Origin of the sequence: Variovorax sp. PBS-H4 (assembly GCF_901827205.1) — a bacterium.
Lineage (GTDB): Bacteria > Pseudomonadota > Gammaproteobacteria > Burkholderiales > Burkholderiaceae_C > Variovorax.
The window spans coordinates 890,788-945,878 of the sequence record NZ_LR594675.1; the positions used below are offsets into that span (position 1 = coordinate 890,788).

At 68.0% G+C, this 55,091-nt stretch carries 54 protein-coding genes (2 of these 54 only partly in view); 25 read left to right on the top strand and 29 right to left on the bottom strand.

The genetic code is table 11. The annotated features are described in order from the left end of the window. From E5CHR_RS04245 to E5CHR_RS04300, 12 genes are all read left to right on the top strand, one after another. Positions 1-510, top strand: the 3' end of a protein-coding gene (locus E5CHR_RS04245) for an ABCB family ABC transporter ATP-binding protein/permease (RefSeq protein ID WP_162578523.1). 1,326 nt of this gene lie to the left of the window's left edge; the window shows 510 of its 1,836 coding nt (coding positions 1,327-1,836); the start codon falls outside the window, past its left edge; the stop codon is at positions 508-510. Positions 511-532: 22 nt separating this feature from the next. Then, positions 533-1,471: a 2-hydroxyacid dehydrogenase gene (locus tag E5CHR_RS04250; protein WP_162578524.1), complete on the top strand. Its 939-nt coding sequence runs from the start codon at positions 533-535 to the stop codon at positions 1,469-1,471. 208 nt (positions 1,472-1,679) lie between these two features. After that, positions 1,680-2,816, top strand: a complete 1,137-nt coding sequence (locus E5CHR_RS04255) for an ABC transporter substrate-binding protein (protein ID WP_162578525.1) — start codon at positions 1,680-1,682, stop codon at positions 2,814-2,816. Positions 2,817-2,824: 8 nt separating this feature from the next. Then, positions 2,825-3,697 carry a branched-chain amino acid ABC transporter permease gene (locus tag E5CHR_RS04260; RefSeq protein WP_162578526.1) on the top strand — a complete coding sequence of 291 codons (873 nt, stop codon included), beginning with the start codon at positions 2,825-2,827 and terminating at the stop codon, positions 3,695-3,697. Beyond that, positions 3,694-4,689: a branched-chain amino acid ABC transporter permease gene (locus E5CHR_RS04265; protein WP_162578527.1), complete on the top strand. Its 996-nt coding sequence runs from the start codon at positions 3,694-3,696 to the stop codon at positions 4,687-4,689. Before E5CHR_RS04260 ends, E5CHR_RS04265 begins: the two co-directional genes overlap by 4 nt. Then, positions 4,686-5,465, top strand: a complete 780-nt coding sequence (locus tag E5CHR_RS04270; RefSeq protein ID WP_162578528.1) for an ABC transporter ATP-binding protein — start codon at positions 4,686-4,688, stop codon at positions 5,463-5,465. Before E5CHR_RS04265 ends, E5CHR_RS04270 begins: the two co-directional genes overlap by 4 nt. An 8-nt stretch (positions 5,466-5,473) precedes the next feature. Next, positions 5,474-6,229, top strand: a complete 756-nt coding sequence (locus E5CHR_RS04275) for an ABC transporter ATP-binding protein (RefSeq protein WP_174255690.1) — start codon at positions 5,474-5,476, stop codon at positions 6,227-6,229. A 136-nt stretch (positions 6,230-6,365) separates the two neighbouring features. Continuing rightward, on the top strand, positions 6,366-7,595 hold the full coding sequence (locus tag E5CHR_RS04280) for an FAD-dependent monooxygenase (RefSeq protein ID WP_162578530.1): 1,230 nt from the start codon (positions 6,366-6,368) through the stop codon (positions 7,593-7,595). Between the two features lie 14 nt (positions 7,596-7,609). Beyond that, the gene (locus tag E5CHR_RS04285) at positions 7,610-8,374 is read left to right on the top strand and encodes a maleate cis-trans isomerase family protein (protein ID WP_162578531.1); all 765 of its coding nucleotides are present in this window, start codon (positions 7,610-7,612) and stop codon (positions 8,372-8,374) included. After that, on the top strand, positions 8,371-9,201 hold the full coding sequence (locus tag E5CHR_RS04290; RefSeq protein WP_162578532.1) for an alpha/beta fold hydrolase: 831 nt from the start codon (positions 8,371-8,373) through the stop codon (positions 9,199-9,201). The genes E5CHR_RS04285 and E5CHR_RS04290 overlap by 4 nt, the downstream gene beginning before the upstream one ends. A gap of 17 nt (positions 9,202-9,218) precedes the next feature. Next, the gene (locus tag E5CHR_RS04295) at positions 9,219-10,295 is read left to right on the top strand and encodes a 2,5-dihydroxypyridine 5,6-dioxygenase (RefSeq protein ID WP_162578533.1); all 1,077 of its coding nucleotides are present in this window, start codon (positions 9,219-9,221) and stop codon (positions 10,293-10,295) included. Next, positions 10,288-10,914, top strand: a complete 627-nt coding sequence (locus E5CHR_RS04300) for an N-carbamoylsarcosine amidohydrolase (protein WP_162578534.1) — start codon at positions 10,288-10,290, stop codon at positions 10,912-10,914. The genes E5CHR_RS04295 and E5CHR_RS04300 overlap by 8 nt, the downstream gene beginning before the upstream one ends. Before the next feature lie 6 nt (positions 10,915-10,920). Here E5CHR_RS04300 and E5CHR_RS04305 read toward each other — a convergent pair whose 3' ends face one another. Then, entirely contained in the window at positions 10,921-11,628 is a 708-nt protein-coding gene (locus E5CHR_RS04305; protein ID WP_162578535.1) for a TetR/AcrR family transcriptional regulator, read from the bottom strand. An 89-nt stretch (positions 11,629-11,717) separates the two neighbouring features. Between E5CHR_RS04305 and E5CHR_RS04310 the strand changes: the two genes are divergently transcribed. The 5 genes from E5CHR_RS04310 to E5CHR_RS04330 all read left to right on the top strand — a co-directional run bounded on the left by E5CHR_RS04310 (position 11,718) and on the right by E5CHR_RS04330 (position 16,216). After that, the gene (locus E5CHR_RS04310; RefSeq protein ID WP_162578536.1) at positions 11,718-12,701 is read left to right on the top strand and encodes a LysR substrate-binding domain-containing protein; all 984 of its coding nucleotides are present in this window, start codon (positions 11,718-11,720) and stop codon (positions 12,699-12,701) included. 346 nt (positions 12,702-13,047) lie between these two features. After that, complete coding sequence (locus E5CHR_RS04315) at positions 13,048-13,950, top strand: amino acid ABC transporter substrate-binding protein (protein WP_162578537.1); 903 nt, start codon at positions 13,048-13,050, stop codon at positions 13,948-13,950. Between the two features lie 99 nt (positions 13,951-14,049). After that, positions 14,050-14,775 carry an amino acid ABC transporter permease gene (locus E5CHR_RS04320; RefSeq protein ID WP_162578538.1) on the top strand — a complete coding sequence of 242 codons (726 nt, stop codon included), beginning with the start codon at positions 14,050-14,052 and terminating at the stop codon, positions 14,773-14,775. A 1-nt stretch (position 14,776) separates the two neighbouring features. Next, complete coding sequence (locus E5CHR_RS04325) at positions 14,777-15,448, top strand: amino acid ABC transporter permease (protein WP_162578539.1); 672 nt, start codon at positions 14,777-14,779, stop codon at positions 15,446-15,448. Positions 15,449-15,478: 30 nt separating this feature from the next. Then, a complete protein-coding gene (locus tag E5CHR_RS04330) occupies positions 15,479-16,216 on the top strand; it encodes an amino acid ABC transporter ATP-binding protein (RefSeq protein WP_162583561.1) in 738 nt (245 codons plus the stop codon). A 422-nt stretch (positions 16,217-16,638) separates the two neighbouring features. Here the strand turns inward: E5CHR_RS04330 and E5CHR_RS04335 are convergent, their stop codons facing one another. From E5CHR_RS04335 to E5CHR_RS04370, 8 genes are all read right to left on the bottom strand, one after another. Then, complete coding sequence (locus E5CHR_RS04335; RefSeq protein WP_162578540.1) at positions 16,639-17,673, bottom strand: DctP family TRAP transporter solute-binding subunit; 1,035 nt, start codon at positions 17,671-17,673, stop codon at positions 16,639-16,641. A gap of 21 nt (positions 17,674-17,694) precedes the next feature. Next, a complete protein-coding gene (locus tag E5CHR_RS04340) occupies positions 17,695-18,993 on the bottom strand; it encodes a TRAP transporter large permease (RefSeq protein ID WP_162578541.1) in 1,299 nt (432 codons plus the stop codon). Then, positions 18,990-19,550, bottom strand: a complete 561-nt coding sequence (locus E5CHR_RS04345) for a TRAP transporter small permease (protein WP_162578542.1) — start codon at positions 19,548-19,550, stop codon at positions 18,990-18,992. The genes E5CHR_RS04340 and E5CHR_RS04345 overlap by 4 nt, the downstream gene beginning before the upstream one ends. Positions 19,551-19,688: 138 nt before the next feature. Next, positions 19,689-21,629 carry an acyl-CoA synthetase gene (locus E5CHR_RS04350; protein ID WP_162578543.1) on the bottom strand — a complete coding sequence of 647 codons (1,941 nt, stop codon included), beginning with the start codon at positions 21,627-21,629 and terminating at the stop codon, positions 19,689-19,691. 73 nt (positions 21,630-21,702) lie between these two features. Continuing rightward, positions 21,703-22,854, bottom strand: coding sequence for an acyl-CoA dehydrogenase family protein (locus E5CHR_RS04355; protein ID WP_162578544.1), 1,152 nt, complete (start codon positions 22,852-22,854; stop codon positions 21,703-21,705). Between the two features lie 10 nt (positions 22,855-22,864). After that, complete coding sequence (locus tag E5CHR_RS04360; protein ID WP_162578545.1) at positions 22,865-24,073, bottom strand: acyl-CoA dehydrogenase family protein; 1,209 nt, start codon at positions 24,071-24,073, stop codon at positions 22,865-22,867. Between the two features lie 14 nt (positions 24,074-24,087). After that, complete coding sequence (locus tag E5CHR_RS04365; RefSeq protein WP_162578546.1) at positions 24,088-25,278, bottom strand: acetyl-CoA C-acyltransferase; 1,191 nt, start codon at positions 25,276-25,278, stop codon at positions 24,088-24,090. Between the two features lie 22 nt (positions 25,279-25,300). Beyond that, complete coding sequence (locus E5CHR_RS04370; RefSeq protein WP_162578547.1) at positions 25,301-27,439, bottom strand: 3-hydroxyacyl-CoA dehydrogenase NAD-binding domain-containing protein; 2,139 nt, start codon at positions 27,437-27,439, stop codon at positions 25,301-25,303. A gap of 145 nt (positions 27,440-27,584) precedes the next feature. Between E5CHR_RS04370 and E5CHR_RS04375 the strand changes: the two genes are divergently transcribed. Together E5CHR_RS04375 and E5CHR_RS04380 are read left to right on the top strand one after the other, a co-directional pair. Then, entirely contained in the window at positions 27,585-28,499 is a 915-nt protein-coding gene (locus E5CHR_RS04375) for a LysR family transcriptional regulator (protein ID WP_162578548.1), read from the top strand. Then, positions 28,496-29,617 carry a saccharopine dehydrogenase NADP-binding domain-containing protein gene (locus E5CHR_RS04380; RefSeq protein ID WP_162578549.1) on the top strand — a complete coding sequence of 374 codons (1,122 nt, stop codon included), beginning with the start codon at positions 28,496-28,498 and terminating at the stop codon, positions 29,615-29,617. Before E5CHR_RS04375 ends, E5CHR_RS04380 begins: the two co-directional genes overlap by 4 nt. A 710-nt stretch (positions 29,618-30,327) precedes the next feature. On the opposite strand, the gene E5CHR_RS04385 is transcribed toward E5CHR_RS04380, so the two are convergent. Then, the gene (locus tag E5CHR_RS04385) at positions 30,328-30,636 is read right to left on the bottom strand and encodes a DUF1330 domain-containing protein (RefSeq protein ID WP_162578550.1); all 309 of its coding nucleotides are present in this window, start codon (positions 30,634-30,636) and stop codon (positions 30,328-30,330) included. 213 nt (positions 30,637-30,849) lie between these two features. Here E5CHR_RS04385 and E5CHR_RS04390 point away from each other — a divergent pair, with 213 nt between their 5' ends. Next, positions 30,850-32,415, top strand: a complete 1,566-nt coding sequence (locus tag E5CHR_RS04390) for a methyl-accepting chemotaxis protein (protein ID WP_162578551.1) — start codon at positions 30,850-30,852, stop codon at positions 32,413-32,415. A 286-nt stretch (positions 32,416-32,701) separates the two neighbouring features. Here the strand turns inward: E5CHR_RS04390 and E5CHR_RS04395 are convergent, their stop codons facing one another. From E5CHR_RS04395 to E5CHR_RS04455, 13 genes are all read right to left on the bottom strand, one after another. After that, a complete protein-coding gene (locus E5CHR_RS04395; RefSeq protein WP_162578552.1) occupies positions 32,702-33,631 on the bottom strand; it encodes a hydroxyacid dehydrogenase in 930 nt (309 codons plus the stop codon). A gap of 4 nt (positions 33,632-33,635) precedes the next feature. Further along, positions 33,636-34,565: an SMP-30/gluconolactonase/LRE family protein gene (locus E5CHR_RS04400; RefSeq protein WP_162578553.1), complete on the bottom strand. Its 930-nt coding sequence runs from the start codon at positions 34,563-34,565 to the stop codon at positions 33,636-33,638. Positions 34,566-34,589: 24 nt separating this feature from the next. Continuing rightward, positions 34,590-35,459 carry an amidohydrolase family protein gene (locus tag E5CHR_RS04405; protein WP_232061948.1) on the bottom strand — a complete coding sequence of 290 codons (870 nt, stop codon included), beginning with the start codon at positions 35,457-35,459 and terminating at the stop codon, positions 34,590-34,592. Position 35,460: 1 nt separating this feature from the next. Further along, a complete protein-coding gene (locus E5CHR_RS04410; RefSeq protein WP_162578554.1) occupies positions 35,461-36,417 on the bottom strand; it encodes a tripartite tricarboxylate transporter substrate binding protein in 957 nt (318 codons plus the stop codon). Between the two features lie 103 nt (positions 36,418-36,520). After that, positions 36,521-37,501, bottom strand: a complete 981-nt coding sequence (locus tag E5CHR_RS04415) for a Bug family tripartite tricarboxylate transporter substrate binding protein (RefSeq protein ID WP_162578555.1) — start codon at positions 37,499-37,501, stop codon at positions 36,521-36,523. A gap of 79 nt (positions 37,502-37,580) precedes the next feature. Next, on the bottom strand, positions 37,581-38,552 hold the full coding sequence (locus E5CHR_RS04420; protein ID WP_232061949.1) for an NAD(P)-dependent oxidoreductase: 972 nt from the start codon (positions 38,550-38,552) through the stop codon (positions 37,581-37,583). Next, a complete protein-coding gene (locus tag E5CHR_RS04425) occupies positions 38,549-39,235 on the bottom strand; it encodes an RraA family protein (protein WP_162578557.1) in 687 nt (228 codons plus the stop codon). Before E5CHR_RS04425 ends, E5CHR_RS04420 begins: the two co-directional genes overlap by 4 nt. 65 nt (positions 39,236-39,300) lie before the next feature. Then, positions 39,301-40,308: a Bug family tripartite tricarboxylate transporter substrate binding protein gene (locus tag E5CHR_RS04430; protein ID WP_162578558.1), complete on the bottom strand. Its 1,008-nt coding sequence runs from the start codon at positions 40,306-40,308 to the stop codon at positions 39,301-39,303. 13 nt (positions 40,309-40,321) lie between these two features. Next, positions 40,322-41,230: an amidohydrolase family protein gene (locus tag E5CHR_RS04435; RefSeq protein ID WP_162578559.1), complete on the bottom strand. Its 909-nt coding sequence runs from the start codon at positions 41,228-41,230 to the stop codon at positions 40,322-40,324. 23 nt (positions 41,231-41,253) lie between these two features. Continuing rightward, positions 41,254-42,264 carry a Bug family tripartite tricarboxylate transporter substrate binding protein gene (locus E5CHR_RS04440; protein ID WP_162578560.1) on the bottom strand — a complete coding sequence of 337 codons (1,011 nt, stop codon included), beginning with the start codon at positions 42,262-42,264 and terminating at the stop codon, positions 41,254-41,256. A gap of 133 nt (positions 42,265-42,397) precedes the next feature. Further along, the gene (locus E5CHR_RS04445; RefSeq protein ID WP_162578561.1) at positions 42,398-43,297 is read right to left on the bottom strand and encodes a LysR substrate-binding domain-containing protein; all 900 of its coding nucleotides are present in this window, start codon (positions 43,295-43,297) and stop codon (positions 42,398-42,400) included. Between the two features lie 16 nt (positions 43,298-43,313). Further along, positions 43,314-43,643: a hypothetical protein gene (locus E5CHR_RS04450; protein ID WP_162578562.1), complete on the bottom strand. Its 330-nt coding sequence runs from the start codon at positions 43,641-43,643 to the stop codon at positions 43,314-43,316. Between the two features lie 222 nt (positions 43,644-43,865). Beyond that, complete coding sequence (locus E5CHR_RS04455; protein ID WP_162578563.1) at positions 43,866-44,303, bottom strand: JAB domain-containing protein; 438 nt, start codon at positions 44,301-44,303, stop codon at positions 43,866-43,868. 156 nt (positions 44,304-44,459) lie between these two features. Between E5CHR_RS04455 and pyrC the strand changes: the two genes are divergently transcribed. The 3 genes from pyrC (at position 44,460) to E5CHR_RS04470 (ending at position 47,033) form a co-directional block, all read left to right on the top strand. Next, a complete protein-coding gene (gene pyrC, locus E5CHR_RS04460) occupies positions 44,460-45,500 on the top strand; it encodes a dihydroorotase (protein ID WP_162578564.1) in 1,041 nt (346 codons plus the stop codon). After that, on the top strand, positions 45,497-46,213 hold the full coding sequence (locus tag E5CHR_RS04465; protein WP_162578565.1) for an NYN domain-containing protein: 717 nt from the start codon (positions 45,497-45,499) through the stop codon (positions 46,211-46,213). The genes pyrC and E5CHR_RS04465 overlap by 4 nt, the downstream gene beginning before the upstream one ends. Positions 46,214-46,337: 124 nt before the next feature. After that, positions 46,338-47,033, top strand: coding sequence for a DUF3025 domain-containing protein (locus E5CHR_RS04470; protein ID WP_162583563.1), 696 nt, complete (start codon positions 46,338-46,340; stop codon positions 47,031-47,033). Here the strand turns inward: E5CHR_RS04470 and E5CHR_RS04475 are convergent. Genes E5CHR_RS04475 through E5CHR_RS04495 form a run of 5 tightly spaced genes read right to left on the bottom strand, consistent with a single transcriptional unit; the run spans position 47,005 to position 51,798 of the window. Next, on the bottom strand, positions 47,005-48,102 hold the full coding sequence (locus E5CHR_RS04475; protein ID WP_232061951.1) for a 2Fe-2S iron-sulfur cluster-binding protein: 1,098 nt from the start codon (positions 48,100-48,102) through the stop codon (positions 47,005-47,007). The two genes, E5CHR_RS04470 and E5CHR_RS04475, sit on opposite strands and share 29 nt — an antisense overlap. Then, positions 48,099-49,076 (bottom strand): PdxA family dehydrogenase, encoded by a 978-nt coding sequence (locus E5CHR_RS04480; RefSeq protein WP_162578566.1) that lies wholly within the window; start codon positions 49,074-49,076, stop codon positions 48,099-48,101. The genes E5CHR_RS04475 and E5CHR_RS04480 overlap by 4 nt, the downstream gene beginning before the upstream one ends. After that, positions 49,073-49,537 (bottom strand): aromatic-ring-hydroxylating dioxygenase subunit beta, encoded by a 465-nt coding sequence (locus E5CHR_RS04485; protein WP_162578567.1) that lies wholly within the window; start codon positions 49,535-49,537, stop codon positions 49,073-49,075. The genes E5CHR_RS04480 and E5CHR_RS04485 overlap by 4 nt, the downstream gene beginning before the upstream one ends. 17 nt (positions 49,538-49,554) lie before the next feature. Then, complete coding sequence (locus E5CHR_RS04490; RefSeq protein ID WP_162578568.1) at positions 49,555-50,796, bottom strand: aromatic ring-hydroxylating dioxygenase subunit alpha; 1,242 nt, start codon at positions 50,794-50,796, stop codon at positions 49,555-49,557. A 33-nt stretch (positions 50,797-50,829) separates the two neighbouring features. Then, positions 50,830-51,798, bottom strand: coding sequence for a Bug family tripartite tricarboxylate transporter substrate binding protein (locus E5CHR_RS04495; protein WP_162578569.1), 969 nt, complete (start codon positions 51,796-51,798; stop codon positions 50,830-50,832). 86 nt (positions 51,799-51,884) lie between these two features. Between E5CHR_RS04495 and E5CHR_RS04500 the strand changes: the two genes are divergently transcribed. Both E5CHR_RS04500 and htpX read left to right on the top strand, forming a co-directional pair. Further along, on the top strand, positions 51,885-52,685 hold the full coding sequence (locus tag E5CHR_RS04500) for an IclR family transcriptional regulator domain-containing protein (RefSeq protein ID WP_162578570.1): 801 nt from the start codon (positions 51,885-51,887) through the stop codon (positions 52,683-52,685). 179 nt (positions 52,686-52,864) lie between these two features. Then, complete coding sequence (gene htpX, locus E5CHR_RS04505) at positions 52,865-53,743, top strand: protease HtpX (protein ID WP_162578571.1); 879 nt, start codon at positions 52,865-52,867, stop codon at positions 53,741-53,743. 47 nt (positions 53,744-53,790) lie between these two features. Here the strand turns inward: htpX and E5CHR_RS04510 are convergent, their stop codons facing one another. Next, positions 53,791-55,091: the 3' portion of an NAD(P)/FAD-dependent oxidoreductase gene (locus E5CHR_RS04510; RefSeq protein WP_162583565.1), read on the bottom strand. Its footprint extends 334 nt past the window's final position; 1,301 of the gene's 1,635 nt are visible here — the last part of the coding sequence; its start codon lies beyond the right edge, outside the window — the gene reads right to left on this strand; its stop codon occupies positions 53,791-53,793.

Below are 55,091 nucleotides of genomic sequence, written 5' to 3' on the forward strand. Positions count from 1 at the left end.
ATCGGCATCGTGCCGCAGGACACGGTGCTTTTCAACGACACCATCGAATACAACATCGCCTATGGCCGCCCGGGCACCAGCCGGGCCCAGGTCGAGCAGGCGGCGCGGGCGGCGCGCATCCATGACTTCATCGCTGCAACGCCCAAGGGCTACGACACGCCGGTGGGCGAGCGCGGCCTGAAGCTTTCGGGCGGGGAAAAGCAGCGAGTCGCGATCGCGCGCACGCTGCTGAAAGACCCGCCGATCCTGATCTTCGACGAGGCGACCTCGGCGCTGGACTCGGCCAACGAACGCGCCATCCAGGCGGAGCTCAAGAGCGCGGCGCAGAACAAGACCACCCTGGTGATCGCGCACCGCCTCTCGACCGTGGTCGACGCGCACGAGATCCTGGTGCTCGAGGGCGGCGTGATCGTCGAGCGCGGCACCCACGCGCAACTGCTCGCCAGGGACGCGCGCTACGCCCAGATGTGGGCTCTGCAGCAAATCGAGGCTGCCGAGCCCGTTCTTTGATTCCCATTCTTCCGGAGATCGGATGTCCGACAAGATTCCCCTCCTGGTGGTCAGCAGCCTGTCGAGCGCCCACCAGGCCCAGATTGCCGCGGTGTATGACCTGACTTATGCGCCCACGCCGGCCGAGCGCGCTGCCGCCATCGCAGCGCAGGGCGCCCGTTACCGCGCGGTGCTGACCATCGGCGTGATCGGGCTCACGCCCGACGAGCTCGCGGCAATGCCGAAGGTCGAACTGATCTGCGCGATGGGCGCAGGCTACGAGTGCCTGCCGCTGGAGGCGGCGCGCTCGCGCGGCATTGCCCTCGCGAACGGCGCCGGCACCAACGACGACTGCGTGGCCGACCATGCCTTCGGCCTGCTGATCGGCATCGTGCGCGGCATCCGCATGCTCGACCGGGCGTGCCGCGAAGGCATATGGCGCGAGGCAATTCCGCAGCCGCCCAACGTCTCGGGCAAGCGCCTGGGCATCCTCGGGCTGGGCACCATCGGCCAGAAGATCGCCAAGCGTGCCGCCGGCTTCGACATGGAGATCGGCTACCACAACCGCAAGCCGCGCGAGGGCGTGGCGCATCGCTACTTCGACAGCCTGCAGTCCATGGCCGAGTGGGCCGACGTGCTGATGATCGCCACGCCGGGCGGCCCCGGCACGCGCCACCTGATCGATGCCCGCATCCTCGATGCGCTCGGGCCGCAGGGCTTCCTGGTCAACATCTCGCGCGGCAGCGTGGTCGACACCGAGGCGCTCGCCGCCGCGTTGCGCGAAAGGCGCATCGCCGGCGCCGGGCTGGACGTCTACGAGAGCGAGCCCGAGCCGCCACGGCCATTGATCGGACTCGACAACGTGCTGCTCACGCCGCACGTGGCCGGCTGGTCGCCCGAGGCCACGCAGGCGTCGGTAGACCGCTTCATGGCGAATGCCGAAGGGCACTTCGCGGGGCGCGGCGTCGTGTCGCCGATCTGAAGGGGTGTGCAGACCGGCCGCGCGAGCGGCCGGCGGTCCTGGCATTGCTCTTGCTAATTGACTGGGCGATTAATTAAGACGAGGGTTAACCCCATGTCGGTGCATGGAGGCCCAGGGCTAATCTCGCACATTAATTAATTGGGTGATTAATTAGTTGAGCACGTGGCCGGTTCATCGGCCCGGGCATTCCTCTTGAATGGAGATCGAAATGCAGAAGTGGATGCGTGTGTTCGGCGCGGCGGGCTTGCTCGGCCTGGCCGCAGGTGGCGCCTGGGCGCAAGACACGGTGAAGGTCGGCGTGATCCAGCCGCTGACCGGTTCGGTGGCCTACAACGGCCAGGCCTTCGTGAGCGGCGCCAAGCTGGCGGTGGAACGGCGCAATGCTGCCGGCGGCGTTTTCGGGCGCAAGGTGGAGCTCGTGATCGAGGACGGCCAGTGCCGTCCGGCCAACTCGGTCAACGCGGCCGAGAAGCTCATCCAGCGCGACAAGGTGGTGGCGCTCGCAGGCGCCTTCTGCAGCTCGGCCACGGCCGCGGTGATGCCGGTGGCCGAGAAGTACAAGGTGCCGCTCCTGACCGGCGTGTCGTCCAAGGCGGACCTGACGGAAAAAGGGATGCAGTACTTTTTCCGCTCGGCAGAGACCGACCGGCTCATGTCCAAGACCTTCAGCAAGATCCTGGCCGAGAAGCTGCAGCTCAAGACGGTGGCCTACATCGGCGTGAACGACGACTGGGGCCGCGGCGGCGTCGAGGACTTCTCCAAGGACCTCGGCGCGCTGGGCGTGAAGACCGTGATGAAGGAGTACTTCGACCACGGCGCGACCGACTTCTACACGCTGCTCACCAAGCTCAAGGCCAGCAATGCCGACGGCGTGTTCGTCGCGGCCGAGACACAGGACGGCTCGATCCTGGTCAAGCAGTTCAAGGAGTTCGGCCTCAAGACCAAGATCTTCGGCGTGGGCTCCTGGGCGACCGCGGACTTCGTCGGCCTGGCCGGCGACGCCTCCGAGGGCATCTACGCCGCCGTCCCCTATGCGTCGAGCCTGCCGGGCGAGCGCAACAAGGCCTTCGTCGATCTCTACACCGCCGGCTACAAGGAAAAGCCGGGCAAGTACGGCGCGGCCGGCTACAACGCGCTGAACATCATGATGGATGCGCTCGCGCGTGCCGGCAAGGCCGAGCCCGACGCGGTGCGCGACGCGCTGCGCAAGACCGACTACGCCGCGCCCAATGGCCGCTACCGCTTCACCGAGAAGGGTGAAGGCTACGGCTTCGACGTGGTGCTGGTGCAGATCGTGAACAAGGAGCCGCGCGTCGTGGCCCAGAGCGCGACCGAGAAGCCCTGAGGACCGGCATGGAGCAGTTGCCACAGTACCTCGTCAACGGCCTGGTCACGGGGTCGTTCTACGCCCTGTCGGCCCTGGGCCTGACGCTGATCCTCGGCCTCATGCGCGTCGTCAACTTCGCGCACGGCGAGCTGTACATGATGGGAGGCGTCATGGGCTGGTGGGCCACCACGCGGCTCGGCCTCGACTTCTTCACCGGGCTGCTGCTGGTGGCCGTCGCGATGGGTGCGTTCGGCTGGCTGGTCGACCGCCTGCTGATCGAGCGCATCCGCGACCAGGGCGAGGAGCCCGGCATCCTGCTGACCATCGGCTTGTCGATCTTCCTGGCCAACACCGCGTTGCTGATGGTCGGCACCGCGCCGTTGAAGGTGGAGGCGCCGATCGCCGCGGGCCCGGTCTTCCTGGGCACGGTGGTGCTCACCAAGCTGCGGCTGTTCGCGGTGGGAGTGTGCGCGCTGCTGATCGTGGCGGCCTGGCTCACGATCCACAAGACCCGGCTCGGGCGCGCGATGCGCGCCACCTTCCAGGACCCGATGGCCGCGCGGCTGGTGGGCATCCGCACCTCCAGCGTCTACGCCAGCACCTTCGCGATGGGCACGGTGATCGCGTCGATGGCGGGCATGCTGCTCGGCTCGATCTACTCGGCGCAGGTGTCGGTGGGCGGCCTGGTCAGCATGAAGGCCTTCGTGGTCGTGATCCTCGGCGGCATGGGCAGCTTTGCCGGCGCCATTGCCGGCGGCCTGCTGCTCGGCGTCGCGGAGGCGCTGTGGGGCGGCTACGTCGCCACCGGCTGGGTCGACATCATTGGCTTCGCGCTGGTGATCCTGGCCCTTGTCTTCCGGCCTTACGGTCTCTTCTCCCGGCGGGTGGAGCGCGCATGAAATTCGAACGTCGATGTCTCTGGGCGCTGATGCTGCTCGCGGCGCTGGTGCCCCTGCTGGTGCGCGACCAGTACCTGCTGCACATCGCCATCATGGTGCTGTTCTACGCAGTGCTCGCCACCAGCCTCAACCTGGTGGTGGGCTACGTCGGCGAGTTCTCGCTCGGCCACACCGCCTTCCTCGGCACGGGCGCCTATGCGGCGGCGCTGCTGTCGACCGTCCATGGCTGGCCGATCTGGGCCACCATCCCGGTCGCTGGTGCCCTGGCGGCGCTGATGGGCGTGATCATCGGGGGCATCACGCTGCGGCTGCAGGGGCCGTTCTTCGTGATCGTGACCCTGTCGTTCGCCGAGGTGCTGCGCCTGGTGGCGGACAACTGGATCGCGCTCACGAACGGCCCGATGGGCATCGCCGGCGTGCCGCAGCCCGCACTGCTGGCGGAGGCCGGCAACCTCGGCGCCAAGCAGTTCTACTACGCCGTCGCCTGGATGCTGCTGGCGATCGCGCTGTACCTCTCGTACCGTTTCGTGAACTCCAACGCGGGCCGCGCGGCCGTCGCCATTCGCGAGAACCGCTATGTCGCGCAATCGATCGGCATCCGGCCGCTGACCTATTCGATGTTCGCGCTGGTGCTCGGCGCCTTCCTGTCGGGCATGGCCGGCGGCTTCTATGCGCACTACATCTCCTTCGTCGGGCCTGAAGTGTTCCGCTTCGCCTTCATGGTCAGCATGATCATCATGGTGCTGATCGGCGGCAAGGGCACGCTGGTGGGGCCGCTGATCGGTGCATTGCTGGTGACCTTCCTGGAGGAGTACCTGCGCGAAGCCAAGGAACTGCGCCTGTCTCTCTTCGGCCTGGCGGTGATCGCCATCGTGCTGTTCCTGCCGCGCGGCCTGATGGGCTTCATCGCGCGGCGCCGGGAGACCCGCGCCGTGGCTGCTGCGCCCCCCACCGCTCAGAGCGCCCCGCGCGCGGCCCGGAGGCCTGCATGAACGCGGCGGGCACGCTGGAGGTCCGCGGCCTCAGCAAGTCCTTCGGCGGCATCCATGCCGTGAAGGACATCAGCTTCGATGTGCAGCCCGGCGAGATCGTCGGCCTGATCGGCCCGAACGGCGCCGGCAAGACCACCTGCTTCAACCTGATCACCGGCTTCTACTCGCCGAGCGAGGGCAGGGTGCACTTCCGCGGCGGCGACGTGACGGGCGAAAAGCCCTACCGCATGGCACGCCTGGGCATCGTGCGAAGCTTCCAGAAGACCAACATCCTCAAGTCGTTGACGGTGTTCGAGAACGTGCTCACCGGGCATTACCTGGAAGCACGCCAGCCGCTCTGGCGCACCTTCTTTCCCGGCGCGCGTGTGCGCCGCACCGAGCATGCCGTGCGCGAGAGCGCGGAGCGGATCGTGCACACGATGGGGCTCGGGCAGCGCATGGACGTGCCTGCGTACATGCTGTCCTGCGGCGAGCTTCGCCTGCTCGAAGTGGCGCTCGCGCTGGCCGCCAAGCCCGAGATCCTGATGCTCGACGAGCCCGCGGCCGGCCTGAACAGCCAAGAAGCGAAGACCTTCGGCGAGATCCTGAAGAAGCTGCGCGGCTCCTTCGTGAAGTCGATCCTGATCGTGGAACACAACATGGGCCTGGTGATGGGCGTGTGCGACCGCGTGGTGGTGATGCATTTCGGCGAGAAGCTGGCCGAAGGCACCCCCGCCGACGTGCAGAGCGATGCCCGCGTGATCGAGGCCTACCTGGGCGGAGGGAGAAAGTCATGAGTGCCGTGATGGCAAACCCCATCCCCATCGGGCAGGGTGCAAGCGCGCCAAGCGCCCACCTGCTCGAGCTGAAGGACGTGCATGTCAGCTACGGCAAGACCGCCGCGCTGCACGGCGTGAGCCTTGCCGTGCAACCGGGCGAGGTGGTCGCGCTCATCGGTGCCAACGGCGCCGGCAAGAGCACCACGTTGCGCGTCATCTCCGGCCTGCTGCGGCCGACGCGCGGCGAGATCCAGTTCGATGGCCGCGCCATCGGCGGCATGCCGGCCGACCGCGTGGTCGCGCTGGGCATCGCGCAGTCGCCGGAAGAGCGCCACGTCTGGCCGGCGATGAGCGTGTACGAAAACCTCTCGCTCGGCGCCTACCTGTGCAAGTCGGCCGCGGAGATCGAGCAGCGCATCGCCAAGGTGTATGCCCGCTTCCCGCGGCTGAAGGAGCGGCACCGGCAGCTGGCCGGCACGCTCAGCGGCGGCGAGCAGCAAATGCTGGCCATCGGCCGCGCGCTCATGTCCGAGCCCAGGTTGCTGCTGCTCGACGAGCCGAGCCTGGGGCTGAGCCCGCGCATGGCCGAGGAGGTGTTCGACTTCGTGCGCGAGATCCATGCGCATGGCGTGACGGTGCTGCTGGTCGAGCAGAACGTGCACAACGCACTCTCGGTCGCGTCGCGCGCCTATGTCTTCGAAACCGGCCGCGTGGTCGCCGAGCGCGATGCGGCCGGGCTGCTGCAGGACCCGGAACTGCTCAGCGCATATCTCGGCGCCTGAGCCGCATGGGCATCCGGAAGGCGAAGGTGTTCCAGCGAGCCGCGGGTGCGCCGGGGCACTGGCCCTCGCCCCCGCGGCCTTCATCGAACAACGACTCGTTCATTCGTTTCAAAAGCAATCCAACAGGAGATCTGGTATGAGCAAAGCAATGCGCGTGGGCATCGTCGGCGGCGGCATCGGCGGCGTCGCGCTGGCGCGGGCGCTGCGGCTGCGCGGCATCGACGCCCACGTTTTCGAGCGCGCCTCGGCCTTCGGCGAAATTGGAGCGGGCGTGCAGATGACCCCCAATGCCGCCAAGGTGCTGAAGGGCCTGGGTGTGGGCGAGGGCCTGGATCGCATCGGCTTCCTGCCCGAGGCCATGGTCGGGCGCAACTGGAACGACGCGCGCGAGCTGTTCCGCACCCCCCTGCGCGAGGTGTGCCCGCGGCTCTTCGGGGCCGGCTTCTATCACGTGCACCGGGCCGACCTGCACGCGATCCTCTGCGAGGGCATTCCGGCGGACCGCGTGCGCTTCAACGTCCAATGCACCGGCGTCGAGCAGCACGGCGAGCGGGCCGTTGCGCAGTTCTCGGACGGCACCCGCTTCGAGGCCGACCTGATCGTCGGCGCCGACGGCATCCATTCGGCGGTGCGCGATTCGCTGTGGGGCAAGACGGATGCGCGCTTCACCGGCCACATGTGCTGGCGCGCGCTGGTGCCGGTGGAGCAGCATCCGCTGCCCTTCGTCAGCCCGGACGCCTCGTTCTGGATGGGGCCCAAGGCACACATCGTGACCTACTACGTGAAGGGCGGCGCCGCCGTCAACATCGTGGCCGTCAACGAGAGCGCGCAATGGGTTGCCGAGTCGTGGACCGAGCCCAGCACCCGCGAGGAGCTGCTGGCTGCCTATGCCGGCTGGCACCCGAACATCGTCCGCCTGTTCGAGCGCACCGACACCTCGCAGATCTTCAAGTGGGGCCTGTTCGACCGCGACCCGATGGGCGCGTGGTCGCAGGGGCGGGTCACGCTGCTGGGCGACGCGGCGCACCCGATGCTGCCCTTCCTCTCGCAGGGCGCGGCGATGGCGATCGAGGACGCCTACGTGCTGGCTGCCGCGCTGGCGCACCACGCCGGCGACTGCGCGGCCGCGCTGCGCGCCTACGAGGCCGAACGGCTGCCGCGCACGGCCCGCGTGCAGCTCGAGGCGCGCGAGCGCGGCCGCACCTATCACCTGTCCACCCCCGAGGAACAGCGTCAGCGCGACCTCGCCTTCCAGCAGCAGCAGGCGAAGAACCCAAACGCCGTCGGCATCAAGGCCGAGTGGGTCTACGAATACGACGCGACCCGCTGCGACGAACGCTTCGACACCGTGGCCTCGGTGGCCTGAACCGGAGGACGAACATGAAGAGCTATCGCATCGGCCAGATCGTGCCGAGTTCCAACACCACGATGGAGACCGAGATCCCCGCCATGCTGCGCCTGCGCGAGCAGGTGCGTCCGGAACGCTTCACCTTCCATTCGGCGCGCATGCGCATGAAGCAGGTCAACAAGGAAGAGCTTGCGGCCATGGACGCCGAATCCGACCGCTGCGCGCTGGAGCTCAGCGATGCCCGCGTGGACGTGCTCGGCTATGCCTGCCTGGTGGCCATCATGGCGATGGGCCGCGGCTATCACCGCCAGTCGGAGACCCGCCTGCGCGCGGCCACCGCCGGCAACCAGGGCGAGGCGCCGGTGGTCACCAGTGCCGGGGCCTTGGTGGATGCACTGCGCGTGATCGGTGCGCGCCGCATCGCCCTGGTCGCGCCGTACATGGTGCCGCTGACCAAGCTGGTGATCGACTACATCGAGCATGAAGGCTTCGAGGTGGCGGACTGGCGGGCGCTCGAGATCCCCGACAACCTGGAGGTCGGACGCCACGACCCCGCACGGCTGCCGGGCATCGTCGCCGGCATGAAGACCTCGGACGTGGACGCGATCGTGCTCTCCGCCTGCGTGCAGATGCCTTCGCTGCCGGCGATCGCACGCGTGGAAGCGGCCACCGGCAAGCCGGTCATCACGGCGGCCGTGGCGACCACCTACGCGATGCTCGGCGCGCTGGGCCTGGAGCCCGTGGTGCCCGGCGCGGGCGCGCTGTTGTCCGGCGCCTATGCGGGAGCGAAGCGATGAGCGGCAGCCATTACCTGTACGGCGCGCATGTGCACGCCAATGGCATCCGCCAGCACTACCTGCGCTACGGCGGCACCGGCGGCGAGCGTGCATCGCGCGATGCGGTGATCCTGGTCCCCGGCATCACCAGCCCGGCCGTGACCTGGGGCTTCGTCGCCGAGCGCTTCGGCCGCCACTTCGACACCTATGTGCTCGATGTGCGCGGCCGAGGCCTCAGCGAGGCCTCGGACACGCTCGACTACAGCCTCGATGCGCAGGTCGCCGACGTGATCGCGCTGGCCCAGGCGCTGGCTTTGCCGCGCTTCGCGCTGGTCGGGCACTCGATGGGCGGACGTATCGCGATCCGCGCCGCCGGGCGGCAACCTGCCGGACTCACGCGCGTGGTCGCGGTCGATCCGCCGGTCTCCGGCCCCGGCCGGCGTGCGTACCCGGCAAAGCTGCCGTGGTACGTGGACTCCATCCGCCTTGCGCGCCGCGGCATCACCCTGGACCAGATGCGCGAGTTCTGTCCGACCTGGAGCGAGGCGCAGCTGCGGCTTCGCGCGCAATGGCTGCATACCTGCGACGAGCGCGCCATCGTGACCAGCTTCGAGGCCTTCCAGACCGACGACATCCACGCCGACCTGCCCCGCATCGCGGTGCCCTTGCTGCTGATCACCGCCGAGCGCGGCGACGTGGTGCGGCCCGGCGACGTCGAGGAGATGCGCCGCCTGGCCCCGCAGCTCGCCGAGGTGCGCGTGCCCGACGCCGGCCACATGATTCCCTGGGACCACGAGGCGAATTTCTATCGCGCCTTCGGCGAGTTCCTCGGCCATCCGCTCGATTGAGAAGAAAGGAGAACGCCATGGCTGTCCGCGACACCGACCTGATCCGCGCCTGGACCCAGGTCCTCACCCTGTCGAAACTGAAGGCCGGGGATGCCGTCACCGTGCTCACCAGCGAGCACACGCACCCGCAGACGCTGCGCTGCGCGATCACCGCCGCGACGATGCTCGGTGCCTGCGTGAGCCGGCTGGACCTGCCGCCCGTCAATGCCGAGAAGTCGCTGAGCCGCGACCCGCTGGCGTACCTCGGCACCACGCCGCTCACGGGCAACCGCGCTGCCCTCGCGGCGCTCAAGGCCAGCGATCTCGTGCTCGACCTGATGACCTTGCTGTTCTCGCCGGAGCAGCACGAGATCCTGCAAGGCGGCACGAAGATCCTGCTGGCGGTCGAGCCGCCCGAGGTGCTGCTGCGCATGGTGCCGACGCTGGAAGACTTCGAGCGCGTCCAGGCCGGCGTTGCGCTGCTGAAGGGCCGCCGCACGATGCGCGTGAGCTCGGCCGCCGGTACCGACCTTCACCTGCCGCTGGGCGAATACCCGATCACGGCCGAGTACGGCTTCGTCGACCAGCCGGGCCGCTGGGACCACTGGCCCAGCGGCTTTGCCTTCACCTGGCCGAACGAAGGCGGCGCGCAGGGCCGCATCGTGCTGGCCAAGGGCGATGTGCTGCTGCCGATGAAGTCCTATGTGGGCGAACCGATCGAGCTGACGGTGAAGGATGGCTTCGTCACCCGCATCGATGGCTCGGTGGAAGCCGAGATGCTGCGCGAGTACATCGAGTCCTTCGCGGACCCCGAGGCCTACGCCATCTCGCACATCGGCTGGGGCCTGCAGAAGCGTGCCTATTGGTCGACGCTCGGCCTCTACGACCGCGAAGCCACGTTGGGCATGGACGCGCGCGCGGTCAGCGGCAACTTCCTGTTCTCGCTCGGCCCCAACAACGAGGCGGGCGGCAGCCGCACCACGGCCTGCCACATCGACATTCCGATGCGCCGCTGCAACGTCTTCGTCGACGAGCTGCAGGTGGTGCGCGAGGGCCAGGTGGTCGAGGAACTGATGACGGCGCAGCCGCCGCGGAAAGAGCCGGCCCATGCCTGAAGAGACCGAGGTCTACCGCCGCCAGGGCTTCGGCGCCGGCTTGGGCGTGCAGCCGCCGCTCGGCCTGCTGATCGTCGACTTCGTCAACGGCTTCGCCGACCCGGGCGTCTTCGGCGGCGGCAACATTCCGCAGGCGATCGAGCGAACGGTGCCGCTGCTGGCGCTCGCGCGCGAGCGCGGCTGGCCGGTGGCGCACAGCCGCATCGTCTATGCCGACGACAATGGCGACGCCAACGTCTTCAGCGACAAGGTGCCTGGCATGCTGACGCTGAAGGAGGCCTCGCCCGCCAGCGCGATCGTCGATGCGCTCGCGCCGCATGCGGGCGAGCTGGTGGTGCGCAAGAACGTTCCGTCTGCCTTCTTCGGCACCACGCTCGCGCCCTGGCTCACGCAGCGGGGCGTGCGCACGCTGCTGGTCGCCGGGTGCGTGACCAGCGGCTGCGTGCGCGCCAGCGTGGTCGACGCCATGTGCTGGGGTTTTCGGCCGCTGGTGCTGGGCGACTGCGTGGGCGACCGCGCCCTCGGGCCACACGAGGCCAGCCTGTTCGACCTGCAGCAGAAGTACGCCGACGTGATGACGTCGGCCGAATTGCGCGAGCGCCTGCCTGCTGCGGGTTGAAGGCGCTCAGCGCGCTTCGAAGCCGCCGACCACGAAGCGCGTGACCTGGTCGATGAGTGCGTCCGTGTCGTCGGGGTCGTACATGCCCTTGGGCGTCATCTCTTCCATGCGGTGGGTGTCGGAGAAGGCGTAGAGGTACGTGCCGATCATCAGCGTCACGCGCCAGTACGCGTCGAGCTCTCCGAGCTTCGGCAGCGCCTCCCGCAGCACCTCCACATAGCGCCGGGTCGAGCCGCCATAGGCATCGGTGCGCAGCTTGTACGAGATCTCGGGCGGCTCGGTGTGCAGCCGTGCCTGCAGCCGCAGGAAGGAACGCCCCTGCGGCGTTCCGCGCAGCTGCAGCGTGGGCAGCAGGAAGGCCCGCACGATGTCGCGCACGCGCGGCTTGCCGCCCTTGCCCAGGGCGTCCAGGTTCTCCATGCGCTGCTGCGAGATCACCTGCCCGCGCCGCAGGAACACCGCCTCGTACAGCCCGTACTTGGAGCCGAAGTAGTAGCTGATCAGGGCCTGCGTGACCTTGGCCTCGTTGGCGACTTCGCGCAGCGTGGTGCCGGCATAGCCGAGGTTGGCGAACTGGCCTTCTGCCGCGTCGAGGATCTCCTCGCGAACGACGCTCGCGCCTCCGGGGCGGCCCGGTCCCTTCTGCTTGCTGCGGCGCTTGTGCGGCGCCGCAGCGGCCACTTCGGCATGGGGCGACTGGCTTGGAGAATCCATGAATTAATCGCTCGTTTAATAGTTGGAGTGTAGTGTGCCGGCGCCCATTGTTCGAGGCACGCGGGAGTGCCCGGACATAATCGCCGCTCATGGAAACCAAGTGGCTTGAGGACTTCGTCAGCCTTGCAGAGACACGCAGCTTCAGCCGCTCTGCCCAATTGCGCCATGTGACCCAGCCCGCCTTCTCGCGCCGCATCCAGGCGCTCGAAGGCTGGGCCGGCACCGACCTGGTCGACCGCAGTTCCTACCCGACGCGCCTCACGCCTGCCGGCCAGACGCTCTACGGCCAGGCCATCGAGATGCTGCAGGCCCTGCAGAGCACGCGCGCCATGCTCCGCGGCCATTCGGCCGCGGCGCAGGACGTGATCGAAGTGGCGGTGCCGCACACCCTGGCCTTCACCTTCTTCCCTGCCTGGGTCACCAGCTTGCGCGAGCAGTTCGGGCCGCTGAAGAGCCGGCTCATCGCGCTCAACGTGCACGATGCCGTGCTGCGCCTGGTCGAAGGCAGCTGCGACCTGCTGATTGCCTACCACCACCCTTCGCAGCCGCTGCCGCTGGATGCCAACCGCTACGAGATGGTGAGCCTCGGCGAGGAGGTGGTCGCGCCCTGGGTCAAGCCCGATGCGGAAGGCGCGCCGCGCTACCGGCTTCCGGGCCGTCCGGGGCAGCCGCTGCCGTACCTCGGTTATGCCCCCGGCGCGTACCTGGGCCGCGTGGTCGACCAGTTGCTGAAGGAATCGCGCACGGCAATCCACCTCGACCGGGTCTATGAGACCGACATGGCAGAAGGCCTCAAGGTGATGGCGCTCGAAGGCCACGGCATTGCCTTTCTGCCGCAGAGTGCGGTGCGCAAGGAGGTGCGGGCGCGCACGCTGGTGAGCGCACTGCCGCCCGAGATCGAGAAGCTCGAAGCGACCATGGAGATCCGCGCTTACCGCGAACGTCCAGCCTCCGCTCCCGCCTCTGCCAGGCCCGGGCTGCGCAAAGGCGAAGGGCTTGCCGCGCGGGCCGACAAAGGCACTGCCGACGCGCTGTGGGCGTACCTCGTGGGAACTCAGCCGCCGGCAGCCTGATGAGCCGTGCCGCGTCATGTTGTGCAGTGCACAAACTATGACGGCGCGGCATGCCGACTGCTGCAATGGGCATTTGCCCTCGGGGCCGTCGACCTTCTAAAGTCTGCCCCGACGTTTTGCTGCCCCAGCGGGCCGGAAAAGCTCGCGCCGCCCGCGTGCTTTTTTTCGGGCACAAAGGCTGCTTTATGTGCTCGCACGAAGCGCTCTGCAACACACTGCCCCGGTTCGGAACTGCGCCGCACTCCGCGCGATTGCAGACGGTGCGCCCCGCACCGGGTTGGCCCGGGTGTGGCGCAGAATGCGGGTGTCTAGAATTTGTATCCTCTCAGTCACAGGAGTTTTCTACATGAAGAAGCAAGTATTGGCACTGGCCGTGATGGCGCTCGCCGCCGGCAGCGCACTGGCGCAGGCCAATGACACGCTGGCCAAGATCAAGTCCAGCGGCGTCGTCACGATGGGGGTGCGCGATTCCTCCGGTGCACTGGCTTACACCATCGGCGACGGCAAGTACGTCGGCTTTCACACCGAGATGGCGCGCAAGATCCTGAGCGACATTCAGAAGCAGCTGGGCCTGCCCAAGCTGGAGGTCAAGGAGCAGCTGGTGACCTCGCAAAACCGCATTCCTCTGGTGCAGAACGGCACCGTCGACCTCGAGTGCGGCTCGACCACCAACAACGCGACCCGCCAGAAGGACGTGGACTTCGCCGTCACCACCTTCGTCGAGGAAGTGCGCATCGCCGTGAAGGCCGACTCCGGCATCACCAAGATCGCCGACCTCAATGGCAAGAGCGTGGCCACCACCACCGGCACCACGTCCGTGCAGACCCTGCGCAAGAACGAGCGCGCGCAAGGCATCGACTTCAAGGAAGTCATGGGCAAGGACCACGCCGACAGCTTCCTGCTGCTCGAGTCCGGCCGTGCCGACGCCTTCGTGATGGATGGCCAGATCCTGGCCGGCAACATCTCCAAGTCCAAGAACCCGGCCGGCTTCAAGATCGTGGGCGAGCCGCTGTCGGTCGAGCCGATCGCCTGCATGGTGCGCAAGGGCGACAAGGCCTTCCTGGACGCGGTCAACAAGAGCATCGAGGCGCAGATCAAGGACGGTTCCCTGGCCAAGCTGTACGACAAGTGGTTCATGCAGCCGATCCCGCCGACCAACACCAAGGTGGGCCTGCCCCTGTCGGAGGCCACCAAGGCCGCCTGGGCCTCGCCCAACACCAAGCCGATGGAAGACTACGCCAAGAAGTGATGCACATGGGCTGAACCGGAACGCCCGCCCTCTGCGGCGGGCGTTTGTTTTCAGGTTTTCTTTTCTTCTTCTTCAAGCAATAACGACGAGGAGGTCCCGATGGGAAGTTGGGATTGGCAGGTCTTCCTGCAGGACCCGGGCGGCAAGGACCCGACGTATTGGCAGTGGCTGCTCTCCGCGTGGGGCTGGACGGTATCCGTCGCGCTGTCGGCTCTGGTGGTGGCACTGGTTCTCGGCTCCGTCGTCGGCGTGATCCGCACGCTGCCCAGCAGCCCTTTCTGGGTGCGGCTGGGCAATGCGTGGGTCGAGCTGTTCCGCAACATTCCGCTGCTGGTGCAGATCTTCCTCTGGTACCACGTGGTACCGGCGCTGTTCCCGGTCATGCGCGACGTGCCGCCGTTCGTGCTGGTGGTGCTGGCGCTGGGCTTCTTCACCTCCTCGCGCATTGCCGAGCAGTTGCGCTCCGGCATCCAGGCGCTGCCGCGCGGGCAGCGCTACGCCGGCATGGCGGTGGGCTTCACCACGTCGCAGTACTACCGCTACGTGCTGCTGCCGATGGCCTACCGCATCATCATTCCGCCGCTGACCAGCGAGTCGATGAACATCTTCAAGAACTCGTCGGTGGCCTTCGCCGTGTCGATCGCCGAGATGACGCAGTTCGCGATGCAGGCCGGCGAAGAGACCGCGCGGCCGATGGAGATGTACCTGGCCGTCACGGTGCTCTACATCATCTCGGCGTTTGCCATCAACCGCATCATGGCGTCCATCGAGAAGCGCACGCGCGTGCCCGGCTTCATCGCCCAGGCGGGCGGGGGAGGGCACTGACATGTTGGCCAACCTCGACTTCTCCTTCTACAACTGGAACGTCATCAGCGGATTCCTGCTGAAGGGCCTGTACTTCAGCGTCTTCCTCACGGTGGTTGCAACCCTCGGCGGCATCGTCTTCGGCACGCTCCTGGCCTTGATGCGTCTGTCGGGCAAGAAGTGGCTGGACGCGCCCGCCGCCATCTATGTCAACGGCATGCGCAGCATTCCGCTGGTGATGGTGATCCTGTGGTTCTTCCTGCTGGTGCCCTTCATCATTGGCCGGCCGATCGGCGCCGAAGTCTCGGCGATCGTCACGTTCGTCGCCTTCGAGGCCGCCTACTTCAGCGAGATCATGCGCGCGGGCATCCAGTCGATCCCGCGCGGCCAGGTCTACGCAGGGCAGGCGGTGGGCATGACCTACAAGCAGAACATGACGCTGGTGATCCTGCCGCAGGCCTTCCGCAACATGCTGCCGGTGCTCCTGACGCAGACCATCATCCTGTTCCAGGACACGTCGCTGGTGTATGCCATCGGCGCCTACGACCTGTTGAAGGGCTTCGAGACGGCCGGCAAGAATTTCGGCCGGCCCATCGAGTCCTACCTGCTGGCGGCGGTGGTGTACTTCGTCATCTGCTATGCACTGTCGTTCCTCGTCAAGCGTCTTCACAAGAAGATCGCCATCATTCGCTGAACATCGAAAGGCAAAGTCATGGCCGACAAAATGATTGAAATCAAGAACGTCTCCAAGTGGTACGGGCCGGTCCAGGTGCTCAACGACTGCTCCGTCAGCATCGCCAAGGGCGACGTGGTGGTGGTGTGTGGCCCTTCCGGCTCGGGCAAGTCCACGCTGATCAAGACGGTGAACGCGCTCGAGCCCTTCCAGAAGGGCGAGATCACGGTCAACGGCATTCCGCTGCACGACCCCAAGACCAACCTGCCGAAGCTGCGCTCCAAGGTGGGCATGGTGTTCCAGCACTTCGAGTTGTTCCCGCACCTGTCGGTGACGGAGAACCTCACGATCGCGCAGATCAAGGTGCTGGGCCGCTCGCAAGACGAGGCCAGGACGCGCGGCCTGAAGATGCTCGACCGTGTCGGCCTGATGGCGCACAAGGACAAGTACCCTGGTCAGCTCTCCGGCGGCCAGCAGCAGCGCGTGGCGATCGCGCGCGCGCTGAGCATGGACCCGATCGTGATGCTGTTCGACGAGCCGACTTCGGCGCTCGACCCCGAGATGGTCGGCGAGGTGCTGGACGTGATGGTGGCGCTCGCCAAGGAAGGCATGACCATGATGGTGGTCACGCACGAGATGGGCTTTGCGCGAAAGGTGGCGAGCCGGGTGATCTTCATCGACGTGGGCGGGCGCATCCTGGAAGACTGCTCGAAGGACGAGTTCTTTGCGCATCCGGAGAACCGGCAAGCGCGGACCCGGGACTTCCTGAACAAGATCCTGCAGCACTGAACGCTGCGTGCCTTGAACGAAGAGCCCTGCAATGCGGGGCTTTTTGCTTTCTGGGGCTTGTGGTCCGATGGGGAGGGCGCCCGGCGTGCGGTGCGGGCCAGCCGACCCACTGCGGCGGCCCCTTCGAGGCTTCCCTGCGGTGCTCGCCTTTCTGGGGAGAGGGCGGGGGTGAGGGCAATGGGACTGTCCACGAAGGCGTGCGGTATGCCCTGGGCTGGCCGTTGAGGCGCCGCCGAGCAGCGCAGCGGCAGGCGGATCAGGGCCGCGCGTGTTTGAGCGAAGCGAGTTTGCGCGGACCCCGCCTGTCGCGAGCAGCGCAGGGCAGCCCGAAGGGCCGGTGACGTCGGCCGGCCCAGGGCATACAGCACGCCTTCGCACCCCCCGGGTAGAACGCTCGTTAGCCCCCCAAGGCAGAACGCCCGCTATTTCTTCCGAGCAGCGATCGCCTGCTCAGCCTTCGTCACCAGCTCCGCGCCGATCTGCGGCTTCCACTTCGCGTACACGGGGCGCGTCGCCTTCACGAAGGCTTCCCGCTCTTCCGGCGTGAGCTGCGTCACCGTCACGCCCATCCCCGCAATGTCCTTCAGCACGGGCTTGTCCGCTTCTACCAGGCCCTTGCGCGCGAGCTCGATCTCCTGCTTGCCGGCATCGATGGCAGCCTGGCGCACGATCGCCTGGTCGGCCGGGGTCCACGAGGCCCAGGTGTCCTTGTTGACCACGAACACCAGCGGGTCGGCCATGTAGCCCCACGTCGTCACGTACTTCTGCCCGACCGTGTGCATCTTGAGTATGGTGAAGAGGAAGAGCGGGTTCTCCTGCCCGTCCACCGCACCGCTCGCCAGCGCAGGCTGCGCATCGGCCCAGCTCATCTGCGTCGGGTTGGCGCCCAGCGCGCTGAACATGTCGGAGAAGATGGGCGAGCCCACCACGCGGATCTTCATGCCCTTCAGGTCTTCAGGCGATTTGATCGGACGTTTGGAGTTGGTGATCTCGCGGTAGCCGTTCTCGCCCCAGGCCAGCGGCACCACGCCCGACTTGTCCAGCGTCTTGAAGATCTCCTTGCCGACCTCGCCCTGCGTCAGCGCATCGACGGCCGCGTAGTCCGGCATCAAGAAAGGCAGCGAGAACAGGTTGAGCTGCTTCACCTGGGGCGACCAGTTGATCGTCGAGCCCACCGCCATGTCGATCACGCCTTGGCGCAGCGCGCTGAACTCGCGCGTCTGGTCGCCCTGGATCAGCGAGACGCCCGGGTAGAGCTTGATGTTGATGCGGCCCTGCGTGCGCTCCTTCACCAGGTCGGCCCAGATCTTGCCGGCCTGGCCCCAGGGCGTGGGCGGTCCCAGCACCAGCGACATCTTGTATTCGGCCTTGTAGCCTTGCGCCGGCGCGGACACCGAGAAGCTGCCCAGCGTGGCAGCGACCGCCAGCAGGCCGAGCAGGGAACGACGGAATTTCATGAGTCTGTCTCCTTCAAAAATTCAATAGCCGAGCGCGTGCGGCAGCCACAGCGCCAACTGCGGCCAGATGATCACCGCCACCATCACGAGGAACATCGCGAACAGCATCCAGCCCACCCAGCGCACCGTTTCTTCCATGCGCACGTTGGCGATGCGGCACGACACCATCAGGTTGACCGCCAGCGGCGGCGTGAACTGACCCAGCGCCACCTTCAGCGTGAGGATCACGCCGAACCACACCGGGTCCCACTTGTAGTGCTGCACGATCGGCCACAGCAGCGGCACGAAAATCAGGAAGATCGAAACGCCATCGAGGAACATGCCGACCGTGATGAGCAGCAGGATCAGCAGCGACAGCACGCCGTATTCCCCCAGCCCCGAGTTCACGATCGCGCGTGTCACCGGATCGATCACGCCCAGCGTCGACAGCGAGTAGGCGAAGATGCCCGCCAGCGAGACCACCAGCAGGATCACCGCCGACAGCTCGCCCGACTCGCGCAGGATCACGAACAGGTCCTTGACCCGGATCGTGCGATGCACCGCCATGCCCACGAAGAGCCCGTAGAACACCGCCACCACCGCTGCCTCGGTCGGCGTGAACCAGCCCGCGCGCATGCCGCCGAGGATCAGCACCGGCGCCGCGAGGCCCCAGATCGCGTCGCGCAGGCTCTGCCAGAAGGGCGGCCGCGGCAGCGTGGCCTCGAGCGCGCCCATGCGGTGGCGGCGCGCCATCCACACGGCCGGCACGATCAGCGCCACGCCCGCCAGCACACCCGGCACCATGCCGGCCGCGAACAGCGCCGGCACCGAGGCGCCCGGCACCAGCACCGAATAGACGATGAAGGCCACCGAGGGTGGGATCAGGATGTCGGTGGCAGCGGCGGCCCCGACCACGCTGGCCGAGTAGGCCGCCGGGTAGCCCGCACGCGACATCGCGCCGATCATCACTGCGCCGACGGCCGCTGCATTGGCGGGGCCCGACCCCGAGATGCCGCCGAGGAACATCGCGACCACGATGGCCACCAGCGGTAGCATGCCCGGCCCGCGCCCCACGATCGCGATCGCGAAGTTGACCAGGCGCAGCGCCACGCCCGAGCGGTCGAAGATCGAGCCCACCAGCACGAACATCGGGATCGCCAGCAGCGGGTACTTGCCCAGCCCGGCATAGAAGTTCTGCGGCACCGCCAGCAGCCCGAACCACTGGGCATCGGCGTTCGCCAACCCGATGGCCACGGCGCCCGCGAGCCCCAGTGCCGCGCCGATCGGCACGCCCACCAGCATCATGACGATGAAGGCGGCAAACAGCAGCGCCGGAATCATTGGCGCGCGTCCTCGGCACGCCGTTCGCGGCTGCGCCGGATGAACAGTCCCACCGCGCGCAGCCCGATCGCCAGGCAGACGATCGGCAGCCAGATCGAATACCACCACTGCGGCACGCCGATGCCGGGCGAGGTTTCCTCGAACCGGTAGTCGTCCCACACCACGCGCACGCTGAGCGCCGCGATCAGGAAGAAGAGCGCGGCCACCATCAGCGCGCCGAACTGCGCGAGCCGCTTGCGCCGGCCGATGGAGCCGCTTTCGGCGAAGTACTCGATGCGGATGTGCCGGTCGCGCGCCACCGCGGCCGAGCCCGCGACCATCGCCAGCAGGATCATGAGGAACACCGAGAACTCTTCCGTCCACGCGAACGAGGAATCGGTGAAGTAGCGCACCAGCACGTTGGCGAACGTGATGCAGGCCAGCAGCCCCATGATGATCACGGTGGCCCAGTCTTCGATGGCGAGCGGGACGCGTGTCGGCTCGTCGGTTGCTTCGATCTCGGGGGGCAGGGGGGTGGCGGCGTCCAGCAGGGGGCCGGACTCGGGAGGAGAGGACATCAAGGGGAACGGAGGCAGCGGCCAGGATTGGGCCACCGGGGATCGTAACGATCGATAACCGTTTGCCCCATCGGGGCTTTCCTTAGGGCCGCTCGCCGAGACAGGTGGCCGGCGCGCCCAGCGTCCGGCAAGGGGCCGTCATTTCACGAGCACCTGGACCTTGAGCGGCAGCCGCCCGAGCGTGTCCTGCAGGCGCGCCTGCAACGCCTGCACCGCCGGCCCCGCGGCAGCGGCATCGATGGTCACCGTGAGCGACTTCTCGCCCTCGGCCCGCACCGCCGGGCGCGCGGCGCCGGGCAGGTCGAGCTCGGCCCAAGCCTCCTCCACCAGCGACTCCGCCACGTGGCGGGCAGCGAGGGCACGCAGCTCGGGCTTGAAGATCTTGCCGACATTGGTCATCGGCATCTGCTCGATCACCACCACCGACCTGGGCTTGGCCGGCGCTTCGTCCACGCGCGCCGCGGCAAAGGCCAGCAGCTCGGCCTCGCTCGCCTGCGCGCCAGGCACCAGCGTGGCGAAGGCCACCGGCAATTCGCCCGCATAGGCATCCGGTGCGCCGACCGCGGCGCACAGTTGCACCGCGGGATGCGCGCCCAACGCATCCTCGATGGTCTTGGGGTCGATGTTGTGGCCGCTGCGGATGATCAGGTCCTTGGAGCGGCCGCTCAGGTTGAGGCGCTCCTCGCCGTCGATCCAGCCCAGGTCGCCGGTGGCCAGCCAGCCGTCGGCAGTGAAGGTCTTCGCGTTGTCTGCCGGATCGACGAAGCCCGAGAACAGGTTGGGCGACTTGAACAGCACCATGCCCTGCTCGCCCGGAGGAAGCGCCTGGTCGCTGGCATTGCCGTGCTCGTCCAGCGCCACGATGCGGATCTGGGTCCACGGCAGGCGCAAGCCCACGCAGCCCGGCGGGCCGATCACGCCGGGCGGTGTGATGGTGGAGATGCCGGCCATCTCGGTCATGCCCAGGCTCTCGTGCACGTGCAGGCCGAACAGGCGCTCGAAGCGCGCCGCCAATTCAGGCGGCAGCACCGCGGCGCCGGTGCGGCAGTAGCGGATGGAGGAGATGTCGGCGCCGTCCAGCGGCACGTTGGCCAGCGCCGCGAGCACGGTGGGCACGGCGGACAGCGACGTCGGCCGGTGCTTCTCGACCAGCTTCCAGTAGTTCGCCATCACCTGCCGGTTGCGCAGCAGGGTGGTGGTGGGAATGATCACTTCGACCCCGGCCGAGAGCGAGGCCAGCGAGGCCGGCAGCACGCCCGCCACATGGAACAGCGGATAGCCGTTGATCGTGATGTCGTGGGGCCCCTGGCCCGTCATGTTCACGCTGGCGAAGGCGGTGAAGACCTGCGCGCCATGGCTGTGGCGCGCCAGCTTGGGCGCGCCGGTGGTGCCGCCGGTGTGGAAGTAGGCGGCGATGTCGGCGCGCTGGATGTCGCGGCCGCTCACCAGGCGGGCATCGGGCTCGCGCGCGCGCTCCGTGGCGAAGTCGAGCACGCCCGCGGGCAGGGCGCCCGCGGCACCCGGCGCCTCGTCATGCGGCGCCACGCGCAGCACGGTCGTGAGCGTCGGCACCTGGCCGCGCAGGCGCAGCGCCTTTGACCACATGCCGCCATCGTCGTCAGCGCCCCAGGCGATCAGCACCTTGGCGCGGCCGGCCGTCATCAGTGAAACCAGCTTCTCGTCGGTCAGCAGCGGATTGAGCGGCTGCGCAATGCCGGCCGCGCTGCCGCCCCACAGCGCCAGGTGGTACTCGAGGCAGCCCGGCAACAGGATGGCCACCGCATCGTCCGGCCCGACGCCGAGCCTGTGCAGCAGGTTCGCGGTCTGGTGGATGCCTGCCAGCAGCTGGGCATAGGACCAGCGGATCGGTTCGTCGGCCGGGTCGCCGCTGCGCAGGAAGGTCAGCGCCGTCTTGCCGCCGAAGGCCGCGGCGGCGTTGCAGAAGATCTCATAGGTGCTGCGCACCGTCAGCGCCTCGTCCAGCGGCGTTGCTTCGAGCCGGCGCACGTCCTCGATGCTGCGGATGGGAAAGGACGCGCTGAAGGGCGCGGCCGTCGCGCGTGTCTCGCTCGTGCTCATGACGGGTCTCCTCGTTCGGGCGTGGGTCGATGCGCGCCGCGCTGCGTGGCGCGCTTTGCCCATTGTGAATGCGTCAGTGCCTGGCAGGCAGGGCTTGCCGCCCGAGCGCGGCGAAGCGCTGCAGGTGATGGTCCTCGTCGCCCAGCTGGTGGTCGATCATCACCAGCCGCTTCGCGTAGTGCGCGAGCGGCAGCTCCCAGGTCATGCCGATACCGCCGTGCATCTGGATGCTTTCCTCCGCGACGAGCGTGCCGATGCGCCCGATGCTCGCCTTGGCGGCCGAAAGCGCCCGCTCGCGCGCCACGCGGTCCTCGCCGTCGATCGCCGCGGCGGCATTGATCACGGCCGAGCGCGCCTGCTCCACTTCGAGCAGCAGGTCGGCCATGCGGTGCTGCAGCGCCTGGAAGCTGCCGATCAGCTGGCCGAACTGCTTGCGCGTGCGCAGGTAGTCGAGCGTGGCCGCCTTGGCCGCTTCCATCGCGCCCAGGCTCTCGGCACACAGGGCGAGCAGGCCTCGGCCGATGGCGCGCTCCAGCGTCGCGTAGCCCAGGCCTTCGGTGCCCAGCAGCGCGCCGCTTTCCAGCTTCAGCCCGTCGAACACGAGCTCGGCCACGCGGCCGCCGTCGATGGCGGGGCAGCCGCGCACATGCAGGCCCTGGGTCTTCGCCGGCACGAGGAAGAGCGAGATGCCGGCCTCGTCGCCGTCCGCGCCCGAGGTGCGTGCCGAAACCACGAACAGGCTGGCCTGCTCGCCTTGCGGCACCACGGCCTTGGCGCCGTTGAGCAGCCAGCCGTCGCCGCTGCGCTCTGCGCGCGTCTGCACATGCGCGGTTTCGTAGTGTGCGCCGGGCTCGTCGTGCGCCAGCGCCGCGATGGTGCTGCCCGCGATGATGCCGGCCAGCCCTTCTTTCTGCGCTGCGTTGCCCGCCGCGGCAATCGCCTCGCCGGCCATCACCGCTCCCAGCACCGGCTCGACGACCAGGCCGCGGCCCAGCGCCTCGAAGACCACCGCGACATCGAAGCCGCCGCCGCCGAAGCCGCCGTCTTCTTCGCGAAAGAGCGCGCCGATCACGCCCAGCTCCGCAAACTGCTCCCAGATCCTGGCGCTGAAGCCTTGCTCCGACTTCGCGATGCGGTCGCGCGCGTCGAACGCGTACTGCTCGGCGATGAAGCGGTTGAGGCTGTCGGCGAGCATGCGCCGGTCTTCGGTGTGTTCGAAATTCATGGTCTTGTCCTCACAGTCCCAGGATCATCTTGGAGATGATGTTCTTCTGGATTTCGTTGGAGCCGCCAAAGATCGAGAGCTTGCGGTTGTTGAAGTACTTGGCCGCGGCAGGCGCCGCTTCGGCCGGGCCGAAGGGCGTGGCTTCGAATCCTTCTTCCAGTGCCGCTTCGACGAAGGGCCGCGCGTAGGGCCCCATCGCGCGCCGGATCAGCGAAGAGATTTCCTGGCGGATCTCGGTCCCGCGGATCTTGAGCATCGAGCTCTCGGCGCCCGGCACGCCGCCGCCCGCCACCGCCGCGATCACGCGCAGGTTGGTGGTCTTCATGTTCTCCAGGTCGATCTCGACGCGCGCCATGCGCGCCGCGAAAGCCGGGTCTTCCGACAGCGGCCTGCCGTTCTTCGTCTGCTTCGCCGCGATCGCCTTGAGCTGCTCCATCGCCGCCACCGAGAAACCCACGCCCGCGATGTTGGTGCGCTCGTAGGTCAGCAGGTACTTGGCGCAGGTCCAGCCCTTGTCCTCCTCGCCCACCAGGTTCTCGGCCGGCACGCGCACATCGGAGAAGAACACTTCGTTGACCTCGTGCTCGCCGTCCAGCGTGATGATCGGCCGCACCTCGACCCCCGGCGACTTCATGTCGATCAGCAGGAAGCTGATGCCTTCCTGCTTCTTGGCCTCGCGGTTGGTACGCACCAGGCAGAAGATCATGTTCGCGTGCTGGCCCAGCGTGGTCCAGGTCTTCTGGCCGTTCACGAGGTAGTGCGGCCCCTGCGCGTCGACGCCCTTCACCGCCGAGGTCTTGACCGAGGCCAGGTCCGAGCCGGCGCCCGGTTCGGAATAGCCCTGGCACCACCAGTCCGAGCCGTCGAGGATGCGCGGCAGCCAGCGGCGCTTCTGTTCCTCGTTGCCGTACTTGATCAGCACCGGTCCCAGCATGTTGACGCCGAAGGGCACGATGCGCGGCGCATGGGCCAGCGCGCATTCGTTTTCGAAGATGAACTTCTCGACGGCCGTCCAGCCCGGTCCGCCGTACTGCTCGGGCCAGTGGTTGGCGAGCCAGCCGCGCGCGTTGAGGATGGCGTGCCATTCCTCCATGTCGGCCTTGCCCAGGTGCTTGCCGTGGGCCACCTTGTCGGAAAGGCGCTTGGGCAGCTTCTCGGCGAGGAAGCTGCGCACCTCGTTGCGGAAGGCTTGTTCTTCGGGGGTGAAGTTGAGGTCCATGGCCGCCGTCTCCTTCAATAGATTTCGAACAGGCCCGCGGCGCCCATGCCGCCGGCGATGCACATGGTCACGACCGCGTACTTCGCGCCGCGCCGCTTGCCTTCGATCAGCACGTGGCCCGCGAGCCGCGCACCCGTCATGCCGAAAGGGTGGCCGATGGAGATCGCGCCCCCGTCGACATTGAGCCGCTCGGCCGGAATGCCGAGCTTCTCCTGGCAGTAGATGGACTGCGAGGCAAAGGCCTCGTTGAGTTCCCAGAGGTCGATATCGTCGACCTTGAGGCCGTTGCGCGCCAGCAGTTTCGGAACCGCGAACACCGGGCCGATGCCCATCTCGTCGGGCTCGCAGCCGGCCAGCGCCAGGCCGCGGAAGGCGCCCAGCGGCTTCAAGTTGGCGCGCTCGGCTTCCTTGGCTTCCATCAGCACACAGGCCGAGGCGCCATCGGAGAGCTGCGAGGCATTGCCCGCGGTGACGAACTTGCCCGCGCCCATCACGGGCTCCAGCCTGGCCAGCGCCTCGTAGGTGGTACCGCGGCGGTTGCAGGTGTCGGCATCGACGGTCGCCTCCTTGTAGCTGACCAGCTTGGTTTCCTTGTCGGTCACCGCCATGGTGGTCGTGCAGGCCACGATCTCTTCCTTGTAGCGGCCGGCGAGTTGCGCCTCTTCCGTCTTGCGCTGGCTCTCCGCCGAGAAGCGGTCCTGCGCCTCGCGGCTGATGTTGTAGCGTTCGGCCACGATGTCGGCGGTCTCGATCATCGAGAGGTAGAGCGCGGGCTTGTGGTCGACGATCCAGGGGTCCATGCCCGAGTCACCGCTGTCGGTCGCGCTGCGCGAGCGGATCTGCGAGATGCTCTCCACGCCGCCCGCGATCATCGCCGGAACGCCCTCGGCCACGATGCGGCCCGCCGCCATCGCGATGGCCTGCAGGCCCGAGGCGCAGAAGCGGTTGACCGTGGTGCCCGCGATGCTGATCGGAAGCCCCGCGCGCACGACGGTCTGGCGCCCCACGTTGCGGCCGGTGGTGCCTTCGGGGTAGCCGCAGCCGAGGATCGCGTCCTCGATCAATGCCGGGTCGATGCCCGCCCGGTCGACCGCCGCGCGCACCGCGAAAGCGGCGAGCGTGGGGCCGGGCGTGACGTTGAATTCGCCGCGGTGCGCCTTGGTGAGCGGCGTGCGGGCGGTCGAAACGATGACGGCTTCGCGCATGGTGAATGTCTCCTGCTCTGGCTTACTCGGATTGGTTCAGGCTCGCGAAGTCTGCGCCGCGCTCGACCAGCTCGACGAGCAGCGGCGAGGGCTTCCAGAACAGCGGGTCTTCCTTGGCGAACTCGCGGATGTCGGCCAGCACCTTCGGCAGGCCCACCGTGTCCGCGTACTTCATCGGCCCGCCGCGGTGGCGCGGGAAGCCGTAGCCGTAGAGGAAGGTCACGTCCACGTCCAGCGGGCGCAGCGCGATGCGCTGGTGCACGACGTTGGCGCCCTCGTTGATCATCGCGGCCATGTAGCGGCGCATGATTTCTTCGTCGGTGAAGGTGCGCGGCGTGATGCCGGCGCGCTGGCGCTCGGCCGCGATGATCGCTTCCACCTCCGGGTCCGGTGTGCCGGTGCGCGCGCCCTCGGGGTACAGGTAATAGCCGCGCCCGGTCTTCTGGCCGAACCACCCGCGCTCGCAGATGCGGTCGGCGATCTGCACGTAGCGCGCCTTCGGGTCGCGCGTGGCCGCCTTGCGCTTGCGCGTGGCCCAGCCGATGTCGCCGCCCGCCAGGTCGGACACCTGGAACGGCCCCATCGGGTAGCCGAAGTCGCGCACCGCCTGGTCGATCTGGTAGGGCGAGGCGCCGTCTTCCATCATGTGGTCGGCCGCCTGCCGGTACACCGCGAGGATGCGGTTGCCGATGAAGCCGTCGCACACGCCGGCGCGCACCGGCGTCTTCTTCAGCTTCTTCGCCAGCTCGAAGCCGGTGGCGACCACGTCGGCGCTGACCTTGGCCGGCACCACGATCTCCAGCAGCTTCATGATGTTGGCCGGCGAGAAGAAGTGCAGCCCCAGCACATCCGCAGGGCGCGAGATGCTGGCCGCGATCTCGTCGATGTCGAGGTACGAGGTGTTGGTGGCCAGCACCGCGCCGGGCTTGCACACGCGGTCGAGCTCGGCAAACACGGCCTTCTTGACCGCCATGTCCTCGAACACGGCCTCGACCACCAGGTCGACCTGGGCGAGCGCGTCATAGGCGGGCGAGCCCGAGAAGCGCGCCATCACCGCCGCCTTGCCCTCGGCCGTCATGCGGCCCTTCTGGATCAGGCCGTCGTAGACCTTCTCCACATGGGCGCGGCCGCGTGCGAGGCTGGGCTCGTCGCGCTCGACCATGGTCACCGGCAGGCCGGCATCGAGCATGGCGACCGCGATGCCCGCGCCCATGGTGCCGCCGCCGACGATGCCGCAGGATTCGACCGGGCGCGGCTTCGCCGCCTTGGTCTCCGGCGCCTTGAGCACCTCGCGCTCGGCGAAGAAGGCATGGATCAGGCCGGCGCGCTGCGGGCTGTCGATGCACTGCAGGAAGAGCTTGCGCTCCAGCGCCATGCCTTCGTCGAAGGGGAGCGTGAGGGCGGCCTCGACCGCCTCGACGATCTTCATCGGCGAGAACAGGCCCCGGCTCTTCTTCGCGGTCTCGGCGCGGGCCGCTTCGAGCGCGGCGCGCTGCGCCGCCTTGTCGGTCAGCGCCAGCGTCGCATCGCGCGAGCGGCGCACGGGCCCCTTGAACTTGGCCAGCTCCTGCGCGAAGGCCAGCCCTTCGGCCCGTGCATCGGCGCCTTCGCCGAGGCGATCGACCAGGCCCAGGTTCATCGCTTCCTTTGCGCTGGCGTGGCGGCCACTCAGCATCAGGTCGAGTGCGGCCTTCACGCCCATCAGCCGCGGCGCGCGCTGCGTGCCGCCGGAGCCGGGCATCAGCCCCAGCTGCACTTCCGGCAGGCCCAGCTTGGCGGAAGGCACGGCCAGGCGGTAGTGCGCCGACAGCGCGATCTCCAGCCCGCCGCCGAGCGCCGCGCCGTGGATCGCGGCGATCACCAGTTTGTTGCGGCTTTCGATGCGGGCGCAGACCTCCGGCAGCGAGGGCTGCTGCGGCGGCTTGCCGAACTCGCGGATGTCGGCACCGGCGATGAAGTTGCGGCCCGAGCCCACGAGCAGCACCGCGGCCACGGCGGCATCGGCCTCGGCTGCATCCATGGCGGCGACCAGGCCGCGGCGCACGTCCACGCCGAGCGCGTTGACCGGCGGGTTGTCGATGGTCACGACCAGCACATCGGCCTGGCGCTCGAAGCGGACGGGTTCGGCAACGGAAGAGGAAGAAGTGGCGGGCGTGGCCATGTAGGGTGTCTCCGTGAGAGGGCGAACCTGCGCCGGTTCGCCAGTGGCTGGGGTGAACCCAGCATTCTTGGACAGCCCTCGTGTTTTGACAATTGCATGAGCCGTTGACAGACTGTCAAGGAATCTTTGACAGAATTCCGCCACCATGGATTTGCAGTCGCTGACCCTGCTGGTCGAGATCCTCGATGCCGGCAACCTGAGCGCCGCCGCGCGCCGGCTCAAGATGAGCCGCGCCAACGTCAGCTACCACCTGAACCAGCTGGAGCGCTCCGTCGGCGCCCAGCTCGTGCGCCGCACCACGCGCCGCGCCGAGGCCACCGAGATCGGGCAGCGGCTCTACCAGCATGGCCTCGCGATCCAGAGCGAGCTGCAGGCGGCGCGCGAATCGGCTTCTTCGCTGGGCCAGGGGCTGGTGGGGCGGGTGCGGCTCAGCGTGCCCAGCGGCTACGGGCAATTGGTGATGTCCGACTGGCTGATCGACTTCAAGCGGCTCTACCCCGGCATCGTGCTCGACGTGCTGTTCGAGAACCGCATCGAGGACCTGTTGCGCGACGAAGTCGACATCGCGGTCCGCGTGATTCCCGAGCCGCCGCAGAACCTGGTGGCGCGGGCGCTAGGGCCCGTGCGCTACGTGGCCTGCGCCTCGCGCGCCTACGCCGAGGAACACGCCATGCCCACGCAGCTCGACCAGTTGAGCAGCGCGCCGGTGGTGACCGCGGCCGTCATCGGCCGGCAGCTGCGCATGTCGGCCTACCAGGGCGAGGAGCGACGCGAGGTGGTGCTGGAGCCGACGCTGATCTCCGAGAACTTCTTGTTCCTGCGCCAGGCCATCCTCGCCGGCCTGGGCATCGGGCTGGTGCCCGACTACGTGGTGCAGGAGGACGTGCGGCGCGGCGAGGTGCTGACCACGCTGGACGACTGGCGGCTCAGCATCTTCGGCACGCAGATGTTCATGCTTTACATGCCGAACCGGCAGCACACGAGGGCGACGCGGACGTTCATTGAGTTCATCCTGGAGCGGGCTCGGGGGGTGTCTGCGGCATCCCCAGTTCACCTATGAAGATCCTGATTCTCGGCGGCTACGGCAACTTCGGCGCGCGGATCTGCCGGGCGTTGGCATCTGATCCTGACATCGAGCTGTTGGTAGCCGGGCGGGACGCCGGTAAAGCATCAGACCTGACCCGGGAGCTCGGGCCGCGGGCCACCGCGTTGGCACTTGATCTGAGGACGGCCGAGCTGGCCGGCCAGTTTGCGGCGCTGGGCGTGAACCTGGTCATTCATGCTGCCGGCCCCTTCCAGGAACAGGGGTACGGCGTTGCCATGGCGGCCGCAGAAGCCCGTGCGCACTACTTGGACCTGGCCGACGGCCGCCGCTTCGTGTGCGATTTCCCCTCCGCGCTGGATACAGCATTTCGCCACGCTGGCCGTACGGGCATCAGTGGCGCGAGCACTGTGCCTGCGCTGTCCTCGGCTGTCATAGACGCCCTCTGCGTCGGCTGGAAGCGCATCCACAACATCGACATCTGCATTGCTCCTGCACAGACTGCGCCGCGCGGCGATGCGACGCTGGCCGGCGTCCTCAGCTACTGCGGTGAAGAAGTGACCGTCTGGCTGGAAGGTCGATGGCAGACGCGGCGAGGCTGGGCGCACTTGCACCGCGAACGCTTTGCCCGCCTGCGATCCCGCCTCGGTGCGCTGTGCGACATTCCTGATCTAGAACTCTTCCCGAGCCTGTATGGCGTGCGCGACAGGGTCATGTTTCGGGCTGCCGTCGAGGTCGGAATGTCGCAGCGCATTCTGGCTTTGATGGCCGCGTTGCGGGCTGCGAAGCTGATTCCCCAGCCGGCTCGTTGGGCGAGCGCGCTGAACAGGGCCGGACAAATCTTCAACGCCTTTGGGTCGCGCTTGGGCGGCATGGTGGTTCGAGTGTCCGGTTGCGATGGGGATGGCCGCGATACGACAGCGGCCTGGCATATCGCCGCCGACGACGACCATGGTCCGGAGATACCGTGTATGGCGGCAATCCTGCTCGCCCGGCGCCTGGCCCGCGGGGCTGCCCTCCCGGTCGGGGCATTCACGGCCGCGCGTTACTTGACGCTCCAAGACTTTGCTCCGGAGTTCGCTCGCTGGGGCATGCGGACCGACAAGGAAGAGGGAGGTGCCGATGCCACGGAGTGAGCGTCCTGTATCTTCTTCCGCGAATGCACTTCGTTTGGCCGCCAGGCTGGTCTTGACTGGATCCTTGTATGGCACATGAGAAACTTGAATTTGTGATGCCGGCTCCAGCGTCGGTCGTGTTCGATGCCTTCCACTACCACCGGTGGCGGATCCATTGGGACTCGCTCGTATCGAGAACGAGGATTCAAGACGGCGCTCCTTGTCCGTCCGTGGGCGCCGTCAGTAAGAACACAGGAGGTGGCTTGCTGCGCGCCTTATCGATGTCGACAAAATTCGTGTCCTACGAACCACCGCTGCTTGCTGCAGCGACCATGGTGGGGCGGTCATTCCCGTTTGCCCGCTGGGCAGCGTCCATGCGCCACGTAGACCTCGAGCACGGGAGCTCAATGCTGGTCTACACCTACACGTTTGCCGTCGCACCCACTGCGGTCGCGTGGTTGATGGAGCCCATCGTGAACTGGATATTTGTTCGCGCCACGGTCAAGAGATTCCGGCGGTTGGAGGCATTCCTGGCGGCTCAGGCCGCAGACGTTCTGGCGTGGCAGACACGAGACAAGCCGCTCACGGCGCCCTCGACACCAGCGCACCCATCTGCCCCACCACATCCGCACAGACAGCCGCGCTTCCCGGCATGAACCGATGCAACATCACCCGGAATATCGCCCCTGTGTCGAAGATGCCATGAACCCGGACGACGTCCATCGCACGAATCAGCCCGGCTGCGGTCCGTCGTAGCCCTCGATGATGACCAGGTCGATGGTCGACACCGGCGACGCCCGCAGCGCGATGGCCGCCTGATACTCCGGCGAGTTCCAGCAGTCCACTGCAGCCTGATAGGAAGGGAATTCGAGAACCACGTTGCGGCTGCGGCTGCTCCCTTCCGGATTCTCGAACTCGCCCCCGCGCACCAGGAAGCGTGCGCCGAACTTGCGGAACGGCTCGGCGTTGGCCGCGACGTAGGCCTTGTACTTTTCCGGGTCGGCAACATCGACCCGCGCGATCCAGTATCCCTTTGCCATGCGATTCTCCGAAGCGTGAGGAGTGCGAGTTTCGCGGAGGCGCGCCCTGCAGGGCAAGCTCCGTGGGCGTGGCTGGCCCTTGCCGCCAGGCCGCAGGCCGAGGTGGGGCCTTTTCTCGGCCTTGATCCGCCATTTGCTTCTACCCGGCATCACCAAGAATCTATCAACCGCGCGTGAGCGCGGGCCACCACAACTTCTCGAGGGATCCCACCAATGAAGAACTGGAAGATCAGCGCGCGGCTGGGGCTGGGTTTCGCCCTGCTGTTGGTGCTGCAACTTGCCATCACCGCCATCGGGCTGAGCCAGATGGCCACGCTGTCCGACCAGATCCGCATCACGAACGAGATCGGGGCAGGCAAGCGCTACGCGCTCGGGAGTGTGCAGTTTGCCATCGGCGAGCGCGCCATCGCGGCGCGCAACCTTGCGCTGGTCACCGACCCGGCCCTGCAGAAGAGCGACCTGGGGCGCGTCAAGTCTTCCCAGGCGCAGATCGACAAGGGCATGGAGCGGCTCGCGGCCATCCTGAAGGACCCCGCTGCCGCAACCGCCGAGGAACGCCGCATGTTCGAGCAGCTGCAGGCCCTCGAGGCCAGGTACCTGCCGATCGCTGGCAAGGTGGTATCGCTCGCCACATCCGCGAAGACCGAGGACGCCGTCCGCGCGCTGACGCAGGAGTGCATGCCGCTGCTGACCCAGGTGATCGCCCACGTCACTGCGTTCGAGAAGCTGCTGAAGGAAGGCTCCGACCAGAGCGTGGCCGCCGCGCAGGCGGCCTACGGCAATGCGAAGTGGGTGATCATGCTGATCAGCGGGCTCTCGCTGCTGGCGGGGGTGGCCACGGCCGTCCTGCTGACGCGCTCCATCACCCGCCCGCTCAACGCGGCGGTCGCGGTGGCGCAGACGGTGGCGTCGGGCGATCTCAGCAGCCGGGTGGTGGCGAACTCGCGCGACGAGACGGGGCAGTTGATGCAGGCGCTGCGCGACATGAACGACAGCCTGGCCAAGGTGGTGGGCGAGGTGCGCAGCGGCACCGACACCATTGCGACCGCGTCGGGGCAGATCGCCTCGGGCAACCAGGATCTCTCGTCCCGCACCGAGGAACAGGCCAGCTCGCTGGAGCAGACCGCGGCGTCGATGGAGCAACTGACCGGCACCGTCAAGCAGAACGCCGACAACGCGCGCCAGGCCAATCAGCTCGCCGTCTCGGCATCCGAAGTGGCGGTGAAGGGCGGCGACGTCGTGAGCCAGGTGGTCGACACCATGGCTTCGATCCATGCCTCGTCCAAGAAGATCGTCGACATCATCGGCGTGATCGACGGCATCGCCTTCCAGACCAACATCCTCGCGCTCAACGCGGCGGTGGAAGCCGCGCGCGCCGGCGAGCAGGGGCGCGGCTTCGCGGTCGTGGCCTCCGAAGTGCGCAACCTGGCGCAGCGCTCCGCGGCGGCAGCCAAGGAGATCAAGGGCCTGATCGACGACTCGGTCGGCAAGGTGGACGCGGGCACCGCGCTGGTGGGGGAGGCCGGCAAGACCATGGAAGAGATCGTCGCCAGCGTGCGTCGCGTGACCGACATCATGGGTGAGATCACCTCCGCCAGCCAGGAACAGACCGCGGGCATCGAACAGGTCAACCAGGCCATCGCGCAGATGGACCAGGTGACACAGCAGAACGCCGCGCTGGTGGAACAGGCTTCGGCCGCGGCGCAGTCGATGCAGGAGCAGGCCGGCGGCCTGTCGCAGGTGGTCAGCGTGTTCAGGCTGGAGCGCGGCCAAGCCTAGAGCTTCGTGCTTTGCGAATGGAAGCGGTGAACAGTTCGGCCAAGAGCAGTCCTTGACGCTCGTTGGCGGATTGCGCCTTTTTCTTTCCATCCCCGAGGCAATGCCATCGAAGCAGTATTGCCATTGGCAAGCAAGGCGACAAGCGCGTTATGCCCGAAGGTGTGTAGACCCGCTAGAGGCCAGGCGGGCAGCTGCCAAAGCTTCATCAGTCCAGCGAACGCAGGCTTGCCCATGCAGGCCCTTAGCCAGCCGCGCGCTGCTTGAGCGCGAGCTTGGTTGCGGTGGTTCACATGTGTGGTCGCTGGAGGTGCTTGATGATGTTTGCCGCCGCGCCCACCGCCATGCCGCGGAGCCCGCCGCCAGTGGTGCCGCCGATGTGGGGCGTGAGGACCGCATTCGGGGCGTCGCGCCACGGTGAGTCTTCGGCCATCGGCTCGACCGCGAAGCAGTCCATGCCTAGCTGCAGGTGGCCGGCCCGGAGCCGGGCCTGAATCGCCGCCTCGTCGATCAGGCCGGCGCGGGCGGTGTTGATGACGATGGCGTTCTGCCGCAGCAGGCCGATGCGGCGCGCGTCCAGCAGCCCTCGGGTGGCATCGTCCAGCGGGCAATGCAGCGAGAGCACGTCGCAAAGTGGCAGCAGTTCCTCCAGGGCGCACAGGACCACGCCCGGAGGCAAGGTGGACGGTTCGATGTACGGATCGCACACCCGCACGTTCATGCCGATGGCCAGGGCGATGCGCATCACCCGCGCACCGATCGAGCCGCAGCCGACGATGCCGAGCGTCGCGCCCGACAGCTCCAACCCCATGTAGTCGGCCTTGTCCCAGTGGCCGTCGTGCATCCGCCGATTCAGCCATGGAATGCGGCGCGCGCAGGCCAGCATCAGGCCCAGGGTGTGTTCGGCGACGGCCTGGCTGTTGGAGCCGATGGCCGCCACGGCCGCGATGCCGAGTTCGCGGGCGGCCTGCTGGTCGATGGCGTCCATGCCGATGCCGTGGCGGCCGACCACCTTCAGGCGCGGCGAGGCCGAGAGCACGCGGCGATCGATCCGGCCGTAGCGCGCGAGGATCGCGACTGGCTGCTCGCGCTCGCACAGCGCGACGAGCTCGTCCTGGCCGAACGTGGCGCCGGTATAGACCAGCCGGTAGCCGGCCAGCAGGGCGACGGCGTCCGGATGGATCTTCGCTTCGGTGACGACGATGGTGTCGGTGGTCATGGCGCTACTTGCTCCCTGCAGCCGCACGATGCAGCGCCAGACCCGGCACGCCGAGCTCTGCATGCAGCACCGCGCCGTGGGTGGAATCGGTGACGTACAGCGTGCGGCGCGCGGGACCGCCGAAGGCAAGGTTTGTGATCGACGCACCCGGCGCGCCGCGCAGCACCAGCTCGGGCTCGGCGCGTGTGTTCAGCACCCAGACGTAGCCCAGGCCCGGGTTGGCCACGAGCAGCCTGCCGTTCTGGTCTACGGCAAGGCCGTCGGGGCCGCTGGCGCCGTAGGAGGTGAAGAACTGACCCACCTTGGAGACGCTGCCGTCCGCTAGCAGCGGCACGCGCCAAACGCAGTTGCCGCGCGTCACCGCGAGATACAGCACCCTCTCGTCCGGTGATAGCGCCACGCCGTTGGGACTGGGCACGTTGTCCAGCAGCAGGTCCAGCTGCCCCGAGTGGCGCAGCCGGTAGAGGCGACCCGTCGGGTCCTGCAGGCCGGTCTGCCCCTGGTCGGTGAAGTACAGGTTGCCTTGGCTGTCGAAGACCAGGTCGTTCACGCCCTTGAAGCGTTCGCTGTTGCGGCGCTCCAGCCAGGGCTCGACGCGACCACTGCCGAGGTCCAGGCGCATCAGGCCGTTCTTGTAATCGGTGATGAGCAGGGTATGCACATCCATCAGCTTCATGCCGTTGGGTTCGCCGTCGTATTCGGTGACCAATGTCCACTCGCCCGCTGCGTCGATGCGGAAGATGCGGCCGAACGGAATGTCGGTCACATACAAGTTGCCCTGGTCGTCGACCACGGGGCCTTCGAGGAAGGAGTCCGTCGGATGGCCGCCCCGGTTGGCCCGGCTCCAGTCGCTGTGCTGGCGCTCGCGGAACCGGTCTGGCAGGCGGGTGAAGGGCTGGAGGTCGGCGACCTGGGGTGGCTGGAGCAGCAACATGGCGGAGACGTGATGTCGGTGGGGTCAGTCGAAGCCGTACAGGGCGGCGGGGTTGTCGACGAGGATGCGGTCCATCTGCCGGTCGTTGGCGCACCAGCTGCGAAACCGGTCGAGCAGTTGCGCGTCGTCCACGCTGCCGGCCGGGGCCACGGTGTGGGGCCAGTCGCTGCCCCAGAGCATGCGCTCGGGGGCAGCGGCCAGCAGCGTTCGTGCCACCTCGTCCCTGGCTTCGCGGCCCGCTGCACCGGTGCCCGCTTCGATGTACGGGGCGGAGAGCTTCATCCACGTTCGGCCTCCGTCGAGCAGCGCGCGCACCAGCGCGAGCGCGTCGCCGTCCGCGCCGTCCATCGAGGCGATCATGCCGAGGTGGTCGATCACCAGCGGCACCGGCAGCGACCGCAGCACCGGCGCGAGTTCCACCAGCGTGCCCGCCCGCGCCAGCACCTGGATGTGCCAGCCGAGCGCGGCGACCTTGTCAGCCAGCGTGGTCAGCATCTGCGGCGTGGTCACGCCCCAGGACTGCGGGCTGTAGAAGTTGACCCGAAGGCCACGGATGCCGTGCCGGTGCAGGCGCTGCAGCTCGGCGGCGTCGACGTCCGCATCGACCACGGCCACGCCGCGTGCCTGCGGGCCGAGTTCAGCCAGCGCGGCCAGGGTGCACCGGTTGTCCACGCCGTAGGTCGACGGCGTGACGACGACGGTGCGCGTCGTGCCGATGCGCTGCTGCAGCAGCCGGTAGGCCGGCACGTCGGCCACCGGCGGCGTGCGGCGCCAGTGCGGCGACGGTGGGAAGCGCGGATCGAAGATGTGCATGTGGCTGTCGCAAGCGCCCGCCGGCAGCGTGCGCGCGGGCGCCGAGATGCCGGCCGAATGCGGTACGACGATGCCTGCCACGTCAGTCGACCTTGATATTGCCTTTGCGGATCACGGCCGACCACTTGGCCGATTCCTTCTGCAGGAAGTCGGCGAACTCGGCCGGCGTGTTGCCGACCGGCTGGGCGCCCATGTCGGCGAAGCGCTTCTTCAGCTCTTCTTCCTGCAACGATTCGGCGACCGCCTTGTGCAACTGCTGCACCACGGCGTCGGGCGTGCCGGCGGGCAGCAGCAGGCCGTTCCATTCGTACGCTTCGTAGCCGGGCAGCACGGACTCGGCCACGGTCGGCGCGTCGGGCAGCAGCGTCGAGCGCTTGGGCGACGTGATGGCCAGCGCGCGCAGCTTGCCGGAGGTCACCAGCGGGTAGCTCGCGGCCAGCGTGCCGAACATGAAGTCGACCTGCCCGCCCATCACGTCGGAGATCGCCGGGCCGCCGCTCTTGTAGGGCACGTGCAGCATGTCCAGGTTCAGGCCCTGGCGATACAACTCGGCCGCCAGGCGCTGCACCGTGCCGCTGCCGCCCGAGGCGAAGGTGAGCTTGCCGGGCTCGGCCTTGGCCTTGGCGACCAGGTCCTTCTGGTCCTTGATCGGTGAGTCCTTGCGCACGATCAGCACGTTGGGCGAGAGCGACACCAGCGACAGCGGCTGGAAGCTCTTCACCGTGAAGCTCAGGTTCGCGTAGAGCGAGGGATTGATGGAGAACGGCGTCGCGTCGTACAGCATGGTGTAGCCGTCGGCCGGCGCGCGCGCCACGAAGGCCTGTCCGATGGTGCCGCTGGCGCCCGGACGGTTGTCGATGATGACGCTGGTGCCCAGCCGGGTCCCCATGCGCACCGCGAGCTGCCGGGCCAGCGCGTCGGCGGCACCACCGGGCGCGTAGGGCACGACGATCGTGATGGTGCGCTCGGGGAAGGCCGCATGCGCGGCGCCGGCAATCACGGCGCAGGCCAGGACGATCGATTTCAGGAGTTTTTTCATGGGTCGGTCTCTTCGGAAGTGGGGGCGGCCGTGATCAGTCGACCTTGGTGCCGACGGTGCGGATGAGTGTCTCCGTTCCGGCATGTCGGGCGATCGACCGCGCTCAGTCGAGCTTCAGATCCAGTTCGCGCGCCGTCTTCGTCGCCGCCTTGATCTCGCCGTCGAGCTGTGCGGTGAACGCGCCGCCGCAGGTGTTCTGCGGCTGCATGCCGAGGCCTCGCAGCTTCTCGGCCGTGGCCGGTACGCGGGCGAAGTCGGCGGACGCCTTCGTCAGCTTCGCGACGATCTCGGGCGGCGTGCCGGCCGGCGCGAGCAGGCCGTACCACGCATCGGCCGAGTAGCCTTTGACGCCAGATTCCTCGAAGGTCGGCACGTCCGGCAGCAGCGGCGAGCGCTGCGGCGACGCCACGGCCAGCGCGCGCAGCTTGCCGCTCTGCACCTGCGGAATGACCGAGCCGAGCGTGGCGAAAGAACTGTCCACCTGGCCGCCCATCAGGTCGGTCACGGCCTGCGCCGCACCCTTGTACGGGATGTGGTTCATCCGCGTGCCGGCGAGCCGGTTGAACTGCTCGCTCGCGAAGTGGCCGCCGCTGCCGCTGCCAGGTGTCGCGTATGTGCGCTCGCCAGGCTTGGCGCGCACCGCCGCGAGGAACTCGGACAGCGTCTTGACCGGCATCGACGGGCCGACGACCAGCACCGTGGGGCTTACGGCCATCGAGCACACCGGTACGAACGAACGCAGCGCGTCGAACTTGACCCGGTTGCTGTAGAGCGCCGGGATCATCGTGTGGTTGAGTGCGCCCAGCAGCAGGGTGTAGCCGTCGGGTGGCGCGGAGGCCACGGCTTCGGCCGCGAGGATGGTGTTGGCGCCGGGCTTGTTGTCGACCACGACCGGCTGGCCGAGTGAACGCGCGGCGAACTCTCCGAAGGCCCGGGCGACCACGTCGGTCGGTCCGCCGGCGGGAAAGCCGACGACCAGGCGGATCGGCTTGGTCGGATAGTTGTCCTGCGCTTGCGCGAGGGGTGCGATGGCGGCGAGGCCGAGCAGGGCCAGGACGGCCGTGGTGCGGACAGGGAAATGCATGTCGTGTCTCCTTCGGTATTCGGATGCCGCCCGGCTCCCCGCGGAAGCCTGGGGCGGCGCTGTCGGGGTGCGTGCCCGCTCAGGCGATGGCCGAGGGCTCGACCCCCTCGATCACCGAGCGCACATTGCGTGCGGCTGCGGTGCCCATGTTCACGTAGGCGTCGCTCGTGACGCCGCCGATGTGCGGGCTCAGGATGAAGCCCGGCTGGCCCTTGAACACGTTGTCGGCTGCGAGCGGTTCGATAGCGAAGCTGTCGAGCCCGGCGGTGCGCACCTGGCCGCTCTGCACGGCCGCCAGCAGCGCGGGTTCGTCGATCAGACCGCCACGCGCGGTGTTGACCACGATCACGCCCTTCTTGCAATGCGAGAGGCTGGAGGCATTGAGCAGGCCGCGGTTCTCGTCGGTCAGCGGGCAGTGCAGGGAGATAGCGTCCGATGCGCGAAACAGGGTCTCCATGTCCACCACCCGGATGTGGTCGGGCAGGTCTTTCGCGAACGGGTCAAAGCCGATGACCTTCATGCCCATGGCGTCGCACATCTTCGCGAAGCGCCGGCCGATGGCACCGAGGCCCACCAGCCCGATGGTGCGGCCGCCGAGCTCGAGGCTCTTGTGCGTAGCCTTGTCCCAGTGGCCGGCATGCATGCGGTCGTTGAGCTGCGGGACCGACTTGGCGCAGGCCAGCAGCAGTGCCAGCGCCTGCTCGGCCACCGCGGCCGAGTTGGCGCCGACGGCGGCGCGCACCGCGATGCCGCGTGCGGCAGCTGCGGCCTTGTCGATGGTGTCGGTGCCGCTGCCGTGCTTGGAGATCACCTTGAGCGACGGTGCCGCGTCCATGGCGGCGGCATTGACGCCGTTGTAGCGCACGATGATCGCGACCGGGTCATTTGCACCGCAGAGCGCCACGATGTCGTCGGCCGTCGGCGTCTTGCCGGCGTAGACGACCTCGTAGCCGTCGAGCAGCGCCAGTGCCTGGGGCGCGAGGTCGGCGCCGGTGACCAGCACCCGCGGCTTCTTTGTGGCGGAAGCGGTCGAAACAGGCAGGGCGCTCACAGCGATTCGCCTTCCTTCAACACGCCAGCTGCACGCAGGGCGGCTGGCAGCCATTTGCTGGCGGTGTCGCCGCGACCGATGGCGTCCAGGCGCGCTGCTTCGTCGGCCACCTTCTTCACGGCCAGGTCCATCATGCCGGGCGCCTTGGCGCGCTCGATCACCGTCACGCCATCGGCGTCGCCGACGACCAGGTCACCCGGGTTCACGGTGATGCCGCCTGCGGAAATCGGATGGTTGATGCGGCCGGGCACGTACTTGGTGGGGCCGGCGGGGTTGAAGCCGGCACTGAAGACGGGGAAGTCGAGCTCCAGGATCTCGAGCTTGTCGCGGATGGCGCCGTCGACGATCACGCCGGCCAGTCCGCGCTTCTTGCAGGCGCTGAGCATCAACGTGCCCATCAGCGCGGCGGTCTGGTCGCCCTTGCCGTCGATGACCAGCACGTCGCCGGGCTGAGCCAGGGCGATCGCGGCGTGGATCATCAGGTTGTCGCCGGGGCGCACTTCGACGGTGAACGCCGGGCCGGCGACGATCATCTGCTTGTCCACCGGCGCGACGCGCGCATGCATGGTGCCGCGGCGGCCGGCCACGTCGGCCAGGATGGCGGCCTGAAAAGTCTTCGCCTGGGCAACGACTTCGGGGGCGACACGTTCGATGTCGCGGATGATTTCTGGGCACTGGCTCATGGGATGGTCCTGTGTGAAGACGGTCTGAGATGGAGACGGAGAAATGGGATTGCGGCGGCGCAAGCTCAGTCGAGCTTGATGTTTCCGTCGCGGATGACCTTGGCCCACTTGGCGGAGTCGGCCTTCTGCATCTCGCCGAGCTGGCGAGGCGTGCCGCCGACCAGCGTGACGCCCAGGCGGTTGGCCAGTGCGACGATGTCGTCGCTCTTGAGCGCCTTGTTGATCTCGGCGTTGAGCCGCCCGACCACATCGGCGGGCGTGCCAGCCGGCGCGAAGACCGCCTGCCACTGCTCCACCACGAAGTTCGTCATGCCCGACTCGCTCATGGTCGGCACGTCGGGCAGCGCCTTCAGGCGCGCGGAAGAGGTCACGGCCAGGGCGCGCAGCTTGCCGCTCTGCACGTGCTGCAACGCGGCGGCCACGGGCGCGAACATGAACTGCACCTGTTCGCCCAGGGTGTCCTGCAATGCCGGGGTGTCGCCCTTGTAGGGCACGTGGATGAATTTCGCGCCCGTCTGCTGGCTCAGCAACTCGCCCTGCATCTGCAGGATGGTGCCGCTGCCGCCGGAGGCGTAGGCCAGCTTGCCGGGCTGCGCCTTCGCTGCGGCGACCAGTTCGGCCACGGTCTTGAAAGGCTGCTTCGCACCGACCACCAGGATGTGCGGGATGGTGCCGATGGTGACCACCGGCTCGAAGCCGGCGATCGGGTCGTAGGGCAGCTTGCCCATCAGGTGCGGCGCAATGGCCTGCGGGCCGATCGAGGTCCCCAGCAGGGTGTAGCCGTCGGGTGCCGACTTGGCCACGTAGGCCGCACCGATGGTGCCGGTGGCGCCCGCGCGGTTGTCCACGATCACGTTGGTGCCGAGTGCGGCGGAAATGCGCTGCGCCACGCTGCGGCCCAGCACGTCGGTGCTGCCGCCGGGCGGGTACGGCACGACCCAGGTGATCACCTTGCCGGTGGGCCACTGGCCCTGCGCGCGTGCCAGCGGCGCCATGGTGGTGAGGCTGGCCGCCGCGGCCAGTGCGAGCACGTGGCGGCGGGAGAAGGGCGTGGCTGTGTCTTTGATGTTCATGTCGCTTGTGTCGTCAAGAAAGGGAAAGCGGGCTGGCCGGCGTGAAGCCGTACAGGGCGGCGGGGTTGTCCACCAGCACGCGGCACAGCGTGTCTTCGTCGCTGCACCAGCGTGCGAGCGCGTCGACCTGTGCCGCGTCGTCCGGCATGGGATGTCGGCCGGCGGATGCGGTGGCATGCGGCCAGTCGCTGCCCCAGACCACGCGGTGGGGCGCGGCCTGCAGGTAGCTGCGCGCCAGCACGTCGAGCGCGGCATCGTCGGTGCGATGCGTGGCGCTGACGATGTAGCCGCCCGACAGCTTGATCCAGGCGCGGCCTTCACGCAGCAGGTCGAGCACCAGCGCGTGTGCGGCATGGCGGCCGGCGTCGGCCGGCGCGATGCGCCCGAGGTGATCGAACACCAGGGCCACCGGCAGATCGCGCAGAACCGGCGCCAAGCTCAGCAGCGTGTCGGGCGCTGCCAGCAGTTGGAGGTGCCAGCCCAGCGGCGCGATGCGTTCGGCCATCGGGCGCAGCGACCCGGCGGGCGGGTGCGCACCCAGCGACAAGTTGAAACGGATGCCGCGCACGCCCAGGGCGTGCAGCGCCTGCAGCGCCTCGTCGGACACCGTCTCGTCGAGCACGGCCACCCCGCGTGCGGCATCGCCGAGTGCCGCAAGGCCCGCGAGCATGCAGCGGTTGTCGATGCCGTAGGTGGACGGCGCGACCAGCACCGCGCGAACGGTGCCGATGCGCTGCTGCAGCAGGCGGTAGTCGTCCACCGAGGCGTCGGGCGGCAGCAGCCGGGCATCGGGCGTTGTCGGGAAACGCGCGTCGTACACATGCACATGGCAGTCGCAGGCACCCGCCGGCATGGCCGTGCGCGGCGGCGCAGTGCCGTCCGAGAAAGGCACTGGCCGTGGGACCTGAAGGCGCGTGTGCATGACGTCGGTTGCCGAAATGGCGGTCAGTCGATGGTCGCGCCCGATTCCTTGACGATTTTTCCCCAACGCGTAATGTCGGCCTTGAGCAGCGCTGCGAAGGCGTCCGTTGTACCGCCCATCACGTCGCCACCGTCGGACTTGAGCTTGGCGGCCGAGTCGGGGTTTTGCAGCACCTTATTGATCTCGACATTGAGCGTGCGGACGATCTCCGCGGGCGTGCCGGCCGGTGCCAGGATGCCGAACCACGAGACGGCGGCGGAGTTCTTGTAGCCGGCTTCGATCAGCGTGGGCGTGTCGGGCAACTGCTCCGAGCGCTTGGTGCCGGTCACCGCCAGGGCGCGGATCTTCTTGTTGCGGATCTGGCCGAGGAGCGTCGGCACCGACGAGGCGTAGATGTCGATCTGCCCGCTGACCAGGTCGGTCAGTGCTTGGGCGGCCCCCTTGTAGGGCACGTGCTGCAGCTTGATGCCCGCGGCCTTCTCGGCGATCTCGCTCGACAGGTGGGCCACCGTGCCGTTGCCCGAGTAGCCCAGCGTGACCTGGCCCGCCTTGGCCTTGGACGCGGCCACGACATCGGCGAAGTTCTTGTACGGCGAAGCCTCCGGCACCGCGAACACGATGGGCGAATTGCTCACCAGCACGACTGGCGTCAGGTCTTTCAGCGGGTCGTAGGGCAGCTTCGAATACAGCGTTGGGTTGATTGCCAGGTTGCTGGTCTGGCCCATTACCAGTGTGTAGCCGTCGGCCGGTGCCTTGGCGACCTGGTCCACGCCCAGGTTGCCGCCCGCTCCTGGACGGTTGTCGATGACGATCGTCCACTTCAACGTTTCGGTGAGCTTCTGTGCCACCGTGCGGGCGATCATGTCCGTGCCGCCGCCGGGCGGGAACGGCACGACCAGGCGGATCGGGCGCGACGGATAGGCGGCCTGCGCCGATGCGCTGATGGGCGCCATGAGAGGCGCGCTGGCCGCGAGAGCGGCGATAGCGATGAAGAGGCGACGCGAAGCGACGCGCCGGGTGCGAATGATCGGCATGAACTTGTCTCCGTTGGGCGAACTGCCCGGCCATGTGGATGGGCCGGTGCGTTCGTGGAAGGCAAGTATTCGCGCTGGGACCAGCGCGGTCTAATCAATAATTTCTTGAAATCGATAAATCCGGCTTGGGGTATCAACGCAGCGTCGTGGTTGCGTGCTTGGCGAGCAGGCCGATCAGCCGCTGCGCCGCGGGCGACACATAACCGCTCTCACGGTAGGTAACCACCATGCGGCGGCGCATCGTCGTGTTCTTGATCTGCACTTCGCGCAAAGCTGCACCGGAACGCCCTTCCTGCAGATGCAGGCGCGAGATGAAGCTCAGCAGGCCGGTTTCGTTGATGAGGCTGGGCAGCATCAGCAGCATCGTGCTTTCCACCTGCACAATCGGGCGCGGCTGGTGGTGCCTGTCGAAGGTCTGGTCGAGCCAGTCGCGCGTGGGCGCCCCGGGCGGTTGCAGCACCCACCGGTAGCCTCGGAGGTCCTTGAGCGTAGGCTTGCGCTTCCCGAAGATCTCGTGCGTGCTGTTGGCCGCGACGACGATCAGATCCTCCGCAAGGAACTGCGAGGTGAAGCCCGGTTCCTTGATCCCCTCGGTGCCGACCATCAGGTCGATGTCCCCGGCGCGCAGAAGCGGTGTGAGGATGTCGCCAAGACCCACTGTGGTGCGCAAGGTGATGCCCGGCGCCTCGACCATCAGTTCACGCGCAGCCGGCGGCAACAGGAACTGCGCCGCCGTCGGGACGATGCCCACGCTGATCGTGCCCTTGAGGCCACGTCCGATGTCGCCGATCTCGCGGCGCGCGCTCTCGACATCGAAGCGCGTGCGCTGCGCCCACTTCAGCAAGGCGTGACCGGCCGTGGTCAGCGTGATGCCACGCCCCGTCTTTTCGAAGAGCGCCGCGCCGCAGGCCTCTTCGAGGCGACGGACGCAGCTGGTCAACGCGGGTTGCGTGCGGTGCAGCCGCTCGGCGGCACGGCCGAGGTGCTCGAGCTCGGCGATGACTTCGAAGTACTGGAGGTCGCGCAGGTCCATCGTCGTCGCGCCTACCTTAGGGAAGCACGGTGCCGACGGCCGAACCCGATGCCGATTGGCTTACCCTGCGCGCATGGCGGGCGCTCGTGCAAAAGTCCGTGTAATCGCCGATGCGGCAAGGCACCGTCAGTTCGATTGAGGACTGAGGCCAGAGGGCCTGTGCCCAGGCATCCCGTTGCTTGCTGCCTTCGCGCAGTCCTTCCGAGATAGCGGACCTCAGCGCCTGGCGCTGCTCGCCGGGGGTATTCATCAGCGCGTTCATGTCGTCGAAATCGGCCGCTGGGACGTTGGCGCTCGCCAGCCAGCTGCGAAGCTGGGCGTCATGCGTGCTATTCAGATCATTCATTCGTGTCCCTTCGCCAGCGTTCCCTCATGCGGGCCCGAGATGGCGAAGAAGGCGGTATCCCTTTGCCATGCGATTTTCCGATTGATGAGGAGGGGGAGTTTGGGGGAGGCTGGCCTTGCAGGGCAAGGCTCCTGTCGGCGCCGCATTGTTCAAGCTGGAGCGCGCCCCTGTCCAGCCGTGCATCGCCGCGGCCGGCGGCGACGATGCGCTCAGGTTAAACAATCAGAAGCGCGAGTGCTCACTGAAACTGTAGAACTCGCCGTCCCCGATGATGATGAAGTCCTGCAGAAGCAGCTGGTGCAGTTCGCCAAGCGCATGCAGGCGTTCGGCCGTTTCGATGTCCGGCGCGGAAGGTTGGCAGTGGCCGGACGGATCGTTGTGGACCACGATGATGGTCGTGGCGCGGGCAAGTATCGCGTTCCTGAAAATCTCCACAGGTTCGATGAGTGCGCCGCGCCCCGTGCCGATCGCTGCCACCTCGTACGACAGCACCTCCAGTTGAGGGTTCAGGTGAAGAACGATCACCTTCTCCTTGGTTTCGTCCTGCATCTCCCTGAACAGCTCGTAGACCTGGCGAGGGCTTTCGACCGGCTTGTTCAGGAGGTCATCGTCGACTCGCCTTCTCGTGAAGGTGACCTTGAGTTCCTTGAGGTACGCCATTTCTTCTCCCTTGAATGCAGTTCGGGTCGTTCCGGAATCGAAGGCGGTGGGACAGCAGTTCAGACAGTGGGCTCGGCAGCATACCCAACTCGCCGCGCCACCAGCCCTGACCTCACGCCGCGCACGCCCGTTCGGGCCGATGGGACAATCCGCCCCATGACCAGCCCCGCCCAGACCCTCACCCTCACCCGCCCCGATGACTGGCACCTCCATGTACGCGACGGCGACGCCCTGCAAGCGGTGGTGCCGCATTCGGCACGCCAGTTCGGCCGGGCGTTGATCATGCCCAACCTGCGCCCCCCGGTGACCACCGCCGAGCAGGCCAAGGCCTACCGCGACCGCATCCGTGCCGCCGTGCCGGAGGGCCTGGACTTCGAGCCCGTCATGTCGCTGTACCTCACCGACAAGCTGCCCCCCGAGGAGATCCCGCGCGCCGCCGCGGCCGGCGTGTGCGCCCTCAAGCTCTACCCTGCCGGCGCGACCACCAACAGCGATGCGGGCGTGACCGACATCCGCATCACCTACCCGACGCTCGAAGCCATGCAGAAGCATGGCCTGCTGCTGCTGGTGCATGGCGAGGTGACCGACCCTGCGGTCGATCTGTTCGACCGCGAGGCGGTCTTCATCGAACGGGTGATGATCCCGCTGCGCCGCGATTTCCCCGAACTCAAGATCGTGTTCGAGCACCTGACCACGAAAGAGGGGGCCCACTACGTGCGCGACGCCGACCGCTTCACCGCCGCCACCATCACCGCGCACCACCTTCTCTACAACCGCAACGCGATTTTTACCGGCGGCATCCGGCCGCACTACTACTGCCTGCCGGTTCTCAAGCGCGAGACCCATCGACTCGCGCTGGTGGAGGCCGCCACCAGCGGCAGCCCGCGCTTCTTCCTCGGGACCGACAGCGCGCCGCATCCGGCGCATCTCAAAGAGCACGCGCTGGGGTGCGCCGGCTGCTACACCGCGCTGACCGCCCTGGAGCTCTACGCGGAGGCTTTCGACAACGCGGGCGCGCTCGACTGGCTCGAAGGTTTCGCCAGCTTCCATGGCGCCGACTTCTACGGCCTGCCGCGCAACACCGACACCGTGACGCTCAAGCGCGAAAGCTGGACGGTGCCCGAGACGCTGCCCTATGGCGAGGCCACGCTCAAGCCGCTGCGTGGCGGCGAGACGCTGGCCTGGAGGCTCGCATGAGCATGGTGATGCTGCTGATCGACGCCGACAACGTCTCGGCCGACGTGATCGAGCAGGCGGTGCAGCGCACGCTGGCCGACCAGGGCGCGATCCATGTGCGCCGGGCCTATTGCAATGCCGAGACCGCGCTCAAGCAGCAGGCGCTGTTCAAGCGCCTCTCGGTGCGGCCGATGGTCAACCTGGCCGCCGGCAAGAACTGCACCGACATCGCACTCGCGGTCGACGCCATGGACCTCGTGGTGACGGAACGGCCCGACCTCGTGGTGCTGGTGTCCTCCGATTCGGACTTCGCCCCGCTGGTGATCCGCCTGCGCGAGAAGGGCTGCCGCGTCTGCGGCATCGGCCAGCAGGGCAAGACGGGTGAAGACACCGTGGCGGTCTACGACAGCTTTATCGATCTGCAGCACCAGGCCGCGGGCCGGCCCGCCGCGGCCAAGCGACCCGCCCGCGGGCGACGCGCCAAGGCCCAGGAGGCCGCGCCGCCGGCGCCCGTGCTGCCGGACGACGTGCTGCGCATCCTCGATGCGGTGCCGGAGCTCCTTCGCGGCGACCGGGTCGAGCTCAACCACGCCGCGGAGCGCCTGCGTGGTGCCAAGCTGCTGGGCAAGAGCGCGAGCTCGCCCAAGCTGTTCAAGAAATTCCCGGAGCTGTTTTCGTTGACGCCGCAGAAGACGCCGAACAAGGTGCAGTACGTCGGCCCTGCCGTGACGTGAGCCGCACGTCGCTTGCGAGGCGAACAGCACCGCAGCCGAAGGCGAAGGTATTCCGGTGAGTACGCCAAGGGCCTTCGACCCCGCCCAGCCCTGGCTCGCGCCCTATGCGCCGCGGGCGGCGGCAATGGCGGCATCGCTGGCGCGGGGCCATGGCGCGGCGGCGGTGCTGTCCGATGCGGCGCCAGGCATCACGCTGCCGGCCGGCCCCTTGCGCTTCGTGCATGCCGATGGCGCGCCGCCCGGCGAAGCCTACGAGGCCTTCATCTTCCGGACGGCGCAGGTGCCCACGCGCAACAACCTGCATGACTTCTTCAACGGCCTGGTCTGGCTGCATTTCCCGCTCGCCAAGCGACGGCTGAACGAACTGCAGGCGGCCGAGATCGCGCGCGCCGGCGTCGGTGCGACCCGTGGTCCGTTGCGCGATGCGTTGACCTTGTTCGACGAGAACGGAGCGGTGCTCGATGCACCGCCGGCGCTGTGGCAGGCGCTGCTCGCGCGCGACTGGCAACGGCTCTTCGTGGGCGAACGCGCGCTGTGGCGCGAAGCGCGGCTGCTCGTATTCGGCCACGCCTTGCTCGAAAAGCTCGCCACGCCACGCAAGGCGCTGACGGCGCACGTGCTGTGGGCGCCGGGGACGGTGAGTTCGATCGCGATCGACGATGCCGCCATCGCCGCCGCGTTGGACCGTTCGCACCTCGCTGCCAAGCCTTTCGCGCCGCTGCCCGTGCTCGGCGTGCCGGGCTGGTGGCCGGCCAACGAAGCCCCGGGCTTCTACGACGACGCAGCAGTCTTCAGGCCGGCGCGATGTCCGCGGCACTGAGCGCCGGGCCGTCGACAAACACGTCCGCGTGGAAATCGGCGGCGGCAAGGCCGAGCTGCTGCGTTGCCAGTTCTCGCACCGCCTGCACCATGCCCGGCGAGCCGCAGCAATAGAGCTCCCGTCCCGCGAGGTCGGGGCAGCGGGCCTGCAAGGCCTGGTCCACGCGGCCTGCAAAGGCATCCTCGGCCGCATCGGCGGCTTCCTCGCTCAAGGCTGCAATGAAGCGGAAGGATGCCGGCCATTGCTTCTGCCACTTCGCCACCGCCGAGCGCAGGTAGATGCCCTCGGCCCGGCGTGCTCCCCAGATCAGCGTGACGGGCCGGTCGACGCGGCGCTTGGCCATGTCGTCGAGGATGGACGTGATGGGCGCGAAGCCGGTCCCGCCGGCCACGAAGACGATGGGCCGCGCCGAGTGGGCGTCCAGCGTCACGGCACCGAAGGGCAGCTCGAGATCGAGCAGGTCTCCCTGCCGCAGGTCCGGGACGCGGACGCTGAAGGCACCCCCCGGCACATGCCGAATGTGCAGCGTGATCGCGTCGCTCTCGTGCGGCGCATTGGCCATCGAGTAGCAGCGGGTGCTGCCGTCGCCCACCGCGAGCTGCAGGTACTGCCCGGCATGGAACTTGGCGCGCTGCCCGGCCGGCAGGCGCAGCTGCAACACGGACACGTCGGGCGCTGCCAACTGATTGCGGAACACCTTGGCCGTGAAGCGCTTGCGCGCGCCCGGGTCGATGCGGTGCCAGGTCGCCGGCTGGATCTGCAGGTCGGTCTTCGGGGTGCACATGCAGTAGAGCACTTGCTCGGGCGTGCAGCTCTCGTTGCGGATCGAGGCACCTTCCAGGCCGGCGACCTCGCCTTGCGCGATGCCGCCGGCGCAGTTGCCGCACACGCCTTTGCGGCAGGAATAGGGCAGCTCGATGTTGGCGCGCAACGCAGCGTCGAGCACGCTCTGGTTCTCGGCGCAGTCGAAGGCGATCTCGCTGCCGGCGATGGCGATGCGATGGCTCACCGGAGTCCCTTCGCCTGCGGCTGCGGTGCCATGAGCCTTCGGAGCGGCCGTGCGGCTCATGGTGTGGTGTCCTCGAGGCGCATGCCCGACAGAAGATGAATGGTGCGCAGCACCGCAGCGGGATCGGCAATGCCGCGGCCCGCGATGTCCATCGCGCTGCCATGGCCCACGCTGGAAAGCAGCACCTCGGCGCCGATGGACAGCGCGCTGGCCGCGTTGGGCGCCAGCAGCTTGATGGGGATGTGCCCCTGGTCGTGCAGCATCGCGACGTACAGGTCGTGCCTGCGCTGTGCGAGCAGCATGTCGGCGCCGTGCGGGCCGTCGACGCGCAGGCCCTGGGCGCGCAATGCGCGAACGGCGGGCTCGACCCGTGCGGCGTCTTCGGGACCGAACAGGCCGCCCTCGGAGGCATGCGGGTTGATGCCGAAAACCCCGATCGACGGGTCCGGCACGCCCAGCAGCGCGCAGGCGCGAAGGCCCGCGCGGACCGCGGCGACGACGAGTTCGGGCCGCAGGCGGTACAGGGCGTGCCGTACGCTCTCGTGCAGCGTCGCATGCACGATGCGAAGGCCGCCACCGACCAGCATCAGGAACACGCTGTCTTCCGGCTGGCCGCAGACGCGCGCCACCAGCGAGGGGTAGCCGCTGAAGGCGATGCCCGCCTGGTGAATCGCGGTTTCGTGATGCGGGCAGGCCACCACGGCATCGAACTCGCCGCGCCGGCAGGCCTCGATGGCAGCGCTGGCCGAGGCCACGGCCGAGGCGCCGGCCGCCGCTTCGACGTGGCCCGGACGCGCTGCTGCAGCCGGCAGTTCGCCCGCGCCGACCATGGTCTGGCCTGCCAGCAAGGCGTCGAGCCCAAGTTGCGCGGCCGTGTGTTCGAGCACGCTCGGCGGCCCGAAGAGCGTGATGCGCGCGCGCGCATCGACCGGCAGGGCGGCCAGCGCCTTCAGCGCGATCTCGGGGCCGATGCCGTTCGGATCGCCCGCGGCAAGCGCGAGCCGCCGGGGTGAGGACGTCGTCGCAAGGCTCACAGCGGCAGCGCCAGCAGCGTATCGGTCACCGTGCTGTCGCACACGGCCACGCGCGATTGCAGCTTGAGCTGGCCGTCCTGCTGCACGAAACGGTCCTGGTAGACCCCCGTGGCGAAGACCTCGGTCTGGCCGGTCGCCATGATGCGGGCCACGACGAAAGGCGTGCGCGCCTCGGCGCCTTCGGTGCTGGCCTGCTGCACGAACGGGATGCCCAGCAGGTGCCGGTAGCGCTGCCGCTCGTAGATGTTGGCCTCGCGCAGCGCCGCGATCCGGTCTTCCAGCATCGCGCGCGAGTCGGCGTAGACAATGCCGGCGGCCAGTCCGTCGCGCTCGTTCTCGACGTGCGTGATGCGGTAGTGGCAGTCCTCGGTGAAGTAGTCGGGCCATTGCTCCAGCGCGTCGCTGTCGATGGTGTGGGCATAGGCCGCGTTGAAGGCGCACAGCGCCAGCAGGTCGATCATGGTGTGTCTCTCTTGTCTCAGGCGCCCATGTGGCGGCGGTAGGCTTTCCAGAAGCCGCGCACCGAGGCCTCGGTAGCGCGCCCCTCGCTTGACTCGGTACTGTCGCCACCCATCTCGACCACCGCTTGCTGGTCGCGCGCCCCGGCGATGCCGCGCTGCACGAAGCCACCGACCGCGCCGTCCTCCATCGAGATGAAGCCCGCGGGGCCGATCAGGTTCGACTGCTTCAGGCGCACGCGGCGCTGCTCGGGCGTGTCGTCGGCATAGCCCAGGTAGGTCCAGTTGAGTTCGGTGCGTTCGACGCCCTTGGGCAGCACCTGGCGCACCGCCAGGCAGTTCTGGATCTGCTGCAGCACGAAGCCGGGGAAGACCGAGAGGATCTGCAGCGTCACGCCGTCCTCGTATTCCTTGAAGCCGGCCAGCAGGCTCGGGTCCTTCAGGCGATAGCGGTCGTTGTCGGAGCGCAGCGCCTGCTCCTTGTACGAGGCGTCCTTCTCCGCCGCCGCATCGATCATGGAGTAGCTCACGTGATGGCCGCCGCTCTCGTCGACGATCACGCCACCCTTCTGCGAGAGGCGGTTCAGTTCGAAGGTGGTGAAGAACAGGTGCAGCAGGCTGGCGTGGTAGCTGTCCTTCACGTTCTCCACGTAGAGTTTCCAGTTGTTGGGCAGTGCTTGCGTGAAGCGGCCGATGACCTCCACCGGCTTGTGCAGCACGCGCTCGATGCGCGCGCAGATCTCCTCGCCCAGGTAGTCCTCGATGCCGGGCACGTCTTCGCTGAAGCTGCCGAACACCAGGCCGCAGAAGGTGGCGATGCGCAGCTTGCGCGGGCCGTGGGCCTCCTTGCAGAAATCGGGCGGCATGCCGCCCTGGCCCTTGACGCCCTTCTCGAAGGCGACGCCCGTCAGGTCGCCCTGGCGGCTGTAGCTCCAGGCGTGATAGACGCACTGGAAGTTCTCGGCGCGGCCGGACTTCTCCAGCGCGATGAGGGCGCCGCGATGGGCGCAGCGGTTCTCGAAGGCATAGATCTCGCCGTCGTCATCGCGCACCACCACCACCGGCGTTTCGCCCGCGAAGGTGCTGCGATAACTGCCGCTGTCGGGCAGCTCGGCTTCGAGGCACAGGTAGTTCCAGGTCTCGCCGCGGAAGATGCGGGCTTGCTCGTCGGCCGCGGTCTGCGCATCGCTGTAGAGCGCGAAAGGGATGCGCGTGAGGCCGGGGCCGGCCCAGTGGATCGGTTGGAATGCGGTGTCGTTCATGGCTGCAACTTCGACTTCAACTTCGACTTCGATTCAATCGAGCGAGACCTTCGCGCTCTTGATGACCTTCTCCCACTTGGCGGACTCGGCCTGGATGAACTTGCCGGTCTGGGCACTGTCCCAGCCACGCGGCTCGGCGCCTTGCTCGGCGAACTTCTGCTTGACCTCCGGCTGTGCCAGCGCGTCGGCGATGGCCTTCTGCGTCGAGGCGACCTTGGACGCCGGCGTACCGGGCGGCGCTACCACCGCGAACCAGGTCACGGCGTTCATGGCAGGCAGCTTCTGCTCGGCGAAGGTGGGCACGTCGGGCAGGGCAGGCGAGCGCTGCCCGTCCGCCACGCCGAGGATGCGCAGCTTGCCGGCCTGGTGGAAGGGCAGCGAGGAACTGAGGTTGTCGAAGAACACGTCGATCTGGCCGCCCACCAGGTCCACCAGCGCCGGAGCCGTGCCCTTGTAGGGGATGTGGACCATCTCGACGCCCGTCAATTGCATGAACATGCTGGCGGTCAGGTGCGAGGTGGTGCCGTTGCCCTGCGATCCGTAGCTCAGCTTGCCGGGGTGGGCCTTGGCGTAGGCGATGAATTCCTGCACGTTCTTCACCGGCAGCTTGGGGTTCACCACCAGCACGTTGGGCACCGTCGCGAGCACCGTGACGGGCACCCACTTGGACGGGTCGAAGGAGAGCTTCTTGTAGAGGTGCTGGTTGATCGCGATCGGCGCCGGTGGCGAGGCCATCAAGGTGTTGCCGTCGGGCTCGGAGCGGAACACCATCTCGGCGCCGATGTTGCCGCCCGCGCCGGTGCGGTTGTCGATCAGCACGCCGCCGGGAAACTGCGGGCGCAGCTTCTCGGCGACCACGCGAGGCAGGATGTCAGCGGTGCCGCCGGCGGGGTAGGGCACCACGAGTTTCAGCGCCTGGGGCCCTTGGGCGGTGGCAGTGCCGAGCAGGCAGGCGCCGGCCAGGCAGGCGGCGCTTGCGCGCCGTGCAAAGGTTTTCAGCATGGGTGTCTTGTCTCCGTGGCTGGACATTCATCGGGCTGGAGGAAGTGTCCCGCCCATGGCGATCGCGGACAAGCTAGATTTGCGCTATGCGCAAGAAACCCGCCGAAGCTCCAGCAGCTGCCGTCAGCGAAGGCAAGAATTTCGTCGCCTCGCTGCAGAAGGGCCTGGACGTGCTGACCTGCTTCGGCCGCCAGCACAGCCGCCTCACCGTGTCGGAAGTGGGGCGCCTGACCGGCTGCTCGCCCGCCTCGGCACGGCGTTCGCTACTGACCCTGCAGGCGCTGGGCTATCTCGACAGCGACGGCAAGCGCTTCTGGATGTTGCCCAAGGCCCTGCTGGTGGCGCACGCGTATCTCGCCTCGCGGGCCACGCCTTCGCTGGCGCAGCCGCTGCTCGACGCGCTGTCGGAGCGCACGCGCGAATCGGCCTCGCTCGGCAAGCTGCTGGGCGACCACGCGATCATCATTGCCCGCTCCACGGCGCGGCGCAGCCTCAGCACGGGCCTGGGCATTGGCTCGCGGCTGCCGGCCTATTGCTCGGCGCTCGGGCGCGTGCTGCTCGCCAGCCTGCCGCCGGCCGAGGCCGAGCGGCGCGTGCGCGCGATGCCGCGGCAGCCGCTCACCGCACGCACCGTGTACGAGCTGAGGCCGGTACTGGCGCTGCTCGCGCGCTGCCGCGAAGAGGGCTACGCGGGCAACGACGGCGAACTCGAGCTCGGCGTGCGCTCCATGGCCGTGCCGGTGCACGACCGCAGCGGCGCGATGGTGGCTGCGATGAGCATCGCGGTGCGCACGGAACGCATGAGCTTCGTCGAGTTCCGCGATGCTTTCCTGCCGGCGCTGCGCAAGGCCAGCGTGACGCTGGCCGGACGGCTTTATCCCGAATAAGCGTAGTGGCGTGTTCAGGGGCCGCGAACTTTTGCTCCTATGATCGATCGATGCCCCCGTGCCGCGGCGCCCACAACCAAGACAACGATCCGCCTGCGCCGCCGCGCTTGAAACCGCATTGCGGGGCCTCATCTTTTCGCCACGGCGAGCGCGTCGCCTGAACCCACGGAGAATTCAGCTTGAAACGCATCCTTCTGTTCGTCCTGACCAACGTCATGGTCGTCGCAGTGCTGGGCATCGTGGCCAGCCTGCTCGGCGTCAATCGTTATCTCACCGCCAACGGTCTCAACCTGACGGCGCTGCTGGGCTTCGCGCTGGTGATGGGCTTCGGCGGCGCGATCATCTCGCTGCTGATCAGCAAGCCCATGGCAAAGTGGACCGCGGGTGTGCGCATCATCAACGACCCGCAGTCGCCCGACGAGGCCTGGATTGTGCAGACCGTTCGCAAGTTCGCCGACAAGGCCGGCATCGGCATGCCCGAGGTCGGCATCTTCGAGGGCGAGCCCAACGCCTTTGCCACCGGCGCCTTCAAGAATTCCTCGCTGGTGGCGGTCTCCACCGGCCTGCTCGCCAACATGACGCGCGAGGAGGTCGAGGCCGTGATCGGCCACGAGGTGGCGCATGTGGCCAATGGCGACATGGTGACCATGACCCTGATCCAGGGCGTGATGAACACCTTCGTCGTGTTCCTCTCCCGCGTGATCGGCTATGCGGTCGACGGCTTCCTGCGCCGTGGCAGCGACAACAACTCGGGCCCCGGCATCGGCTACATGGTCACTACGCTGGTGCTCGACATCGTGCTGGGCTTCGCGGCTGCGATCGTGGTGGCCTGGTTCTCGCGGCATCGCGAGTTCCGTGCGGACGCCGGTGCGGCCCAGCTGATGGGCCGCAAGCAGCCGATGATGAATGCGCTCGCCCGCCTGGGCGGCCTGCCGGCCGGCGAGCTGCCGAAGGCGGTGGAAACGATGGGCATCACGGGCAGCATCGGCAAGCTGTTCGCGACGCACCCACCGATCGAGGAGCGCATCGCCGCGCTGCAGAACAGCGCGCAGGCCTGAATCGTGTCGGGATCGAAGAAGCCGCCGTTCAGGCGGCTTTTTCATGGCTACGCGATGGCGCGCGCCACGGCTTCCGCGACCTTGATGCCGTCCACTCCCGCCGACAAAATGCCGCCCGCATAGCTCGCGCCTTCGCCCGCCGGGTAGAGCCCGCGCACGTTGAGGCTCTGGAGATCCTCGCCGCGCGTGATCCTGATCGGCGAGGAGGTGCGCGTCTCGACGCCCGTCAGCACCGCGTCGTGCAGGTCGAAGCCCTTGATCTTGCGGCCGAACGCGGGGAAGGCCTCGCGCATGGCCTCGATGGCATAGGCCGGCAGCGCGGCGCGCAGGTCGCACGGCGTCACGCCCGGCTTGTACGAGGGCTCGACGCTGCCGAGCGCGCTGGAAGGCTTGCCGGCAACGAAGTCGCCGACCAGCTGGCCCGGCGCGCGGTAGTCGCCGCCACCGAGCACGAAGGCGCTGGACTCGAGCGCCCGCTGCAGCGCGATGCCCGACAGCGGCGAGCCGGTGCGGCCATCCTCCCAGCCCGGATAGTCGCGCGGATCGATGCCCACCACGATGCCCGCGTTGGCGTTGCGCTCGTTGCGCGAATACTGGCTCATGCCGTTGGTGACCACGCGCCCGGGCTCGCTGGTGGCCGCGACGACGGTGCCGCCCGGGCACATGCAGAAGCTGTAGACCGAGCGGCCGTTGCTCGCGTGGTGCACCAGCTTGTAGTCGGCCGCGCCCAGGAGCGGGTGACCGGCATGCCGGCCCCAGCGCGCGCGGTCGATCAGGCCTTGCGGGTGCTCCACGCGAAAGCCGATGGAAAAGGGCTTGGCTTCGATGTGCACCCCGCGCTCGTGCAGCATCTCGAAGGTGTCGCGCGAGCTGTGGCCCAGCGCCATCACCACATGGTCGGCGCGCAGTTCGCTGCTCGTGCCGGTGCGTTGGTCGAGCACGGTCAGGCCGCGCAGTTGCCCGTCTTCAACAAGCACATCGGTCACGCGCTGCTCGAAGCGGATCTCGCCGCCCAACGCGACGATCTGCTCGCGGATGTTCTCCACCACCTTCACCAGCTTGAAGGTGCCGATGTGTGGATGGGCGACGTAGAGGATCTCCGGCGGCGCGCCGGCCTTGACGAACTCCTCCATCACCTTGCGGCCGAGGAAGCGCGGGTCCTTGATCTGGCTGTAGAGCTTGCCGTCCGAGAAGGTGCCGGCACCGCCTTCGCCGAACTGCACGTTCGACTCCGGGTTCAGCGTGCTCTTGCGCCACAGGCCCCAGGTGTCCCTGGTGCGCTGGCGCACGGTCTTGCCACGCTCCAGCACGATGGGCCTGAAACCCATTTGCGCCAGCATCAGCGCGC

Coding starts and splice junctions, on each gene's coding strand:
- E5CHR_RS04250 (WP_162578524.1), top strand. CDS start 533: ATGTCCGACAAGATTCCCCTCCTGGTGGTCAGCAGCCTGTCGAGCGCC.
- E5CHR_RS04255 (WP_162578525.1), top strand. CDS start 1,680: ATGCAGAAGTGGATGCGTGTGTTCGGCGCGGCGGGCTTGCTCGGCCTG.
- E5CHR_RS04260 (WP_162578526.1), top strand. CDS start 2,825: ATGGAGCAGTTGCCACAGTACCTCGTCAACGGCCTGGTCACGGGGTCG.
- E5CHR_RS04265 (WP_162578527.1), top strand. CDS start 3,694: ATGAAATTCGAACGTCGATGTCTCTGGGCGCTGATGCTGCTCGCGGCG.
- E5CHR_RS04270 (WP_162578528.1), top strand. CDS start 4,686: ATGAACGCGGCGGGCACGCTGGAGGTCCGCGGCCTCAGCAAGTCCTTC.
- E5CHR_RS04275 (WP_174255690.1), top strand. CDS start 5,474: ATGGCAAACCCCATCCCCATCGGGCAGGGTGCAAGCGCGCCAAGCGCC.
- E5CHR_RS04280 (WP_162578530.1), top strand. CDS start 6,366: ATGAGCAAAGCAATGCGCGTGGGCATCGTCGGCGGCGGCATCGGCGGC.
- E5CHR_RS04285 (WP_162578531.1), top strand. CDS start 7,610: ATGAAGAGCTATCGCATCGGCCAGATCGTGCCGAGTTCCAACACCACG.
- E5CHR_RS04290 (WP_162578532.1), top strand. CDS start 8,371: ATGAGCGGCAGCCATTACCTGTACGGCGCGCATGTGCACGCCAATGGC.
- E5CHR_RS04295 (WP_162578533.1), top strand. CDS start 9,219: ATGGCTGTCCGCGACACCGACCTGATCCGCGCCTGGACCCAGGTCCTC.
- E5CHR_RS04300 (WP_162578534.1), top strand. CDS start 10,288: ATGCCTGAAGAGACCGAGGTCTACCGCCGCCAGGGCTTCGGCGCCGGC.
- E5CHR_RS04305 (WP_162578535.1), bottom strand. CDS start 11,628: ATGGATTCTCCAAGCCAGTCGCCCCATGCCGAAGTGGCCGCTGCGGCG.
- E5CHR_RS04310 (WP_162578536.1), top strand. CDS start 11,718: ATGGAAACCAAGTGGCTTGAGGACTTCGTCAGCCTTGCAGAGACACGC.
- E5CHR_RS04315 (WP_162578537.1), top strand. CDS start 13,048: ATGAAGAAGCAAGTATTGGCACTGGCCGTGATGGCGCTCGCCGCCGGC.
- E5CHR_RS04320 (WP_162578538.1), top strand. CDS start 14,050: ATGGGAAGTTGGGATTGGCAGGTCTTCCTGCAGGACCCGGGCGGCAAG.
- E5CHR_RS04325 (WP_162578539.1), top strand. CDS start 14,777: ATGTTGGCCAACCTCGACTTCTCCTTCTACAACTGGAACGTCATCAGC.
- E5CHR_RS04330 (WP_162583561.1), top strand. CDS start 15,479: ATGATTGAAATCAAGAACGTCTCCAAGTGGTACGGGCCGGTCCAGGTG.
- E5CHR_RS04335 (WP_162578540.1), bottom strand. CDS start 17,673: ATGAAATTCCGTCGTTCCCTGCTCGGCCTGCTGGCGGTCGCTGCCACG.
- E5CHR_RS04340 (WP_162578541.1), bottom strand. CDS start 18,993: ATGATTCCGGCGCTGCTGTTTGCCGCCTTCATCGTCATGATGCTGGTG.
- E5CHR_RS04345 (WP_162578542.1), bottom strand. CDS start 19,550: ATGTCCTCTCCTCCCGAGTCCGGCCCCCTGCTGGACGCCGCCACCCCC.
- E5CHR_RS04350 (WP_162578543.1), bottom strand. CDS start 21,629: ATGAGCACGAGCGAGACACGCGCGACGGCCGCGCCCTTCAGCGCGTCC.
- E5CHR_RS04355 (WP_162578544.1), bottom strand. CDS start 22,854: ATGAATTTCGAACACACCGAAGACCGGCGCATGCTCGCCGACAGCCTC.
- E5CHR_RS04360 (WP_162578545.1), bottom strand. CDS start 24,073: ATGGACCTCAACTTCACCCCCGAAGAACAAGCCTTCCGCAACGAGGTG.
- E5CHR_RS04365 (WP_162578546.1), bottom strand. CDS start 25,278: ATGCGCGAAGCCGTCATCGTTTCGACCGCCCGCACGCCGCTCACCAAG.
- E5CHR_RS04370 (WP_162578547.1), bottom strand. CDS start 27,439: ATGGCCACGCCCGCCACTTCTTCCTCTTCCGTTGCCGAACCCGTCCGC.
- E5CHR_RS04375 (WP_162578548.1), top strand. CDS start 27,585: ATGGATTTGCAGTCGCTGACCCTGCTGGTCGAGATCCTCGATGCCGGC.
- E5CHR_RS04380 (WP_162578549.1), top strand. CDS start 28,496: ATGAAGATCCTGATTCTCGGCGGCTACGGCAACTTCGGCGCGCGGATC.
- E5CHR_RS04385 (WP_162578550.1), bottom strand. CDS start 30,636: ATGGCAAAGGGATACTGGATCGCGCGGGTCGATGTTGCCGACCCGGAA.
- E5CHR_RS04390 (WP_162578551.1), top strand. CDS start 30,850: ATGAAGAACTGGAAGATCAGCGCGCGGCTGGGGCTGGGTTTCGCCCTG.
- E5CHR_RS04395 (WP_162578552.1), bottom strand. CDS start 33,631: ATGACCACCGACACCATCGTCGTCACCGAAGCGAAGATCCATCCGGAC.
- E5CHR_RS04400 (WP_162578553.1), bottom strand. CDS start 34,565: ATGTTGCTGCTCCAGCCACCCCAGGTCGCCGACCTCCAGCCCTTCACC.
- E5CHR_RS04410 (WP_162578554.1), bottom strand. CDS start 36,417: ATGAAAAAACTCCTGAAATCGATCGTCCTGGCCTGCGCCGTGATTGCC.
- E5CHR_RS04415 (WP_162578555.1), bottom strand. CDS start 37,501: ATGCATTTCCCTGTCCGCACCACGGCCGTCCTGGCCCTGCTCGGCCTC.
- E5CHR_RS04425 (WP_162578557.1), bottom strand. CDS start 39,235: ATGAGCCAGTGCCCAGAAATCATCCGCGACATCGAACGTGTCGCCCCC.
- E5CHR_RS04430 (WP_162578558.1), bottom strand. CDS start 40,308: ATGAACATCAAAGACACAGCCACGCCCTTCTCCCGCCGCCACGTGCTC.
- E5CHR_RS04435 (WP_162578559.1), bottom strand. CDS start 41,230: ATGCACACGCGCCTTCAGGTCCCACGGCCAGTGCCTTTCTCGGACGGC.
- E5CHR_RS04440 (WP_162578560.1), bottom strand. CDS start 42,264: ATGCCGATCATTCGCACCCGGCGCGTCGCTTCGCGTCGCCTCTTCATC.
- E5CHR_RS04445 (WP_162578561.1), bottom strand. CDS start 43,297: ATGGACCTGCGCGACCTCCAGTACTTCGAAGTCATCGCCGAGCTCGAG.
- E5CHR_RS04450 (WP_162578562.1), bottom strand. CDS start 43,643: ATGAATGATCTGAATAGCACGCATGACGCCCAGCTTCGCAGCTGGCTG.
- E5CHR_RS04455 (WP_162578563.1), bottom strand. CDS start 44,303: ATGGCGTACCTCAAGGAACTCAAGGTCACCTTCACGAGAAGGCGAGTC.
- pyrC (WP_162578564.1), top strand. CDS start 44,460: ATGACCAGCCCCGCCCAGACCCTCACCCTCACCCGCCCCGATGACTGG.
- E5CHR_RS04465 (WP_162578565.1), top strand. CDS start 45,497: ATGAGCATGGTGATGCTGCTGATCGACGCCGACAACGTCTCGGCCGAC.
- E5CHR_RS04470 (WP_162583563.1), top strand. CDS start 46,338: ATGGCGGCATCGCTGGCGCGGGGCCATGGCGCGGCGGCGGTGCTGTCC.
- E5CHR_RS04475 (WP_232061951.1), bottom strand. CDS start 48,102: ATGAGCCGCACGGCCGCTCCGAAGGCTCATGGCACCGCAGCCGCAGGC.
- E5CHR_RS04485 (WP_162578567.1), bottom strand. CDS start 49,537: ATGATCGACCTGCTGGCGCTGTGCGCCTTCAACGCGGCCTATGCCCAC.
- E5CHR_RS04490 (WP_162578568.1), bottom strand. CDS start 50,796: ATGAACGACACCGCATTCCAACCGATCCACTGGGCCGGCCCCGGCCTC.
- E5CHR_RS04495 (WP_162578569.1), bottom strand. CDS start 51,798: ATGCTGAAAACCTTTGCACGGCGCGCAAGCGCCGCCTGCCTGGCCGGC.
- E5CHR_RS04500 (WP_162578570.1), top strand. CDS start 51,885: ATGCGCAAGAAACCCGCCGAAGCTCCAGCAGCTGCCGTCAGCGAAGGC.